This is a genomic window from Dokdonella fugitiva (assembly GCF_014138265.1).
In the GTDB taxonomy this organism is placed as follows: domain Bacteria; phylum Pseudomonadota; class Gammaproteobacteria; order Xanthomonadales; family Rhodanobacteraceae; genus Dokdonella_A; species Dokdonella_A fugitiva_A.
Genome location: NZ_JACGXL010000003.1, coordinates 339378 through 395444, shown reverse-complemented (window position 1 = coordinate 395444; position 56067 = coordinate 339378). Strand labels below are relative to the sequence as shown.

Sequence of the window (56067 nt, the reverse complement as noted above, 5' to 3'; positions counted from 1 at the left end):
CGCGAACCACGGGCGGCCGTCGGCGTCGACGCCACCGTCGAGCAGGCGCGCGATGCGATCGTGCGCGAGGCGCGCGAGGATGCCGCGCTCGCGCCGGAAGCGCGCGCGGGCTTCGGCGCCATCCAGGCCGCCACGCACGCGCTTTAGCGCGACGCGTTGCTCGAAGCCCTGCTCGTCGCGGCGCGCGAGCCAGACCACGCCCATGCCGCCGCGGCCGAGTTCACGCACCAGGCGGTACGGACCGATGCGCTCGGGCGGGTCATCGACGTCGTCGATGCCGGCAGCGAACAGCGGCGCGCCCCAGGCCGCCGCGCCGCCGTCGAGTGGCGCGGGCTGCGCGTGCGCGGCGAGCAGCGCCTCGACTTCGGCGCGCACCGCAGGCGGCACCGTCGTGTCATCGCCGAGCAAGCGCGCGCGCGCGGCCGGTGCGGCATCGAGGCAGGCGTCGAACAGCGCCTTCACTTGCGGCCAGTCGCGATGCACGTGCGGTCCCTCGGTGATGCCTTTGGCTACGCGTTACGCAATCCGGCGCCGGAACCGGCAAGGACGGCGTCGCCGAGGCCGAGTTCGCGTGCGAGCACGGCGCGCGCGAGCGCCCAGTCGCTGCGCACCGTGCGCTCGGACAAGTCGAGCTCGGCGGCAATCTCGCCGAACGTGAAGCCGCCGAAGAAGTGCCATTCGACGACCTTCGCCGCGCGCTCGTCGTGCTCGGCGAGGCGGTCGAGCGCTTCGTCGACGAGCAGCAGCTCCTCGGCGCGGCGGTCGGCGATTTCGTGCGCGCCGTCGAGGCCGGTATGCGCTTCGCGCCCGCCGCGCTTGTCGGCGAGTCGGCTGCGCGCCTGGTCGACGAGGATCTGGCGCATCGCGCGTGCGGCGAGGCTGAAGAAGTGCGCGCGGCTCGCCAGCGCGCCCGCGTGGTGCGCGGCGAGCTTCGCGTACGCCTCGTGCACGAGCGCGGTGGTGTTGAGCGTCGCGCCGGGGTTGCGCCGGAGCTCGGCCGCGGCGATGCGCTTGAGGTCGGCGTAGATCTGGGCGAACGCGGCTTCGCGCGCGGAGGCGTCGCCGCCCTGCGCGCGGTTGAGCAGCTCGGTGAGGTCCGTCTGGGCCATGTGTCCTTCCCCTCGCGGGCAGGCTAGCACGCACCGCTGGGGGGGTGAAGGCGAACCGTGGCCGACCCGCGCGACGCTCGGAAACCGTCGCGGAAGAAACCGCCAGCCTGCCGCTGCGAGTGGCGCGCGCGGCATCGGAGATCCCGGAACGAGAACGGGCGCGCATCTCGGCGAGTCGTCCGCCAAGATGCGCCGCCACCGCCGACCGGGCACAATGGAGATCCGCCGCTCGCCTGCCGCCTCGTGTCCCACTATTTCGTCGACATCGACCCCGTCGCATTCTCGCTCGGCCCGGTGCAGGTGCACTGGTACGGCATCATGTACCTCGTCGGCTTCGGCATCGCCTGGTGGCTCGGCCAGCGCCGGCTCGCGGCGGGGCGACTGCCGGTCACGCGCGACGAGTTCTCCGACCTCTGCTTCTACCTCATGCTCGGCGTGATCCTCGGCGGGCGCATCGGCTACATGGTGTTCTACAACACGGCCGAGCTCGTGGCGCATCCGCTCAGCCTCGTGCGCGTCTGGGAAGGCGGCATGTCGTTCCACGGCGGCTTGCTCGGCGTGCTCGTCGCGGGCTGGCTGTGGACGCGGCGTCGCGGCCTGAACTACTTCGACACGATCGACTTCGTCGCGCCGCTCGTACCGATCGGCCTCGGCCTCGGCCGCCTCGGCAACTTCATCGGCGGCGAGCTCTGGGGCCGACACACCGACGTCGCCTGGGGCATGATCTTCCCGCGCGCGCTCGAAGCGCTCGACAAGACGCGCGAGGAGTTGCACGCGATGTACCTCGCGGGCCAGCTCGAGCACGAGGCGCGCCACCCATCGCAGTTGTACGAGTTCGGCCTCGAGGGCATCGTGCTGTTCACGGTGCTCTGGTTCTACTCGCGCAAGCCGCGCCCGCGCTACGCGGTGTCGGGCCTGTTCGCGCTGCTGTACGGCTGTTTCCGCTTCGGTGTCGAGTTCGTGCGCGAACCCGACGTGCAGCTCGGTTTCCTCGCGTTCGACTGGCTCACGATGGGCCAGATCCTGTCGTTGCCGCTGATCCTCGTCGGGCTGTTCCTGCTCTGGCGTTCGCGTTCGGCGCCGACGGCGCGCCTGTACTCGGTGGCGATGCCGGACGCAGGCACGGCCAAGCCCGAAGGAGGGGCGTGATGCGCGCGTACCTCGACTTGCTGCGCCACGTGCTCGAACACGGCACCGAGAAGGCCGATCGCACCGGTACCGGCACGCGCAGCGTGTTCGGCTGGCAGATGCGCTACGACCTCGCCGAGGGTTTCCCGCTCGTCACCACGAAGAAGCTGCACCTCAAGTCGATCGTGCACGAACTGGTCTGGTTCCTGCGTGGCGAGACGAACGTGCGTTATCTCAAGGACAATGGCGTCTCGATCTGGGACGAGTGGGCGGATGCGGACGGCGAGCTCGGCCCGGTCTACGGCAAGCAATGGCGCAGCTGGTCCGCGCCGGACGGCCGCACGATCGACCAGATCGCCTGGGTCGTCGACGAGATCCGCCGCAACCCCGATTCGCGCCGGCTCATCGTCAGCGCCTGGAACGTCGCCGACCTGCCGCGCATGGCGCTGCAGCCGTGCCACACGATGTTCCAGTTCTACGTCGCGAACGGGCGCCTGTCGTGTCAGCTGTACCAGCGCTCGGGCGACATCTTCCTCGGCGTGCCGTTCAACATCGCGAGCTACGCGCTGCTCACGCGCATGGTCGCGCAGGTGACCGACCTCGCGCCCGGCGACTTCGTGCACACGCTCGGCGACGCGCACCTGTATTCGAATCATTTCGACCAGGCGCGCGAGCAGCTTTCGCGCGCACCGCGACCGTTGCCGAAGCTCGTGCTGAATCCCGACGTGCGTTCGCTGTTCGACTTCCGCTACGAGGACGTCGCGATCGTCGACTACGCGCCGCACCCGGCGATCAAGGCGCCGGTCGCGGTGTGACCATGCGGTCGGCGATGCAGCGGAACCGCGCGGCGCTGCCCCCTCGACGCGACCGGCGCGTGCGATGCCGTGTCGGAAGTCGCCCGCTGACTTCCACGGGCCGGGCCGTCACACTACGCGGATGAAGATCTCGTTGATCGCCGCGCTCGACCGCCGGCTCGCGATCGGCCGCGACGGTGCGATGCCCTGGCACCTGCCCGACGACCTGCGCCGTTTCAAGGCGCTCACGCTCGGCCGGCCGGTGCTGATGGGGCGCAAGACCGCGCTCGCGATCGGACGCGCGCTGCCGGGGCGCGACAACCTCGTGCTCACGCGCGGCGACGTCGCGCCGTACGCGGGCCAGCTCGTCGTGCATTCGCTCGACCAAGCGATCGATCTCGCGCGTGCAGCAGGCGAGCTCGCGGTGATCGGCGGCGGCGAGGTCTACGCGCTCGCGTTGCCGCGCGCGACGCACCTGCATCTCACCTGGGTCGACACGATCGCCGAGGGCGCTGACGCGCATTTCCCCGCGTTCGATGCGCGCGATTGGGTCGAAACGGCGCGCGAACTGCATGCCGCCGATGTGCGGCATGCGTTCGCCATGACTTTCGTCGATTATTCGAGGCGCTGATGCAAGGTGCCTGCGGCACGCAGGCGCCATGCAGGTCGCGCGCCGGATGGATCAGCGCATCCCGCCGGAAGCCCGCAGGGTCTCGCCGGTGATCCAGCCCGAATCCGCCGAGGCGAGGAACACGGCGATCGACGCGATGTCGTCCGGCTGCCCGATGCGGCCGAGCGGCGTCTTCGCGACCATGTCCTTCTCGAGGTCGCTGCCGATGATGCCCATCGCATGCGTGCCTTCGGTCTCGACACCGCCGGGATTGATCGCGTTCACGCGGATGTTACGGGCCCCCAGCTCGTTCGACAGCACGTGCGTGATGGTGTCCACCGAACCCTTGGTGGCGGCGTAGACCGACGAGCCGGGCAGCCCGAGCTGGCTCGCCACGGAGCTGATGTTGATGACGCTGCCGCCGTCGTCGCCGAAGTGCTTCGACGCTTCCTGCGTCGCGAGAAGCAGGCCGAGGACGTTCGTGTTGAACTGGCGGTGGAACTCTTCCTCGGTCACCTGTTCCAGTGGAGCGAACTGGTAGACGCCGGCATTGTTCACCAGCACGTCGACCGCGCCGAACGCGCGCTTGGTCTCCGCGAAAAGACGCTGCACGTCGACCGCCTTCGCGACGTCGCCCTGTACCGCGATGGCCTTGCCGCCATCGGCCTCGATCTGCGCGACCACGCGATCGGCCCCTTCCTTGCTCGTCGCATAGTTGACGACCACGGATGCGCCGGCCGCAGCCAGCCCCTTCGCTATCCCCGCGCCGATGCCCTTCGACGCGCCCGTCACCACCGCCACTTTGCCTGCCAGCTTGCTCATGTTGGTTCCTTTCAGAATGGATTGACGATTAGACAATTGTCTAATCGTTGTATCGAAAAGGGGGCTCGGGCACTGCTTTCAAGGGGTGGTCAGATTTCCGCCAACTGATCGAGGTAGGCGCGCAGGACATCGCGTTGCACGCTCAGATGGGCGAACTTGCCTTCGCGCACGATGCGGATCAGTCCGGCGGCTTCCAACTCCTTGATGTGGTGGGAAATGGTCGCTGCACTGATGTTGTGCGTTTCCTGCAGGGTGCAGCACGGCATCGGCTTCGAATGCTCGCCGATCGCCCGCAGCATCTGGTAACGCCGAGGCTCCGCCAGCGCGCGTGCGACCAGCGAGAACTGAAGCTCGTCCAGTCGCTTCTTCCTGGTGGTCGCCATCACCTCACCTCGAGTCCTGCAACGCCCAGATGGTACCCGCTGTGGCGAAAAGCCAGTGCGCGCGACGAACTTCGCCGGCGGCGAGCGCCGCGTAGGGTGGGACGCAGCGGCGCGAAAACGCCCTGTCGATGCGAGGCGCATGGCGCGAGTCCCACCGTCCGGATCGCACGACGTCGCGTAGTGGCAGCCCGAGGGTCGCGGTGGGACTGGCCGCTGCTGCGTCCCACCCTTAGGCGCTTCGACCTACGGGTGCGGAACGTCGAGTATCCGTTTGCGTGCGTCCGCAGCCATCCTGCCGATATCGCTGTCGTCGGCCTGTATCGACTTGATCTGGCCGGCGAGTTCGATCTGTTTTCGCAACAGGCGCGCATTGCCGTCTCCGTCCGCTGCGCCGGCCGCGAGGGAGATCGTCGACGCCTGCAGGCGGCCGACCAGTAACTTCTGCAGCGATTCCGTCCGGCCTTCTTCGAGCAGGTGCAGGTAGAGCGTCGTGTCGCCGAGACTGTGGAGGCTGCCATCGCGCCATGCGGCGCCGATCATGTGGGCCGTCATGTCCGTGCAGAACCAGGCGACGCCGACGCCGCCGGCCACCGAACCGAGAAAGAGACCTGCCAATGCGACCAGTGCATACTTGATTCTCATGAGCGAGTCTCTCCAATCCCGTGAACGAGGGGAGGCGGACGGCGTCAGTCCATCTCCTTGCCCGGCGCCGGCTTGCGGTCCGACTTGATCGTGACGTACTCGGGTTCCTCGGTGTCGAGGCGCATCGCGGTGAGCCAGCCGCCCCAGACGCAGCCGGTGTCGATCGCGTGCACGCCCAGGCCGGCGAAGCGGCCGAGCGTCGACCAGTGGCCGCAGACGATGCGCACGTCGCGTTTCATCTGGCCCGGCACTTCGTACCACGGGTACAGGCCCGGGCGTTGCGTGCCGGGAGCGCCCTTGTCGCCGAAGCCGATGCGGCCGCGCACGTCGCAGTAGCGCATGCGCGTGAACACGTTGATGCCGGCGCGCCAGCGGTCGATGCCGCGCAGCTTCGGCGTCCACAGGTCCGGCTTGTTGCCGAACAGTTGCTTCAACAGGCGCCGATAGCCTTCGCTGCGCAGCTTGTCCTCGATCTCCTGCGCCATTTCTTCCGCCTGCGCGATCGTCCAGCGCGGGAACAGGCCCGCGTGCACGAGTGCGAAGTCGAGCGCGCGGTCGACGTGCAGCAGCTTCTGCCGGCGCAGCCAGCCGAGCAGTTCCTCGCGATCGGGCGCGAACAGGATCTCGCGCAGCTCGGGATTGACGCGCTGCTGGTCCTCGCGCTTGCGTTCGGCGATCGCGAGCAGCGACAGGTCGTGGTTGCCGAGCGCGACGATCGCGCGATCGCCGAACGCCTTCACCGCGCGCAGCACCGCGAGCGACTGTCCGCCGCGATTGACGAGGTCGCCGCAGAACCACAACGTGTCGCGCGCCGGATCGAAGCGCAGCTTGTCGATCAGGCGAGTCAGTTCGTCGTGGCAACCCTGGATGTCGCCGATGGCCCAGACGGCCATGTCAGCACGCCGGCTCGGCGGGGCGCTGCACGCGCGCGGGCGGGTTCTTGCGGAGTTCGGCGTCCATGGTCAGTGCAGCGTCCTGGGGATCGAGAGCACGAACGCGGGGATCATCGCATCGAAATGCGTGCCGTCGTCGGCCACCATCTGGTAGCTGCCGCGCATCGTGCCGAGGGAGGTCTCGAGCACGGCGCCCGAGGTGTATTCGTAGTCGTCGCCGGGGCGCACCCACGGCTGTTCGCCGACGACGCCGTCGCCGCGCACCTCGTGCACCTTGCCGTTGCCGTCGGTGATGATCCAGTGCCGCGACAGCAGGCGCGCGCCGACCGTGCCCTCGTTGACGATGGTGATCGTGTAGGCGAACGCGTAGCGGTTGTCCGCCGGCGCCGACTGGTCGTCGAGGAAGCGCGTATTGACGGAAATCGTGATGTCGTAAGGCTTCTTGCCGGTCATGGGTGCCGATTGTCCGGGAGGCCGGCCACTCGGGCAAGTTCGACGAAGGCCGTCGGAGGCAGCTGTTCGGCGCGTGCGCGCGGGTCGACCCCGGCGAGGTCGATCCGTTCCGGCGTGAGCAGGCCGTGCAGCGCGTTGGACAGCGTCTTGCGGCGCTGGCCGAACGCGGCCTTCACGACGCGTTCGATCATCGTGGGGTCCGCGTCGGGGCGCTCGGCCGGCGCACGCGGGCGCAGCCGCACGACGGCCGAATCGACTTTCGGCGGTGGGCGGAACGCGGCCGGCGGCACCTCGATCAGCGGCTCGACCCGGCACGCGAGCTGCAGCATCACGGACAGGCGTCCGTACACCTTGCTGCCCGGCGCGGCGGCCATGCGGTCGACGACTTCCTTCTGCAGCATGAAGTGCATGTCGCGGATCGCGTCGATCTGCTCGATGCAGTGGAACAGGATCGGCGAGGAGATGTTGTAGGGCAGGTTGCCGACCACGCGCAGCGGCGCGTCGCCGGCGAGCCGGCGCAGGTCGACCGAGAGCACGTCGGCATTGACGATCTCGAGCTCGCCGACGCCGTTCGCGGCCGCGCGCAGGCGCGGGATGAGGTCGCGGTCGAGTTCGATCACCGTGAGGCGACCGAGCGCGCGCAGCAGCGGCAGGGTCAGCGCGCCGTCGCCGGGCCCGATCTCGACGACGCGGTCGCCGCCTTTCGGCGCGATCGCCTGCACGATGCGCGCGAGCACGCCGGCGTCGTGCAGGAAATGCTGGCCGAAGCGCTTCTTGTGGAGGTGCGGGGCGTGGGTCTCGTGCATGTGCGTATCGTAGCCGAGCGCACTCGCTCCCAGCAGGGCGAGCGCGTCAGCCGACCAGCCAGCGCGTGAGCCAGTAGCCGCCGATCGCGAGCCAGCCGAACAGCAGCAGCGCGAGCAGCAGCGGTTTCGGGCCGAGCGCGCGCACGCGCGCGAAGCGCGTCTCCAGGCCGAGCGCAGCCATCGCGGTCGCGAGCAGCAGCGTGTCGAGATCGAGCAGGCGCGCGCGCAGCGTCGGCGGCAGCGCGACGAGCGAGTTGAACGCGCACGCGCCGACGAACGCGAGCGCGAACCACGGCACGCTGATCGCGCCGCGCTCGCCGCCGCGGCGCGCCTGCCAGCCACCGAGCAGGAACAGGAACGGCACGAGCAGCAGCACGCGCGTGAGCTTGACGATCACCGCGGTGTCGGTCGCCTGCGGTCCGATCGCGTTGCCGACCGCGACCACCTGCGCGACTTCGTGTACGGTCGCGCCCGCGTAGACGCCGAATTCGAGCGGCGCGAGCCCGAGGTGCGGGTAGAGTTGCGGGTAGAGGAAGATGTTGAGCGTGCCGAACAGCACGACGCTCGCGATCGCGATCGCGACCTTGCCCGGCTCGGCGCGCAGCACGCGCTCGGTCGCGAGCACCGCGGCGGCGCCGCAGATCGCGCTGCCGCAGGCAGTCAGCAGCGCGGTGTCGCGATCGAGGCCGAGCCAGCGTCGGCCGATCCACAGTCCGAGCGCGAGCGTGCTGCCGACGACCGCGAGATCGAGCGCGAGCGCGCCGGGGCCGATCGCCGTGATCTGCTGGAAGCTGATGCGCAACCCGTACAGCACGACGCCGGTGCGCAACAGGCTGCGTTGCGCGAACGCGATCCCCGGTGCGAACGTCGCCGGCAGGCGATCGCCGACCACGTTGCCGAGCAGCATGCCGAGCACGATCGCCAGCGTGAGCGCGGACAGCTGCATGCGTGCGAGCGCGGGCAGTGCCGCGAGGGTGACGCCGGCGAGGCCGAGCAGCAGGGCGACGGCGAGGCCGGGGAACAGGCAGGGGAGGCGCATGCCGGCATTCTGGGCAGCCACCTTGGATAATGAAAATCGATAATATCGATACGCATTATAATTAATCCTGATGATAGCGATCAGTCCGCGCCAACTCGAGGTGTTCGCTGCGATCGTCGACGCCGGCAGCGTGCGCGCCGCGGCGGGCCAGCTCGGCCTGAGCCAGCCCGCGGCGAGCATGGCGCTGGCCGAACTCGAGCGCCTGCTCGGCACGCCGCTGTTCGATCGCGGCCGCCAGCGCCTGCGCCTGAACGAGCGCGGTCGCGCGCTGCTGCCGCGCGCGCGGGAAATCGTCGAACGCCTGCGCGAACTCGGCACGCTCGCCGGCGACGCGCCGGCCGGCACGCTCGCGGTCGGCGCGAGCAACACGGTCGGCAACTACCTCGTCGGCGACCTGCTCGGCGAATTCATCGCGGCGCAGCCGCAGGTGAAGGTGCGCCTGCGCGTCGCCAACAGCGCCCAGGTGCTCGCCGGCGTGCTCGACTTCAGGCTCGACGTCGGCTGCATCGAAGGACCGCTCGAACACGCCGAGGTCGAACGCATCGACTGGCGCCGCGACGAACTCAAGGTGTGCGTGCGCGCCGACGATCCGCTCGCACGCCGGCGCCGCCTGCGCGCGGACGACCTGCGCGGCCGGCGCTGGATCCTGCGCGAGACCGGCTCGGCGACGCGTTCGCTGTTCGAGGAGGCCGGCCGCGGGGCGCTCGGTCCGCTCGACGTCGCGCTCGAGCTCGGCCAGAGCGAAGCGATCAAGCAAGCGGTCATCGCCGGACTCGGCATCGCCTGCCTGCCCGCGGTCGCGATCGGCGACGCGATCGCGAACGGCCGCCTCGTCGCACTGCACACGCCGTTCCTCGCGCTCGAACGCCGCCTCGCGCTGCTCGTCCACCGCACGCGCTGGCGTGGCGCTACGTTGCGTGCGTTCCTGGGTTCGCTCGGGAAGCGCCGCGAGAGCAAAGATTGAACACGAAGGACACGAAGGAAGGAAAAAGCAACTGGAGATTTGAACACGGAGTACTCCGTGTTCCCCCAATTCTGCTTTCCTTCGGTTTTCAGTCTTTTCGCTCTTCCTTCGCGAGCGACAGCGCCAGGTGAGTCGCGGCGAACAGGCTGCCCGGATCGGCGCGGTCGGCGCCGGCGAGGTCGAGCGCGGTGCCGTGGTCGACCGAAGTGCGCAGGTAGGGCAGGCCGAGCGTGACGTTGACGGCGTGGCCGAAGCCGGCGTGCTTGAGCACGGGCAGGCCCTGGTCGTGGTACATCGCGAGCACCGCGTCGTAGCGTTGCAGCTGGATCGGCACGAAGGCGGTGTCGGCGGGAATCGGGCCTTGCACGTCGAAGCCGGCCGCGCGCAGCTGGCCGATCGCCGGCGCGATCACCTCGATCTCCTCGCGGCCGAGGTGGCCGCCTTCGCCCGCGTGCGGGTTGAGGCCGAGCACGGCGACGCGTGGCGCGGCGATGCGGAAGCGCGCGATGAGGTCGTCGCAGAGGATGCGCAGGGTCTGCACGAGGCCGGCGCGCGTGATCGCCGCGGGTACCGCCGCGAGCGGCAGGTGCGTCGTCGCGAGCGCTACGCGCAGGTCGCCGCCGTTGCGCGCGTCGCCGGGCGCGGTGAGCATCATGACGACGTCGCGGCGCGCGCGCGCGGCGAAGAATTCCGTGTGGCCCGTGAACGGGATGCCGGCGTCGTTGACGACGCCCTTGTGCACGGGTGCGGTCACGATCGCGGCGAACTCGCCGCTCGCGGCGCCGTCGGCGGCGCGCGCGAGTGTCGCGAGCACGTACGGCGCGTTGCGCGGATCGAGGCGGCCCGGCGTCGCCGGTGCCGACAGCGCGGTCGCGATCACGCGCAGCTCGCCGCGCGTGCGCGCGGCGATCGCCGTGCCGTCGTACGCGCGCAGGGACAGCTCGATGCCAGCCGCGCGCGCGCTGCGCGCGAGCAGGTCGGGATCGGCGATCGCGACGAGGTCGGCCGCGAGGTCGCTCGCGGCGAGTTTCGCGACGAGTTCGGGACCGATACCGGCGGGTTCGCCGGCGGTCAGCGCGAGGCGCGGCAGGCTCATGCCGCGCGCGTTCAGCCGCCCGTCGTGCCCGTCGCGGCGTCGCCGCCGGGCAGGCGGATTTCGATGAACGCCTCGCTGCGCAGCTGGCGCAGGAAGCTCGCGTACTCGTCCTCGGCCTTGCGTCCGAACAGCATGTTCTTCGCTTCGTCGCGCTGCATCTCGCCGGCCTTGTCGGTCTGGCGCACGTCGACGAGCTTGAGGATGTGCCAGCCCGCGTTGGTCTGGAACGGCTGCGAGATGTCGCCAGGCTTCATGTCCTTGACCGCGTTGGCGATGCTCGTGCCGTAGGCGTCGCCGGCGAACCAGCCGAGGTCGCCGCCGAGGCCGGCGGTCTGCTCGTCGTTCGAGCTCGCCTTGGCGACCTTGGCGAAGTCCTCGCCGCCGACGACGCGGCTGCGGATCTCGTTGATCTTCTTCTCGGCCTGCTCGTTGGTGACGAGTTCGCTCGTCTTCACGAGGATGTGGCTCGCCTCGTATTCGGTGACCATGTGCGTGGCGGTATCGCGCTTGCCGATGAGCTTGATGATGTGGAAGCCGTTCGCGCCGCGGATCGGCGTCGACACTTCGCCTTCCTGCATCTTGTCGGCCGCGTCGACCATCGCCGGCGGCAGCTCGTTCGCGCTGCGCCAGCCGAGGTCGCCGCCCTGCAGCGCATTCTCCGCGTTCGAGTAGCGGATCGCCGCCGCGGCGAAGTCCATGCCGCCGTCGATCTGCTTCTTGACGTCGTCGGCCTTCGCGCGCGCCTCGTCGACCTGTTCGGGCGTCGCGCCGTCGGGCACGTTGATCATGATGTAGCCGACGTGCATCTGGCCCGGATGCAGGTTGCCGTTCTTGATCAGGCTGTCGACCTCGGCGTCGCTGACCTGCACGCGGCTCTGCGCGACGCGCTGGCGCAGCTGCTGCACGATGAGCTGCTCGCGCACGTTGTCGCGGAAGCCGTCGTAGCTCATGCCCTGGCGCTCGATCGCACCGCGCAGCTGGCTCACATCCATGTGGTTCTGCTGCGCGATCGTGCCGAGTGCCTGGTCGATCTGCGCGTCGGCCACCTTCACGCCGGTCGAATCGGCGCGCGCGACCTGCAGCTTCTGCATGATGAGGCGGTCGAGCAGCTGGCGTTCGAGCACGTCGTGCGGCGGCAGCTGCTGCGGGTTCTTCGCGAACTGCTGGGTCACCGCGGCGACCTGGCGGTCGAGTTCGCTCTGCAGCACGACGTCCTCGTCGACGACCGCGACGATGCGGTCGATCGGTTGGCTCGGGACCGCTTGCGCGAATGCGGGCGTGGCGACCGGGGTCAGCAGGGCGAAGGCGAGGGCGAGGCCGGTCAGGGTTCGGTTCATGGGAGTTCCGGATAAGGCGCTGGCGGCGCCGCGAAAGCGAGGGATGTCGGATCGACCCCGGCGCTGCCGATTGGTTCCGGGAGCGTCGTGGGCGGTGCCGGCTTGCGCCGGCAAGTCATTGATAACCTAGGATACCACGGCGCAGGAAGGAGTCCGTCTGCTGGCCGATCGAGCCGACGCCCTTGAACTCGAGCTCGAAGTAGATCGCGTTGTCGGCCTCGCCGTTCACGCTGCGGATCCAGTGCCGGGCGATCACGCGCCAGGCGACGCAGCAGGTGTCGTGCTCGATGCCGATGAAGCGTTCCAGCGTGCGGCCGTCGCGGCCGTGCGGATCGGTCGCGCTCGCGAGCGGGTCGTTCAGCGCGTAGTTCTCGCGCGCGATCAGGCGCCAGCTCGGCGTCAGCGGGATCGCGGTCGACACGTCGACCTGCTCGAGGAAATCGCGCCGGTAGCGGTACGAGAAGTTGACGACGCCGCCGTCGCCGAAACGGTTCTGCAGCGAGAACGTCGACAGGTCGGTCTGGTGCGTGTTCGGGTTCCATTGCTGGTCGAGCACGATGCGCCAGCGATCGTTGAGGTGCAGGTCGATCTCGCCGGCGTAGGTCGAGCCGCCGAAATCGGTCGGATGCGCGCCCGGCAGCTGAACGCGCTGGTCGTCGAAATAGCGGATCTCGCCGATGCTCGCCGACAGGCGCTCGACGCCGGTCGCGTTCTCGAGGAAGCGCGTCGTCAGCGCGAGCGAGAGGTTGTTCGCGTCCATCTGGCGGTCGGCGCCGACGAAGCGGTTGCTGCGGAAAAGTTGGCTGAAGCTGAACGGGACTTCCTGCGTGTCGAAGACCGGCAGGTCGTCCTGGTCGCGGTACGGCACGCGCAGGTAGTACGCGCGCGGTTCGAACGTCTGCGTGTACGCCTCGTCGGCGATGGTCAGCGAGCGCTCGAACACGAGGCCGCTGTCGACGCTGAAGATCGGCACGCCGCGGCTCGGATGGCGGTCCTGCAGCAGTGGGTTGCCGCTCTGGTCGAGGTGGTCGAGGCTGTAGCTCGTGTAGCGGTAGCCGAGTTCGGGGCGCACGAACCACGCGGCGCTCTCGATCGGCAGGTCCAGGTGCGGATAGAGGTCGACGCGGCGGCCGTCGAGCGCGTGGTCCTTCGAGAACGCGACCGCTTCGGCGTCGATGCCGCCTTCGAGCAGGCCGGCGAGCGGGTGCTGGCCGCTGAACGTCATGCGCGGCAGGCGCCGGTACGGCTCGTACTGCGACGGCAGGGTCGGGTCGGTGATCTGGTATTGGTCGCCGCCGATCGACGCGTTCCACCACGAGCCGTGGCCGTTCACGTAGGCGCTCGACGGCAGGAAGCCGACCGCCGAGCTGTACAGGCCGCGGCCGAAATCCTCGAAGTAGCGGTCGTCGGAGACGCGGTTGAGGTTGACGTTCGCGCCCCAGTTCGTGCCGAAGCTCGTCGCGTCCTTCCACTGGTACCACCAGCGGCTGTCCGGCACCTTGTCGCCGACTTCGAGCGACTCCTCGCCGGCGCGGTTGTCGTGCGCGAGGTATTCCGCGTTGAACGTGCCGCTGCTGCTGTCGGTGAGGTAGCGGAACTCGCCGCCGAGCATGAGCCCGCGCTCGGTCATGATGCGCGGCGACAGCGTCGCGTCGTAGTTCGGCGCGATGTTGAAGTAGTACGGCAACGTGAGGTCGAAGCCGCGCCGCTCGCCGTAGCCGATCGTCGGATAGAGGAAGCCGCTGACGCGGCGGTCGTCGAGCGGGAAGCGCAGGTACGGCAACCAGAACACCGGCACGTTGTGCACGCGGAAGGTGACGTCGTGCGCGCGGCCGATGCCCTCGGCGCGGTCGAGGTCGAGTTCGCGCGCGGCGAACGCCCATTGCTGGTCGTGCAGGTTGCAGGTGGAGTAGGTCGCGCGCGTGAGGCGCGCGTGGTCGACGTCGTCGACGATCGCCACCTCGGCGATGCCGTTGCCACGCGACTGCAGCAGCTGATAGCGCACGCCGTCGAGCGTGCACTGGTCGAGGTCGGTGTTGCCCTTCGCGTTCTCGGCCGAGAGCAGCAGGCCGCGATCCTGGTAGGTGACCGGGCCGGTCGCGGTGAAATCGGTCGTCTCGGCGTCGTAGGTGATCTTTTCGGCGTGCAGGAACAGGTCGAGCTGGCGGATCTCCGCCTTGCCCTCGAGCACGTAGTGGTTTTGGTCGCTGCTGCTGACCTTGAGCGCGCTCGCGTCGCGCGGTGCGGCGCGGCGGTCGCCCGTCGTCGGCAGGCCGGCGACGTAGAAGTCGAGCAGGTCATTCTTGCCGCACATGCCCCAGTCGACCGGCTTCTTCGGGCACTTGAGCGTCCCGGCCGGACACGACGGCGCATCGTCCGCGTGCGCGGGCGAGAACGCGAGAGCGAGCAGGATCGCGAGCGCGAGATGGCGCCGGCCGGCGGCGACGGGGAGGCTGGGCAGCACGGGAATCCGTTCGTGGCGGAGCAGAACCGCTAGCTTGCCCAAACTGCCGTCCGGCGGCAAACCGGATGCTGCCGGGCGTGGAGCGGCCTCATTCCATGAGCGCGGCGACGTGTGCGGCGCTGCAGGCGCGCAGCGCATCGAGGTCGTAGCCGCCTTCGAGGCTCGAGACGACCCGGCCACCCGCATGGCGCCCCGCCAGTTCGACCAGGCGGCGCGTGATCCAGGCGTAGTCGTCGGTTTCGAGCTCGAGGCTCGCGAGCGGATCCTGCCGGTGCGCGTCGAAGCCGGCCGAGACGATCACGAGCTGCGGCGCGAACGCGTCGACCGCGGGCAGCACGGTGCGGATGCAGGCGTCGCGGAACTCGATGCTGCCCGCGCCCGGGCGCAGCGGCGCGTTGACGATATTGCCGACGCCGTGTTCGTCCCGTGCGCCGGTGCCCGGGTAGAGCGGCCATTGGTGCGTCGAGGCGTACAGCACGCGCGCGTCGCCGCAGAAGATGTCCTGCGTGCCGTTGCCGTGGTGCACGTCGAAATCGACGATCGCGACGCGCTCGAGCCGATGCGCGGCGATCGCGTGCGCGGCGGCGACCGCGACGTTGTTGAACAGGCAGAAACCCATCGCGCCCGCGGGCGTCGCGTGGTGCCCGGGCGGGCGCACCGCGCAGAACGCGCGCCGCACGTCGCCGGCGACGACCGCGTCGACCGCCGCGCAGGCGGCACCGGCGGCGCGCAGCGCCGCTTCGGCCGACGCGGGCGACATCAGCGTGTCGGGATCGAGCTGCAGCCAGCCGCTGCGCGGCGCGTTCGCGAGCAGGTCGTCGATGTGCTGTTCGCGATGCACGCGTGCGAGCTGCGCGCGCGTCGCGCGCGGCGCCTCGATGCGCGCGAGCGTGGCGAAGCGTTCGTCGTCGAGTGCATCGAGCACGCTGGCGAGGCGCGACGGCGATTCGGGATGGCCGGGACCGGGATCGTGCGCGAGGCAGCTCGCGTGGGTGTAGAGGGCGACGTTCATGCGGACGCCTCGGGTAGTCCGGCGAGCGCGGCGCACGCGGCCCCCTCGTCGAGTCGCCGGCCGGCCGCGAGCGTCGCCGCGTCGACCCAGTCCGGGAACGGGACCTCCTCGACGCGATGCCGACCGTCGTCGCCGTGCACGTCGCGCAGGCGCGCGAGCCGCTCGCGCGGGAACCGTCCGGCGAGCCGCACGAGCGAAGGCCACAACCGCGCGTGGACGAAGCTGACCTTGCCGTCGACGCGGCGGCAGACGAGCACGTCGCGTGCTTCGCGCACCGCGCGCGTCGCCGCGAAGATGCGCTTGCCGTGTGCATGCGCCCACCAGTTGCCGGCGAGCATTTCGCCTGCGACCGCGTCGGCGAGCGACGGGACCGCGCCGCGCCGCGCCGCCTCGAGCACGATGCCGTGGCGTTCGACGAATGCGAGCGCCTGCGCTGGCGTGATCGCGTCGGACCCGACGCTGCGGCTGCGCGGTGCGCTCATCGGCGCAGGCTGGCGAAGCCGGCCACGCACAGCGATGCGGTGATCGCGAGCGCGAGCCACGACGCCGCAGGCGGAATCGCGAACGGACCGAGCTGCGCCGCCCAGCCTTCGAACAGGCGCACCGCATGCACGAGGGCGACGAGGCCGAACACGCTCGCGCTGGCGACGACGTAGCTGCGCGTGTGCATGGCGGCCTCCGTGGGCAGCGTCTATCCGCGCTTGCGCCGTTCGTGCTGCCACAGCACTTCGCCGTGGCCGGATGCACGCGCGAGCACGCGCGCGATCACGAACAGCAGGTCGGACAGCCGGTTGAGGTAGCGCACCGCTTCGCCGCGCACGGCGTCGTGGCGCGCGAGCGTGACGACTTCGCGCTCGGCGCGGCGGCAGATCGTGCGGGCGAGGTGGCAATGCGCAGCAGCGAGGCCGCCGCCGGGCAGGATGAAATCCTTCAGCGGCGGCAGGTCTTCGTTGAATGCGTCGAGCACCTGCTCGAGACGCTCGATGTCGTCGGCGTGCACCATCGCCATGCCCGGGATGCACAGCTCGCCGCCGAGGTCGAACAGGTCGTGCTGCGCCTGGGTCAGCACCTCGCGCACGCGCTCGGGGATCTCGCAGGCGAGCACGATGCCGACCGCGCTGTTGAGCTCGTCGACGGTGCCGTACGCGGTGACGCGCGCCGAATCCTTGGCCGTGCGCGAGCCGTCGCCGAGCCCGGTGGTGCCGTCGTCGCCGGTGCGCGTGTAGATCTTCGAAAGGCGGTTGCCCACGGTTCCGGCCGTTGCGTCGCGTGCGCGGCTCAGCGGTGCGACTGCGGCGAACGCTGCGCGGCGCCGCCGAGCGCATGCACCGCGAGCGTGGTCGCGACGTGCAGCACCGCGCCGATGCCGACGTAGATCAGCGTCGTCTGCATGAACGGCAGGTACCAGTCGCCGAGGTTGGTGATCCAGCCGCCGAAGCTGCGCGCGGGCACGTTCGGGCTGATCCAGTAGAAGCTGCCGTTCGAGATCAGGTAGCACAGGCTCGCGGCGAGCATGACGCTGGCGACGAGCAGCGCGCCCTCGCGCAGGTGCAGGCCGCGGTAGCGTGCGCGCAGCCAGGCACCGCCGAACCACAGCGCGGCGTAGCTCGGCACGAGGAACCAGTACGCGGGCGAGACGCAGTAGTGGCTCCAGAAATCGATGCCCTGCTCGCTGATGACCGCGTAGTCGATTGCGACGGCGAGCGCCATCAGCAGCGGGAACGCCCAGCGGAACGAACCGCCCGCGAGCGTGACCGGCTCCTCCGGCTTGCCCTGCGACAGGTAGAAGCCGGCGAGGAAGAACACTGCCCACGAGGCATCCGGCAGTGCGTCGAAATGATGGCTGCGCGTGGCGACCATGACGAGGCCGAGCAGCAGGAACAGGCCGAGGCGCAGGTCTTTGGCGAGGGGGGAGGAACTGGCGGTCATGGGTTTCTCGGGCCCTGGGAAGCAGGCCGTGGAGTTTAGCCGAACGCGTGCGGCCGCGTCGGGGCGCGTTCCGGGCCGGCGCATGCACCGGTATGATCGCGGGGTGAACAGCGACCTCGATGTCCTCATCGTCGGCGGCGGCCTCGTCGGCGCCAGCCTCGCCATCGCGCTCGACGGCGCCGGCCTCGTCGTCGCGCTCGCCGAAGCCGTGCCGCCGCGCGTCGAGCTGCAGCCGAGCTACGACGAGCGCAACCTCGCGCTCGCCCAGGCGAGCGTGAACGCGCTGCGCGCGCTCGGCGTGTTCGAACCCGGCACGCCGCTCACGCCGATCCGGCGCATCCACGTGAGTCGTCGCGGCGACTTCGGCGCGGTGCGCCTCGACGCGGCCGAACTCGGGATGCGCGACTTCGGCGCGGTGCTGCCCGCACGCGAACTCGGCAACGCGTTGCTGCGCCGGCTCGACGGCTGCCGCGCGCTGCTGCGCATCGCGCCGGCGCAGGCGATCGCGCTCGCGACGCGGCACGACGCAGTCGACGCGACCTTGCGCGATGGCGACGCGACGCGCCACGTGCGCGCGCGCCTCGTCGTCGGCGCCGACGGCAGCGAGTCGTTCGTGCGCCGTGCGCTCGGCATCGGCGTGCAGCGCCACGACTACGCGCAGGCGGCGTTCGTGACGACGCTGACGACCGAGAAGGCGCTCGACGGGCTCGCCTACGAGCGTTTCACCGATTCGGGTCCGGTCGCGCTGCTGCCGCTCGGCGAACGCCGCGCCGGCCTCGTGCTGAGCGTGCCGGCCGGCGACGCGGCGCGCGTCGCCGCACTCGATGACGATGCGTTCCTCGCGTTCGTGCATGAACGCTTCGGCTGGCGCGCGGGGCGTTTCTCGCGCCCGGGCCGGCGCAAGCCGTACCCGCTCGCGCGCGCGCTCGCCGAGCGCACGACCGCCGCGCGCAGCGTGCTCGTCGGCAACGCGGCGCAGACCGTCCACCCGCTCGGCGCGCAGGGCTTCAACCTCGGCCTGCGCGACGCACTCACGCTCGCCGAACTGCTGCGCGACGCGGCGTCGCGCGGCAGCGATCCGGGCGATGCCGCACTGCTCGATCGCCACGTCGAGCGTCGCGCGGCCGATCGCGAAGCGACCACCGCGTTCAGCGACGACCTCGTGCGCCTGATGGGCCACGACCTGCTGCCGCTGCGCGTGCTGCGCTCGCTCGGCTTCCATGCGCTCGAACGCAGCTCCGCGCTCAAGCGCCGCTTCGCGCTGCGCGGCATGGGGTTCCGCGGCGACGCGTCGATGCTCGGGTTGCGGCCGTGAGCCGGCGCGGCGAGTTCGACGTCATCGTCGTCGGCGCGGGCGCGGTCGGCGGCGCGCTCGCGCTCGCCCTCGCGCGCGACGGCTTCGAGGTCGCGCTGGTCGAGGCGCGCGAACCGAAACCGTGGCGCGCCGAGGACGAGGTCGACCTGCGCGTCGTCGCGCTCGCGCCGGATGCGCGCGCGCTGCTCGACGACCTCGGTGCCTGGGCGGCGATCGCGGCGGCGCGCATCGGCCCGTACCGGCACATGCACGTGTGGGACGCGCTCGCGCCGGGCGAGCTGCATTTCGACGCGGCCGAGCAGGGCGAGGCCGCGCTCGGCTGGATCGTCGAGAACAAGCTCGTCCAGTCCATGTTGTGGCGGGCGCTGCACGAAGACCGCCTTTGTGGGAGCGGCGGAAGCCGCGATGCTCCTGCCGCGAACCCCGCAAGAAGCATCGCGGCTTCCGCCGCTCCCACGGGGGTGCGGATGCACTGTCCCGGCGAAGTCGCCGACATCGAGGACAGCGACAGCGGCGTGACCGCGACACTCGCCGACGGCACGCGCCTGCGCGCGCGCGTGCTCGTCGCCGCCGAAGGCGCCGAGTCGTCCGTGCGCACGCGCCTCGGCGTTCCGTTCGAAGGGCGCGACTACGCGCAGCGCGCGGTCGTCGCGCACGTCGCGACCGAACGTCCGCACGCAGGCACCGCGTGGCAGCGCTTCCAGCCGGGCGGTCCGCTCGCGTTCCTGCCGCTCGCCGACGGTCGCTGTTCGATCGTCTGGTCGCTGCCCGACGCGGAAGCCGCGCGCGTGCTCGCGCTCGACGACGACGCGTTCCGTGCCGAACTCGGCTGTGCGTTCGATTTCCGCCTCGGCGCGATCACCGCCACCACACCGCGCGCCGCGTTCCCGCTGCGCCTGCGTCTCGCCGAACGCTACGTCGAAGGACGCGGCGTGCTCGCCGGCGACGCCGCGCACGTCGTGCATCCGCTCGCGGGCCAGGGCATGAACCTCGGCCTGCGCGACGTCGCCTGCCTGCGCCGCGTGCTGCGCGCCGCGCGCGAACGCGGCAGCGACCTCGGCGCCGAACACGTGCTGCGCCGCTACGAGCGCGAGCGCCGCAGCGACAACACGCTTGCCGCGCGCGGGTTCGACGCGATCGAGCGCGTATACGGTTCCGCGAGCGAGCCGGTCGCCGCGTTGCGCGGCGCGGCGCTCTCCTTGGTGAGCGGCGTCGGTGCGTTGCGGCATGTCCTCGCCGCGCGCGCGGCGGGACGCTGAATGGACCGCTGTCTTTCGTGCCGTGCGGACCCTTTGGATGAGTCGCCGCATTGAACGCACGCCTGCCCGGACCGAACGATCGACATCCCGCCAAGAGGGCGCGAATCAGTGGCTTGAAGCGGTCCCCCATGCCGCAGTGTGGGACGATGCGGCGCGGATGAGCCGTGTTTCGCGCTTCACAGGGGCCATATGAGTCAGTCCTGCTTCGACAGGGGCAGGGGCGTTCCCCTCCTCGTTCGCATCGTTGCGTGCATGCTCTTCCTGTCGGCGGAGCCGGCATGGTCGGACGGCTTCGTGAGCGCCGGTGCCTTGCACTTCGGTCGATACGAGCACACGGCGACCCGGTTGCTGTCCGGCAAGGTATTGGTCGTCGGCGGAATCGGCAATCGGAACCCGATCACCCTCAAGAATTGCGAAGTCTACGATCCTGCAATCAACGACTGGATCGACGTGGCTTCCATGCCCCTCTCCAGGTATGGGCATACCGCGACGCTGCTTCCCTCGGGAAAGGTGCTGATCGCCGGCGGGTTCAGGGACGGTTTCATACAGACAAGTACCGTGATCTACGATCCGCTCGCGAACAGCTGGTCGTCCGGTCCGGACCTCGCGAGCAGGGAAGGGCTGTACTCTGCGACGTTGCTGTCGACCGGCAAAGTCCTTTTGGTCGGCTACTACAACGTGGCGCACTACCAGATCTACGATCCCGGCACGAACACCGTGTCGGCCCCCGTGCAGCTGCCGAGCAACACCGGAGTCGATCGCGCCATCGCATTCGGTTCCGGCAAGGTTCTCTCGATCGGGTCCAGCACGGCTTCGACGTACGAACCGGTATCCAATACCTGGGCATCGATCGATCCACGGCCGCTGCCGATGGACACCTCCGCGCTGGCCCTGTTGTCGAACGGCGATGTCATGTTCGTCGGCGGCGGCGATGGCAATGGCCATGCGGTGTCCCGTGTCGACGTTCTTCACGCGCCCGACAATACCTGGTCGCAAGGCGCCTCGCTTGCCGCGGGCAGAGGTCATGCGACGGCAACCACGTTGCCATCCGGAAGGGTACTCGCCGTGGGCGGCTACAGTGAGGATGAAACGTGGCTGCGCCGGGACAGCGCCGAAATGTACGACCCGACGCTCGCCCGCTGGATGCCGGCGGGAAGGCTGGCGACGGCAAGAGGAGAACACACTGCAACGCTCCTGGAGTCCGGCAAGGTGCTCATCGTCGGCGGCAACGGTGTCGGCCAGTACATTTCCGCGACGGAACTCTTCGATCCGTCCACGGTGGTGACGATACTCTCCGTGACGCCGGCGTCGACGGTCGTCGGCGCCGACTACGAGGTGAGATTGCGCGTGACGGCTGCTTCGGGCAGCCCGACCGGCGTTGTTTCGGTCGCCGACGACCAGGGGCAGCAGTGCGGCCCGGTCGCGGTCGTCGCTGGTGCCGCTTCGTGCACGCTGCGCTCGCTGCACGCGGGACTGCGCACGCTCACCGCGCGCTACGAGGCCGACACGTTTGCATTCGATTCCAATGCGGCGACGACGACGCACCAGGTTGGTCCGGCGGAGACGAGCCTCACCGCATTCCAGTCGCCCGATGCCTCGGTGTGGGGAGAAGATGTCGTCTACACCGCACAGCTTGCCGCTGTCGCGCCGGCGTCGATCGAACCGGAAGGCCTGGTCACGTTCGATGACGGCATGCAGTCCTGCAGCGCGCCGGTTGTGCATGGCATCGCAAGCTGCGGCTTCGTGCCCGCGACCGTCGGCAGCCGCGTCGTTTCAGTCGCCTATGCGGGCAGCGCGGACGCCAGCGCGAGCGCAACGTCGATCACGGCGATGGTCGGCAAGGCGGATACCGTCGTGGCGATGGACGCGTTGCCTTCGGTCGTGGTGGGACAGCGGGTGTCGCTCGACTCCCGAGTGTCGGTCGCAGCGCCGGGCGCGGGAACGCCGCAGGGAACCGTGGCGATGGGCAATGGCACCCTCGGTTGTTCCGCGCTCGTCGACGAAACCGGGCATGCGCACTGCGAATTGACCTTGCCGGCAGCCGCTTCATACGTTCTGCGCGCGGACTTTCCCGGCGACGCCCATTACCTGCCGGGCAGTTCCCCTGATGTCGTGCTGCAGGTCGACGCGGCGTCGACGAACATCGCGATCGACGCAGCCGCGCCGGCGGAGTCGGTGGTCGGGCAGGCGGTGGTCTTCTCGTTCAGCGCAGCGACCACGGCGCCGAGCGCCAGTGTTCCGGAAGGGGATGTTCTCGTAAGCGCCGGCAGCGACTCCTGCATTGCCCCCGTGGATGCGCAGGGCCATGGCAGCTGCGCCATCGCGTTCATGGCTGACGGGCGCCACGACGTGGTCGCTCGCTTCGTCGGTAACTCCTCCTACGCGCCGAGCGCGTCAGTGCCGCTCGCCTTCATTGTGCAGCCGGCGGTGACCGTGACGTCGATAGCGGACCACGCGCCCGATCCTTCGGCGCCGGCCGAGCCTGTCGACGTCCGTGCACTGCTCAGCGTGTCGAGCCCGGGTTCCGGCATGCCGACGGGATCGATCACGGTCGGGGATGGCGTTGATGCCTGTGTGATTCCCCAGGGCGCGACGAGTTGTTCGCTGGTGCTGTCCACACGCGGCGAACGCACGCTCACCGCGACCTACCCGGGTGACGGCAACTATGCGGCGAGCAGCGCGCAGGTCGTCCATCACGTGAACCGGCTGCCCGTCGTGACCGTGCCGGTGTACCGCGCGGCCGCGGGCGTGACGCTGCACGTCGATGCCGCACACGGCCTGCTGTCCGCAGCCAGCGATCCGGACGGCGACAGCCTGAGCGTCACCAATATCGGTGAAAACGAGACGGCGGGTGTGAGCGGCACCGCGACCGTGCTCGCCGACGGCAGCTTCACGTTCATCCCGCTCGGCAGCGCGACCGGCATCGCGACGTTCACGCTGCACGTCACGGACGGACGCGAGTTCGCCGATGCGAACGTCGCGATCGAGGTCGCGCCTGCGGTCGATCTTGCCGTCTCGCTCGACGACGGCACCGATTTCGTCGCGGGTGGCGGGCTCGTCGACTACACGCTCACCGTGCGCAACGACGGCGTCAGCGATGCGCTCGGCGCACGCGTGTCCGATCCGCTTCCGCCGGGCCTGTTCGATGCGCAATGGAGTTGCGTCGCCGACGCGGGGGCGACCTGCACGGCCAGCGGCAGCGGCGGCATCGACGACGTCGTCGGCATTCCCGCGGGTGGCCGGGTCGTCTACGTGCTGCAGGCGAGCGTGCCCGCGTTGCCCGAGCAGCCGCTGTCGAACACGGCGACGGCAGCCGCGCCCGTCGGTGCGATCGACGTGAACGCGACCAACGACAGCGCGACCGACCTGGACGCGGTCGGCATCTTCGCCGACGGTGTCGACCGCGCGGCCGTGCGCTGAGGATCAGAGCATCGCGAACGTGATGACCGCGCAGGCGACCGTCATGAGCAGCAGGCCGACGAGGAAGATCGCGTCGGCCGCCTGCTCGATGCGGTGCATGCGACGCGCACTGCGCGCGCGCAGCGCCCAGTAGGACAGCACGCAGGACACCATGAACAGGGTCGCGTCGCCGGCGAGCAGCTCGTCGGCGATCGTACCGACCTTGGTCGTCGTCACGACGATGCGGATGAGGCCGATCACCGTGAGGCAGACGCCGACGAGCGCGGCCGACGCGGTGAAGATGTGGATGCACAGGTCCGCCTCGAGCGCGCGGTCCGCGGCGGGCGACGACGGGCGTGGCGGGAAGACGGCCGACATGCGCGCTGTGACCTGCACGCTGCACGCCGAGTTCAGCGCGCTTCGCGCAATTGTTGTAAAGATGCGCGCAGCAGTAGCGACAGAGGTCGGCCTGAGGCGGGGTCGGGCGGCTCGTGCAGGTCGTCGACGACGAAGCCGGCTGCGTGGAGCGCGTCGAACCAGCCGGACAGCGTGTGGAAATACCACGGCATCGGTTCGTCGAAGCCGTCGAGGCCGGTGAAATGCTCGACGCGCCAGCCGTCGGCGTACGGTGCGTCGACGATGAGCGGATGCAACGTCTGCACGAACAGCTGGCCGCGTGGCTGCAGGCACGCGTGCGCGGCGCGCAGCGGCGTGTGCAGGTCGGCGTCGAGCAGCGCGAAGTTGCAGGCGACCGCATCGAACGCGCCGAACGCGTCGGGGTCGGCAGCGAGGTCGGCGTAACTGGCGCATTCGAAGCGTGCGCCACCGAGCCCGCGCGCGGCTTCGACCAGCGTCGCGCTCGCGTCGAGGCCGACGACGTCGAGGCCCTGCGCCGCGAGCGCGCGTGCGAGCCAGCCCTCGCCGCAGCCGAGATCGAGCACGCGGCGCGCGCCGCCGGCGAGGACGGCGTCGACGATCGCGGCATCGGTGCCTGTGCGGCGGCTCGCGATGCGTCGCTCACGCACCGCGCGCGTCCACGCGTGCGCGTTCGCCTGCCAGCTCCGCTGCAGGCGCGCGACCGCGTCGTCGTCGGACGATGCGGTCATTGCGCCGAGACGTCGCTGCCGCGCGCGAACGCGTCGCCGAGCGAATGCGCGTGCGGCCGGTAGTGCTGCACGGCGAACGCGAACGCGACGAGGACGATCGCCGTGACGAGGAACGGGCCGATCGTGTGGCGCAGCGCGGTGTCGAGCCAGTGGCGCGTCTCCAGTCCGCGCAGGCGCCGGTACAAGGTCGCCGACAGCGCGCCGTCGACGAGCAGTTCAGCGAACAGCGTCGGCGCGGAGACGACGATCCACAGCGCCGCAAAGGCGATCGCGATCACCGCGACCACGAGCAGCACCAGCGGCAGCGCCTCGTCGACGGCTCCGATGCCGTCGAACAGGCCGGCATCGTGTCCCTGCGCGGACGATGCGCCGGCATCGGCGCGTCCGCTGCCCGAGCCGCCCGAGTACGGCCGCGCCGGATCGCCGGGCACGTCGGGGCCGGGATCGACGTGTTCGACGAACAGGCGCACGAGCAACAGGAAGATCGCGTAGGCGATGCACAGCGCGAGCAGGTAGCGCAGCGGCATCGAGACGAGACCCGCGCGCAGCAGCAGCCACGAGGCGAGCAGGCCGCTGCCGCCGGTGAGCAGCACGAGCAGCAGCATGCGCATGCGCGGGAAACCGAAGCGCAGCAGGCGCTCGCGGATGCGCGCGACCTCGTCCTCGCGCCGCAGCCGGCGCACGCTCAGCGCTCCCAGCGGTAGTTGATGCCGGCGCGGTTGCCGCTCGTCGCGTTCTGCGCCTCGAAGTTCCAGCGCTTGCTGAAGATGTACTTGAGGCTGACGACTTCGCCCGGCGTGAACAGCCCGACGCCGTAGCTGAGATAGAGCTTGGGCGAGAGGTACTTGCCGACGGTGAACGCGGCGCCGCCGACCGCGGCGTTGTCGGATACGCCGGCCTCGACGCCCATGCGCGCGCCGATGCCCTTCGCGAGCAGGTCGCCGGTCGCGCTGCCGAGCGCGCGCGCGGCGGTGCCGAGCATGTCGCCTTCGCCGCTCTTGAGTCCGGACAGCGGCTTGCCGGTGATGAGGTAGGACAGCGCTTCGGACTGTTCCATCGCCGGCTGCGAGTACACCGTGAGCACGGGTACCTGCGCGGTGCCGCGCACCTGCAGGCCGGCGATGATCGTGTCGTCACTCTGCCCGCCGGAGGCGCCGAGGATCGTGCGCGCGGCGCGGATATCGAGGCCCGGGTTGTCGAGCGATGTGCCCGCGAACAGCAGGCGGCCGCTCTCGATCTTCAGGTCCTGGCCGTAGGCGCGATAGGTGCCTTCGACATTCATCGTGCCGGTGCCGGTCGCGAGCTTCCCCGGGCGCTGGTCGATGCGCAGCTGGCCGTGGATGCGGCCGTCGAGGCCGAGGCCGGCGAGCTTGACGTCGTCGCCGAGGCGGATCTCGACGCCGACGACGACCGGCAGCGGCTTGCCCGGCGCGGATTGCTCGGCGTCGACGACGACGACGTCGGGCGAGGTCTTCGCGGTGCCGCCGCCGGGCAGCTTGGCGAGATCGACGTCGGTCTTCGGTATCGTCACGCTGCCGCCGACGCTGAGGTTCTCGCTCGTGCGTTCGATCACGAGGTCGGGCGAGATCACCACCTTCGCGGCGGGAATGTCCGCGGCGAGGAAGTCCGCGCCCTTGATCGTCGCATGCAGCGGCGCGTTCGCGCCGATGCCGCCGGTGCCGGACAGGGTTAGCGTGCCGTCGCCGGACTTCAGCGTGCCGTCGAGCGCGAAGTGGTCGGCGTCGGTCGCGCGCGCCGCGATGTCGCCGTCGTGCAGCTTGAGCCCGGCCGACGGCAGTTCCGCGGCGAGTTCCTTCAGGGTGAGTGCGCCGTTGATCTGCGGCGCCGCGGTCGTGCCCGCGAACGTGTAGTTCGCCGCGAGCTTGCCCTTCGCGTTCGCGACTTCGGGCGTCAGCAGCTCGACGAACGCGAGGCTGTTGAGCGCGAGGTCGAGATGGCCGCCGAGCGCCTGTGCCGACCCTGCCGGTCCGCCCAGCGTGACGTCGCCGTCGAGGCGGCCATCGTGGTCGAGCGATGCGCGCAACGTCGCGTGCGTCGACTGCGGCGACAGCGTCGCCTCGAGCGCGAGCCCGGTGTAGGCGAGCAGCGGCTGGTTCGCGTTGTCGGGGTAGGCGATGCTGCCGCGCTCCGATGCGAGTGCCGCGTTGCCGTCGAGCGCCCCTGCGGCGCTGCGGCGCACGTCGCCGTGGCCGCCGATGATGCCTTCGACGCGCACCGGCGCATCGGGCGAGGCGAGCTTCACCGCGAGCGCGAGCGGCAGCTGCTCGATGCGGTAGCGCGCGGCGAAGGCGCCGTCGGCGCCGCCGCTGCCGCCGACGCACAGGCGTGGACCGCCGCCCGCGAGACAGGTCTCGCCGGCGTTGAACTGCTTGCCGTCCCAAGCCATCGCCGCCGGTTGCTCGAGCGCGAGCGGCGGCGCGTCCTTGACCGCGACGTCGAGCGTCTTCAGCGTACCGTTCCAGCGGCCCTGGTCGTTCGCGCTGCCGGACAGCGCGAGACGCAGGCCGAGCGGCGTGCCGCGTGCATCGAGCGTCAGCTGGTGCGCGTCGCGATTGCCGCTGCCGTCGATGTCGACGTCGTCGAACGCGAGGGCGCCGCTCGCGACGCGGTTCGCCTTGATCGACAGCGTGCCCTGCGGCGGATCGAGGCTCGCGATGTCGGCGGCGACGTCGAGCGCTTCGATCGTGCTGCCGCCCGAAGCGATCTTCGCGCCGTGCGCGCGGCCGTTCACGGCGAGCTTGGGCCAGCGCCCCTGCACGCGGAAATCGCCGTCGAGGTGTCCGCCCGCATCGGGCAGCCAGTCGCCGAGCGAGGCGATCGCGAGCGTGATCGTCGCGTCGGTCTGGTCGCCGCCGCGCCCGACGATCGCGACGCGGCTGTTGCCGGAGGCGAGTTCGAGCGTGCCGTCGACGACGTAGCCGGGCTTGATCGCGAGATCGGCGTGGCCCGACAGCGCGCGCTTGCGCAGCGTGCCGCCGAGGCGGTCGAGCTTGATCGTCGCGTCGGGGCCGTGATCGGTGAGCGTGCCGCGCGTGGCGAGATCGAAATCGAGCGCGCCCGCCCATGCAGCCGCGAACGCGCCGGGGTCGAGCTTGCTCGCCTTCGCGTCGAGCTGCCAGCCGATCGCGGGCTTCAGCGTGACCGTGCCGTGTGCGTCGAGGCCGCCCTTCGGCTGCTGCAACGCGAGCTGCTTCAAGGTGATCGCTTCGGGCGTGCCGTCGAGATCGAGCACGAGGTCGGCGAGCTGGCCCGGTGGGCCGATCGACAGGTTGCCGGCGGCGTGGAAGCGTTCGGCACTGCCGCTCGCGTCGATGCGACCGTGCGTCGCGAGCGCCTGGCCGGCGAGATCGGCCGGGACGACGACGTCGTTCCAGTGCAACGCGAGCGTCGCCGCGACCGGCTTCGCGTCGAGCTGCACGTCACCGCTCGCGTCCAGCGTGCCGGCGGCTTCCGGACTGCGCACGGTGAGCGCCTCGATCTTCAGGTGCTGGCCGTCGAGTGCGTAGCGCAGCGGTTCGATGCGCACGCGATGGTCGTTCGCGGCGACCTCGCCGTCGACCGTGCCGCCGTGCAGGTCGCCGCGGCCCTGCAGCGAGAGTTCGAGCGCGGTGAGCGTCGAATCCTTCAGCACGCGCTTCGGATCGAAGCGCGGCACCGCGACCTTCGCGGTCCACGGCCACTCCTTCGTCTGCGTGAGTTGCGCGTCGATCGTCGCGGCGGTCGGTTCGCTGAGCGCGACGGCGAGGTGGGCGACCTTGCCGTCGCCGTTCGCCTTCAACGTACCCGCGTACGACGCGTCGGCGACCTTCCAGCGGAAGTCGAGCGCGCCGTCGCCGGGGTAGCCGGGCAATGCGGAGACGGTGCCGTGCAGGTCGAGCCGGCCGTCGGGCGAGCGCAGCGCGATCGAATCCAGCTTGACGCCGGCGCGCGTCCAGCGGCCGACGATGTCGAGTGTGTCGATCGCGAGCAGCGGCGCGCCGTCGCTGGTGATCTTCGCGTGCGCGAGCACGAGGCGGTCGAGCACGATGTCGAGCGGTGCCGCGAGCGAGAACTCGCCCACCGGCTTCTCCGGCTGCGGCGGCTGCGGCACGCTCGTCAGCGCGACCTCGAGGCCGTCGAGTTCGAGTCGCGTCAGGTGCAGGCGCGAGGCGAGCAGTTCGAGCGGCGCGAACGCGATCGTCGATCGCTGTGCGTGCACGTCGAGGCCCGCCGCGGGATCGCGGTAGCGCAGGTCCTCGATCGTCGCGGGTCCCGCGAGGCTGCCGCTCGAACGCGCGATCGTGAGCTTGCCGTCGGTCGCGCCGATCGCGCGCGCGAGCACGAACTGCAGGCCCGACTCGGTGCGCAGCAGCCAGAACGACAGCACGCCGACGAGCACGAGCAGCACCGCGAGCGCGATGCCGATGCGCGCGAGCAGGCGCCGCCAGGAGAAGCCGCGCACGCGGCCGGATCCCTTGTATTCCCTTCTCGCGGGCATGGGCGATCGCATCTACAAGTCCGGTCCGATGACGATATGCAGTTCGACGCCGTGGTTGCTGTCGTCGTGCACGGGCACGCCGAGATCGACGCGCACCATGCCGACCGGCGAACGCCAGCGCGCGCCGACGCCGACGCCGACCTTCTGGCGGTAGCTGCCGAAGCTCGAGAACGCGTCGCCGGTGTCGATGAACGTCGCGATGCCCCAGTTCGGCCTGAAGTAGTACTCGTATTCGGCGCTCGCGACCGCGAGGTTCTTGCCGCCGATGATGAGGTCCTGGCAGTCGCTCTTCGGATGCGCGGCGCAGAACGCGAGGGCCTGCGCGCGCTGGTCGTCCGGCAGCGGCGGGCCGATCGTCTGGAACGAGTAGCCGCGGATCGAGCGGTCGCCGCCGGCGAAGAAGCGCAGCTCCGGCGGGAGCTTGTCGAAGTCGCCGACGTGGGTCGCGCCGAGCGAGCCGCGCGCGATGAAGCGGCCGTGCTCGCCGAGGCCGTGGATCCACTTCGCGTCGGCGCTCGCCTGCGCGAAGCTGGTGTCGGAGACGAAGCCCTTCTGGCCCGCGCGCGCGGCGAAGGTGAGCGACCAGCCGTCGCGCACGAACGCGGGATCGTCGGCCTTCTTGCGCGTGAGCGACGCTTCCGGATAGAGCAGCGTCGTGTCGCCTTCGATGTTCGCGACCTTGAAGTCTCCGGTGAGGAACTTGAGGCCGAGCGTGCGCGTCCAGCCGCGCCACTGGCGCGAGTCGGTCGCCGCGAGGCCGAGCGTGCGCGCGGTGCTCGTGTCGGTGTTCTCGTCGCGGAACGTCGCACCGAACGCGAGGCTGTGGTTGTCCGGACCGGCGAGCGGGATCTGGTACTGCGCCGACGCGGTCTTGAGGCGCGTGGCGACGATCGTTTCGACCTTGAGCTTGTGCCCGCGCGAGTTGACCCAGCGCCGCTCGACGCCGCCGCGCACGCCGGGCCCGGTGTCGGTGCCGATGAACACGCCGCCGGTGTAGATCGTGCGCTTCGCCGGCGCGAGCATGACCTTGATCGGCACGACGCCGTCGGCGGCATGCTCGACGTCGGGCTCGACCTGCACGACCGCGAAGTAGTCGGCGTCGATGAGGCGCTGCTGCAATGCGAGCACCTGGTCCTGCGTGTAGAAGTCGCCCTTCGCCCACGGGATGTATCGCTCGAGGAACTCGCTCGGGAACTGCGCACCCTCGAACGTCGTGGTGCCGAGCCGGTAGCGCGAGCCGACCTTCCAGGCGAGGTGGATGTCGGCCGTGTTCGCCGAGCGCGTGACCTCGACCTGGTGCGTGACGAGTTCGGCGTCGAGGTAGCCGCTCGCGAACAGCGCGGCCTGGACCGTCGCCTTGCTCTTCTCGTACGAGGCGTGGTCGAGCGGTGCGCCCTTCGCCGGCAGGAATCCGGCGAGCGCCTTGCGCACCCCGCGCTGGCCGTCGGCGTCGCCGTCGACGCGCACGTCGAGCGTCGCGATCTTCACCGGCTCGCCGGGCTTGACGTGCAGCACCGCGACGTAGGCGTCGCCGTTCTCGCGCAGTTCACCATCGACGCCGACCGAGTAGTAGCCGTACGGCTCGAGCGCCTTGCGCACCTGCTCGTCCGCATGCTCGTACAGGCGTCGTGCCTGCGCCGCGGTGACGTCGCGCGAGGCGTACTGGTTGAGCTCGAGCCCGCCGAGCGCGGCGTCGCGCAGCAGGCCGTCGACGCCATCGAGTTCGACGGTCACGCGGCCCGCGTGGGCTACGCCGGTGCCGAGCAGCAGGGCGAGGCACGACAGCGAAGCGATGCGGTGTCGGTGGGGCGGAATTCGCATCGCGTATTTATAGCAGGAGCGGCGCGCGGACTCAGTGCGCGGCGTCGCGGACGGTGCCGTCGCCGAACACGTCGACGTAGCTCGCCGCAAGCCCGTCGGCGAGCTGCGCGAGCGCATTGAAACGCGGCAGCAACCCCGCTGCGATGCGCCGCCCGCCCGCGTCGCCGCCGGGCGGCAACGCTGCGAGCTCGTCGACCGCGGCTTCCTGCACGTGCAGGAAGTTGTCCTGCAGTTCGTAAACTTTCGCGACGCGCGTCATCCACTCGAAGTCGATGCGCTGGCTCGCCTGCGTCGCGAGCGCGGCGTGCCACGCCGCCGAGGAGAGCAGCGAAAGGTTGAGGTTGACCTCGAGCTTGCGCGGCTCGGCCTGCGTTTCGTCGAGCGCGCCGCGCAGCGAGGCGAGGATCGGCGCGAGCGCGTTGCGCGTCGACGCGATCTCGCTCGCGTTCGCGTGCAGCTCGCGAAGGATCGCTTCACGCGCGACCGCGGCGCGTTCCTCCTCCTGGCGGCGGTCGTGCCACTCGTTGATCGCGAACGCGAGCAGCAGCGCGAGCACGACCGAGCCCGCCTCGATGAAGATCTCGGGCAGCTTGTCGCGCAAGCGCTCGCGCAGGCGCGCGCGAGGCGCCGTCCCGCTCATGGCGGCGTCAGAGGCGCAGGTTCGGGAACAGGCCGATCAGGCCGATGATGATGAGGTAGAGCGCGACCACGTAGTTGAGCAGGCGCGGACGGATCAGGATGAGGATGCCGGCGATGAGTGCGATCAGGGGTTGCAGCGCGATGTGCATGTCGACCCTCCGGTGGGTGGACCCGAAAGGTAGCAGTTTCGCCGGAACGGCGGATGACTGCGCGAGGCGCGGTCCCGCGGGACCGTCACGGCGTGCCGGTGACGGCCCTCGACTCGCGCGGCGCCTCAGCGCGGTGCGCCGTCGAACCCGTCGGCGAAGATGCGGTCGTCGCCGCCGTAGCTCACGTGCACGTTGTCCGCGCCGAGGTGCCAGCACGCATCGAACGTGAGCTCTTCCGGATCGACCACGAAGAAGCGGATGCCGTCGATGTTGTGCATGAGGTCCTGCCAGGTGTAGCCGAGTTCCGGCGGTGCATTGAGCACCCAGCCCGGCGGCACGTCGGTGGCGTCGCTCGGGATCGTGAAGGCGACGTTCAACCAGCTGAACGGCGCATCGGTCGGCGCCGGCGGGCCGTCGATCGTGTGCGCCTCGATCACCGCGGCGTCGGTGTGGATGTCGATCAGCGAGAGCGAGAACGTGCTCGGTAGGGTGTAGGTCGGGAAGCAGCCGACCACCGACGAGGCATCGAGCCGCTGGATGTCGATGCTCGCCGCGTGCAGGCTGCCGCTGTCGAGCGCGTCGCGCAGCGGCGTGCCCGCCGGTGGCAGCGACGTCAGGTTCGGGTGGTCGGAGCGGTACGGCACGCCACTGTCGAGCCAGGCGCCGGGATTGCCGCCGTCGGCCACGATCGTGAAGACGCCGCCGTTGTTGTTGGTCCAGCCCCACTGGTTCGGGTTCGTGCCCGACTCGAAATCGTCGACGACGTCGGTCGCGTGCAGGGTGGCGCTCGTCGCGAGCAGGGCGAGGACGCCGATCAGGCGATGCATGCAGGGATCTCCGCTGGAAGGAACCCGCCGACAGTGCGGCGGCGCCGCGGCGAAGTCTTTCCACAACGATTCCACGTTGTTTCCTCGCGCATCAGCGCGCGCGTCATCGGCCCGGTTCGCGCAGCGATGCAGGGATCGTGCGCTCGCCGGCGAGCGCGGTCGCGGCCTGCAGTGCCTTGGCGCGCGCGTCACCCTGCTGCAGCGCGTCGAACAGGCGCAGCTGGAGCAGGGCGCAATCGAAGTCGCGGTCCGCCCAGGCCGACACGCGGCCGATCACCGTGCCTGCCTCGTGCAAGCGGCCGTGGCGCAGCAGCCAGTCGCCGTAGGACGCCGCGACCAGCGCGATGTCGGCCGGCACGCCGCGCCGTTCGGCGAGGTCGCGTGCCTCGACGTAGCGGCGCGAGGCTTCGTCGGCGGCACCCTGCGCATCCGCCCACTCGGCCTCGTGCACGGCCTGCACCGGCCATGCCGCGACCGCCCGGTGCGGCACCCACGCCGCGGAGGGCGGGTCCGCGGGGCGCGGCGGCGTCGCGAGCACCGCGCGCTGCAACACGAGCGCGATCTCGGCGACGCCTTCACCCTCGTCGTCGCCGGGCGGGCGATGGCCGAGCGCGCGCCGCGCGGCGTCGGCGGCGTCCGCGTCGCGCCCTTCGGCGAGCGCCAGGCGTGCGCGCAGCGCGGGCAGGCGGCGGGCGAGGAACGGGTTCGCGTCGGCGACCTCGTCCGGCAGCGAACGCAGCAGCGTACCGGCCTCGCGCAGGCGGCCGAGCGCGAGGAACGCGTCGACGCGGTCGAGCGTGAGGTCGAGGCGCTGGTTCGGGTCGGTCACGCGCGGCGCGAGCAGCCAGCTGCGATCACTCGCGGCGAGCGCGGCGAGCGGTTGCAGCAGCGCGAGATGGTCGGAGACGAGGCTTTCGAGCGTCTCCATGAGTTCGTTGATCGCGCCGTAGCGCTCGAACTCGGCCGCCGCGCGTTCGAGGTAGGCGAGCGCCTGGTCGGGCCGGTCGCGATTCATTTCCAGGCCGCCGAGGTTGCTGTCCACGCGCGCGACCGCGAGCGAGTCGCCGGCCGCCTCGAGCTGCACGCGCGCATCGCCGAAATCGGCGAGCGCAGGCGCGGCGTCGTGGCGCATCGAGTGGGTGACGCCGCGGCCGGTCAGCGCGAGGCCGAGCTCGCGTGGATGGCGGCCGTCATGCAGCAGCGCGACCGCGGCGTCGTAGTCGCGTTCGGCCGCGGCGTAGTCGTCGAGGCGGATGTGCACGGCGCCGCGGCCGTTGAGCAGTTGCGCGCGGAATAGCGGGTCGCCATCGCCGGCTTCGGCGAGCAGTGCGTCGAGCGACGCCTCGGCGCGGCGGTACTCGCCCGCGCGGAAGTCGACCTGCGCGAGCCGGTAGCCGAGCTGCGGCTCGGCACGCGCGAGCTGCGGGTCGCCGACGAGGATCGCGCGCGCGGCGGCGAGATCGTTGGCGAGCATCGACGCCTGCGCGCGCTGCAGGCGTTCCTGCACGTTGCCGTCGAGCACATCCGCAGGTGCCTGTGCGCGACCGAGGCGGCCGAGCAGCCGGTCCGCGGCGTCGCGCGTCGCGGCGAGCGCATCGGCCTGCTCGGCCTCGACCTCGACCGCGGCGCCGTCGGCGCCGCTCGCGTGCAGGTCGACGCGCCAGCGATGGTCGTGCGGCGCCACGCGGCCGCGCACGAGCAAGGCGGTCGGTGCCGCATCGCGCAGCGCGCGCATCGCGGCGTCGTCGGCGGCGCCGGCCGGCTGCAGCAAGGCGACCACGCTCTCGCTCGGCGGCACGACGAGCCCGCCCTCGCGCAGGCGCTGCGCGAGGAAATCCATGCCACCGAGGCGCAGCCAGCCGTCGGCGGGATCGCCGTCGACGCGCAACGGCAGCACGATCGCGCTCGCCGGCGCGACGCGACGCAGCGCGGTGTCGCCTGCGTGCCGTGAAGCGATCCAGGCGAAGCCGCCGCCGAGCAGCGCGATGGCGAGCAGGGCGACGAGCGCGCGCGTCGTCGTGCGCACGCGGTGCGTCGGTTCGCTGGCGACTGCCTGCGACGGCACTGCCGGTGCGGGCGACGGCGCGGATGTGGGCGGGATCGCTGCCGTGGCTGCCGCGGCGTTCGCCGCGGATGCCTCGTCGGGATCGACGGTCTCGACCTCGGCGACCCAGTGGTAGCCGTGGCGCGCGACCGTGCGGATGAACGACTGCGCCTGCGCGTCGTCGCCGATCGCGCGGCGTGCGCGCAGCACGGTCTGGCCGAGTTGCGTGTCCGACACGTTCGGCCGGCCCCAGATCGCCTCGATGAGTTCGTCCTTGCCGACCGCGCGCCCGCGCTGCTCGATCAGGTAGGCGAGGCAGTCGAACGCGCGCGGCGACAGCGCGACCGGCACGTCGCCGCGGCGCAGCTCGCGCGTGCGCGTGTTGAGCGAGAAACCGCCGAAACGGTGGAGGCGACCGGACATCGTCGAAGGCGGAGCGGCAGGTCGTCAGCGAGGCGATGGCGCGCACGACGGAGCGGGCGGCAGGATACCCGCGGCGAGCGCGATCGGCAGCGGCTGCGCGAAGGGGACGTGCATGGAGGCTCCGGGTCGCAGGATGCGACCGTGCACGGTAGCAGCTTTCGGAGCGGTCGCCGCGGGCGCGGCGACGTCAGCGCGTGAACACGGTCGCGGCGAGCAGGCGTTGCGTCTTCTTGGTCGAGCGCTTGCGCTTGCCGACCACTTCCGGGCTCGGGTCCCAGTGGCCGAGGCGGCGCGTCTCGATGAGGCCGAGCGCGTCGTACGCGTTCACGACGTCGAACACGTCGGCCATCTTCGCCTTCGCCGCCTTGGCGATCTCGTGCAGCGGCGCCTCGCGCATGAGGGTGAGCGCGATGCGGTGCTGCTTGCGGTAGTCGTTGTCGAGCGGCAGCCAGCGCTTGAGCTTGTAGCCCGCGCTCGGGTCGAGGTGCGCGGCGAGCCAGCCGTTCGAGCGCAGGAACGCGTGCAGCCAGCGCAGCCGCACGAGCGGCCGGCCCGGATACTGCTTGCGCAGCTCGGCCAGCTGCGCGCCGCCGACGCGCTTGCGCTCATGGCCGCCGAGCGGCTCGAGGAAGTACGGCTCGAGCTCGACCAGGCGCGCGCTCGTGTGGAACGTGTCGGTGACCGGGTCGATCAGCAGCGGCGGGATGCCGTGGCGCTGCACGAGCACCGCGCCGCGCTGGACCAGCGCGTCGAGGTCGGTCGTGCGGCGCTCGCGCTGCACGTCGATGAACGACGCGCGCGTCGATTCGGGTTCGGCCTTCGCTTCTTCGTCCTGTCGCTTGGTCTTGCGCGTCTGCGGCACGATGCGCCGCTCGATCGCGCTGAAGTCGATCAGGCGGCGCGGCTCCGGCGGCGCGGCGCGGCCGACGTGGTTGAGCAGGCCGACGATCGCCTTCGCGCTGAACGGGCGGTGCAGGACGAGGTCGGCGCCGAGCGCGTCGTCACCCGCATTGGTGATCACCGCGAAGTGCTTGCCTTCGTCGAGCGCGCGCACGCGCGCGCAGCGGCCGCCGAAATCGGCGAGGTCGGCGAGCACGAAGTCGATGTCGTCGTCGTCCTTGGCGAAACCCCAGGCATGGTCGAGCTGCGCCTGGACCACGCGGATGAAGGTGCCGATTTCCGACACGTCGGCGGCGGCGGCACCGGCCACGACGAGGTGCTTGCGGGGTTTCATGGTCTGCGGGACTTCGGTGAGCGGCGCTTCAGGGGGCGCGTTCGGCCGTCATTATCCGGAGGCACGGCCCGAATAATGTGATCCTGCACGAGAAACCGGCCGCGCCGGGCGCCGTCCGGCGGCCGGATGGACCGCTCGGCGGCACCCGTTGGACGAAAGGCGACTTGCGCCCGGCCGATTCCGGGCAGACGATCACAGTTCGGTGCAACGAGGGTTTTTCCGATGGACGGGCGTGCGATCTGGCGGAACCTAGTCCGGCTGGCCCGGCGCATCATCGGCGTGCCCGACTACGACACCTACGTCGCGCACCTGCGCGAGCACCATCCCGAGCGCCCGATCCCGAGTTACGCGGAGTTCTTCAACGAGCGGCAGCAGGCGCGCTATCGCGGCGGTGGTGGGCGCTGCTGCTGACGGCGCTCGATGCCGTCGCGCTCTACCGTACGCGCTCCACCGTAGGAGCGTACCCTGTGCGCGACCGCCCTATTCGGATCATGCGTGGCGTTGTGGCGCGCCGGTCGCCCACAGGGTGGGCTCCTACAACGCGGATCGTGGTGTTGACGCGAGGTAATGGCTCCCGGCCGTAGGAGCGCACCCTGTGCGCGACCGCCATTTCCGGATCATGCGTGGCGTTGCGAGGTGCCGGTCGCCCACAGGGTGGGCTCCTACAACGCGGATCGTGGTGTCGACGCGAGGCAGTGGCGCCCGACCGTAGGAGCGCACCCTGTGCGCGACCGCCATTTCCGGATCATGCGTGGCGTTGCGGGGTGCCGGTCGCCCACAGGTGGGCTCCTACAGGCGAGCGAAATCCCGGATGCGCCGGCAATCGCCGCGATACGCCATTCGCAACGCTCACCGACCTGACATGAAGGCGCTTCGCACCATCCGGGAATCCCGGGCATCGGGTCGTCGACCGGTTCTTCCTGCAACGGAACAGCGCGTCAGCCACATGGATTCCCGGCGCCCTGACCGACAAGGCCGCGGAGCCGACCCGAAGCCGCTTTCCGCCGACACGCAATCCCGCGAACCTGACCGGTTGCAGGTTTTTCCTGACACGAAGCGCGTGCGGTCGCCCTGCGGAATCCTGCCGACCTGATCGAAAAGGCCGCGGACCTGAGGCGAAGCAGGATTTCGCTGACACGAAGCAGGAAAAGCCTGACGTCGAATCCCGAAAACCTGCTATCGGTCAGGTCGAACGTATTCCATTGATGGTTTTTTGATCAACGAAGGTGCTTCGCGGTGACGCGTGCTCCCGGCGCGGTGCTCGCGGACGGACGGTCTTGGATCACGGCGGCGCACGACGCGATGCGTTGACGGCCTCTCGACGGGCTGAGCAGCACCGCCACGACGCGGGGCGTGGCGGCTGGCGAATTCAATCGACCACGCGAGAACGAATGGCGGACGGGCTATTGAAAAATTCCCCGTCCCCTCTGTTCATCCTACCGCGCGCGACACCCCTCGGCGTACCAGAAGTTGCCGACCGTATCGAGGTGGGCGTCCATATTCGCTGCCGAACAGAGCGGAAAGCGCTCGTCGCCCGAGCGGTCGAGCGCCTGCTGGCGAAGGCGTTCGAGACGGTCGTTGTCGCGCTGCTCCCGCGCTTCGCGGCGATCGGACCGATGCATCATGCAGTCGGCGAACGCGTCGGTGCCGGGAGCGTAGCCGTAGTCGCTGCAGCGCTGCTGGTCGTCGGCGCGTTGTTCGGTGCGGACCTGGGCCGGATCGGCGCAGCCACCCATGGGCGCCGCGACGCACATCGCAAGGGCAACGACGCCGCCGCGCACGCGCGGCCACGTCGGAAGGAGCGCCGTCATGGAACCTCCTCTACGGGCGTCGGGGTGATCGTCATCATCGCCTCAGGTACCGGCGAGCGCCACCCTTGGCGTCTCCTGCGCCGTCGGCGTCGGCACGCGCCGCGCGGCGAGCGCGGCACGCACGCCGAACACGATCATCACGACGACGAGCGTCGTGAACGCGGCGGCGAGCGTCGCGTCGACGTAGTCGTTGAAGACGATGCGGTGCATGTCGTCGAGCGTCTTGGCGGGGGCGAGCACCTGGTTGGCGTCGAGCGAGGCCTGGAACTTCGCCGCGTGCGCGGTGAAGCTGATCTTCGGGTCCGCGCCGAAGGCCTTCTGCCAGCCCGCGGTGACGGTGCAGACGACGAGCCAGACGGTCGGCAGCAGCGGGATCCACAGGTACTTCTCGCGCTTGAGCTTGACCAGGCACACGCAGGCGAAGATCAGCGCGATCGCGGCGAGCATCTGGTTGGCGATGCCGAACAGCGGCCACAAGGTGTTGATGCCGCCGAGCGGATCGACCACGCCCTGGTAGAGGAAGTAGCCCCAGCAGGCGACGCACAGCGCGGTGGCGACGAGGTTGCCTATCCACGATTCGGTCTTGTGCAGCGCCGGCACGGCGAGGCCGGCGAGTTCCTGGATCATGAAGCGGCCCACGCGCGTGCCGGCGTCGACGGTGGTGAGGATGAACAGCGCCTCGAACAGGATCGCGTAGTGGTACCAGAACGCCATCATGCCTTCGCCGGGGACGAGGCCGTGGAGGATCTGCGCCATGCCGACCGCGAGCGTCGGCGCGCCGCCGGCGCGCGACAGGATGCTCGTCTCGCCGATGTCCTTCGCGGTCTGCGCGAGCAGGTCGGGCGTGACGACGAAGCCGAGCTGGGTGATCGCCTGCGCGGCGCTGTCGACGGTCGTGCCGATCAGCGCGGCCGGTGCGTTCATCGCGAAGTAGACGCCCGGCTGCAGCACGCACGCGGCGATCAATGCCATCACCGCGACGAACGCTTCCATGAGCATCGCGCCGTAACCGACCAGCGGCGCATCGGCTTCGCTCGCGATGAGCTTGGGCGTGGTGCCCGAGGAGATCAGCGAATGCCAGCCGGACACTGCGCCGCAGGCGATCGTGATGAACAGGAACGGGAACAGCGAGCCCGCGAACACCGGGCCGGTGCCGTCGACGAACTTGGTCAACGCCGGCATCTTCAGTTCCGGCATCGCGAACACGATGCCGACCGCGAGCAGCAGGATCGTGCCGATCTTGAGGAACGTGCTGAGGTAGTCGCGCGGCGCGAGCAGCAGCCAGACCGGGATCGCCGCGGCGCAAAAGCCATAGGCGATGAGCATCCAGGCGAGCGCCTTGCCGTCGAACGTGAACGCCTTCGCCCACGCCGGATCCTGCGCGACGATGCCGCCGAGCCAGATCGAGACGAGCAGCAGCACGAGGCCGATCACCGACACCTCGAGCACGCGGCCCGGGCGCAGGAAGCGCAGGTACAGGCCCATCAGCAGCGCGATCGGGATCGTCATCGCGACGGTGAACGTGCCCCACGGGCTGATCGCGAGCGCCTTGACGACGACGAGCGCGAGCACGGCGAGGATGATGAACATGATCATGAGCACGCCGATCATCGCGATGACGCCGGCGGTCGGGCCCATCTCGGCGCGCACCATCTCGCCGAGCGAGCGGCCGTCGCGGCGGATCGAGAGCCCGAGGATCATGAAGTCCTGCACCGCGCCCGCGAGCACGACGCCGACGAGGATCCACAAGGTGCCGGGCAGGTAGCCCATCTGCGCGGCGAGCACGGGGCCCACCAGCGGGCCGGCGCCGGCGATCGCGGCGAAGTGGTGGCCGAACACGATCCAGCGGTCGGTCGGCACGTAGTCGAGGCCGTCGTTGCGGCGCACCGCGGGCGTCGCGCGCGTCGCGTCCAGCGCGAGCGCGCGGTCGGCGATGAAGCGTCCGTAGAAGCGCTGCGCGGTGAGGAAGATCGCTGCCGCGGCCGCGACGAGCCAGATCGCGTTGATCGATTCGCCGCGATGCAGCGCGATCGTGCCGAGGCAGAACGCGCCGACCAGCGCGAGTACGGCCCAGCCCAGCTTGCCAGCCATTGCGTTCATGACGACCCCTCGAGGATGCGCTCGTAGCGTGCAAGCGTGTTCCGCGGGTCGCGGTCGGTCAAGGTCGCGTACCTACGCCTTTGGTCGAATGGCGGCGTGTGTCGGGTTCTGCGTTTGCCTGAAGGAGAGAAAAGCCTGAAACACGGAGCACACGGAGCACACGGAGGAAGCGCAAAGCGAGGGATGCTTTCGAGGAAAGGGCGAGGCACTTCGAGGCGTTCGAAGCGAGCCGGGGCTTGCAAACCTCGTCATTCCCGCGAGAGCGGGGATCCATTCTTGTCTCGACGCCATGGAGCGGAAACACGATGGATTCCTGCTGTTCCGCGTCGGCCGGAGGAAGGCGAAGAGCCTGAAACACGGAGCACACGGAGCACACGGAGAAAAGCTGAAGAAGAGAACGAGCTTTTCCTCTGTGTGCTCCGTGTGCTCCGTGTTTCAATCTTTTCTTCGTCCGACGCGCAACGTACGCAAGCCCTACAGCCAGTGCGCCTTGCGCAGCAGCCAGTACAGCACGCCGCAGATGCCGAGCGTGACCGTGATCATCGCCGGGTAGGCCCACGGCTGGTCGAGTTCGGGCATGTGGTGGAAGTTCATGCCGTACCAGCTCGCGAGCAGGGTCGGCGCGGCGAGCAGCGCGGCCCATCCGGCGAGGCGCTTGACCACTTCGCCCTGCGCGACGGTGACGAGCGCGAGGTTGACGCTGAGCGCGGCGGTGAGCATCTCGCGCATCGTGTCGGTCGACTCGTTGATGCGCGCGGCATGGTCGTAGACGTCGCGGAAGTACGGCCGCACCTCGTCGCGGATGAGGCCAGGGTACTGGCGGATCAGCTGGTTCAGGATGTCCTGCAGCGGCGCGATCGCGAGGCGCAGGGTGACCAGTTCCTTCTTCAGCACGTACAGGCGGCGGATCGTCTCGCGCTTGAAGGTTTCCTCGAACACCTCGTCCTCGAGTTCCTGCAGCTCCTCGCGGAACTCGCGCACGATCGGGAAGAAGTTGTCGACGATGAAGTCGAGCACGGCATAGAGCGAATAGCTCGGCCCGAGCGCGAGCATCTCCTGCGACTGCTCGCAGCCGCGCCGCGCGGTCGCGTAGCTGAGCGAGGCGCCGTGGCGCACGGTCACGATGTAGCGTTTGCCCATGAAGATGTGCGTCTCGCCGAACGCGATCTTGCCGCCGACGACCTGCGCCGTGTGCGCGACGATGAACAGCGAGTCGCCGTACACCTCGATCTTCGGGCGCTGGTGCGCGTTGTGCGCGTCCTCGACCGCGAGTTCGTGCAGGCCGAATTCCTCGCGCAGCTTGTCGAGCAGGTCCTCGCTCGGCTCGCGCACGCCGACCCAGACCCATTCGTCCGGCGTCTCGAGCACGTCGCTGATTTCCTCGACCGTGATGTCGCGCAGGCGCCGCCCGTCGGCGGCGTAGGCGACGCAGTTGACGACCATCGGATCCTTGCAGGTCGGGTCGGTCGGCAGCGGGCTGATCGAGAGGTCCATGCCCCATGATGCCGCGCGCGACGCCGCCGCGGCAATCACGCGATGCCGATGCGCCGCGGGCGAAGGTCGATCGATCAAGCACTTGACGCGGCATGAGCGGAACGCGAATGGAGCGCGAATGCCTTCGCGCCGCTGCTGCCGACAATCGGAGTGCCCGCATCCGGGCCGGGCGGGCTCCTTAGGCCCGCACCGCACATCGCACTCCTGGGGTCATCCATGCGCACATCGCTGTACGCCGCCATCGCTTTCGCCCTGCTCGCCGGCCGGGCGCACGCGGCCCGCTTCACCGACCTCGGCATCGCCAACGGGCAGATGACGAGCCTCTCGCACAACGGCCGCATTGCCGCCGGCATCGCCGGCGAAAGCGGCTGGCGCTGGGCGAAGGACCGCGGCCCGTCCGTGCTGACCGGCTTCGTCGAGGTCGAAGGCATGAGCGCGTGGGCGCAGCCGGTCGCCGGCGCCTGGACCAACGCGGCCACGCTCGACGTCGCCGCGCTCGCCTACAGCAACAGTGATCTCGTCGGCGGACCGGTCGAGATCGGCGGCCTGCCCGGCGCGACCGGCCTCGACGGCACGCTCAGCGTCGGCTACGGCGTGTCGGACACGAAGGTCGCGGTCGGCCTCGCCTACGACGACAGCGGCAACGCGATCGCGTTCCGCTGGGACGCAGGCAACGGTATCGCGCGCCTGGACGTGAATCGTCCCGACAACTACTCGCGCGCGAACGGCATCAGCGCCGACGGCAGCGTGGCGTGGGGCTGGAACGACCAGGACGATGGCTTCCGCAGCGCGGTCGTCTGGCACGACGGCGTGCCGACCGACCTCGTCGACGCGCAAAGCAACCCGGTCGGCGAAGCCGACGGCGGCAGCCGCGACGGCAGTGTCATCGTCGGCAGCGGACTCGCGACGCCCGACGGCAGTTCCGCCTGGCGCTGGACCGCGGCGGCCGGCGTGCAGCCGCTCGGCGTGCCGTCGCTCGCGCCGGGGCGCAGCGCGGTCGCCGCGCCGGCGTCGATCGAGCGCACGGCGCTCGTTGCGCGGCATCCGGAGCGCGCGAGCGCGCGCGTCGGCGACGCTGCGCCGCAGGGTTTCCCGCCGGCGTCGTACGCGTTCGGCGTCAGCGACGACGGCAACGTCATCGTCGGGCGCAGTGGCGCGTTCCCGATGTTCTTCGCGACGGTGTGGACGCCGGCGACGGGCATGGTGCGGCTCGACGACTACGCGAGCGCACGCGGCGTGGCGATTCCGGCGGGCTGGTCGCTGATGACCGCGACCGCGGTGTCGGCGGACGGCCTCGTGATCGGCGGCTGGGGCATCGATCCGAACAACGCGTTGAACTCGTTCGTGATCGACCTGCACGACGACACGCCGCGCGAGGCGCTGCTCGAAGCGCACGGCACGGTGGACTGGAACGACCTGCCGGACGGCCCGTTCGCGGGTGTGCCGGTCGGCACGCCGGTGACGATGACGTTCCGCATCTCGCCGGACGGCTTCGAAGTGGAGCCGGGCGAGGCGACGTCGTATCCGGTCGAGCTCGAGACGTTCTCGCTCGTCGCGGGCACGGCGAGCGACACGCTCGTCGCGACGCCGTCCGGCCCGAACGTGTGGATCGCCAACGACTATCCGCTGTCCGACGGCATCCACCTGTTCGACACGCCGACGACGACCGCGGGCCAGTCGATGGAGTTCGAGCTGTTCAATCCGGGCGGCGACATGTTCGATTCCGACGACCTAGGCCGGATCAACCGCACGTTCGGCCCGGCGTTCTTCGAGAAAGCGTCGTGGGTGGTCGCCGCGGGCGGCCAGTTCGGCATGTACATGGCGCTCGACTCGGTGAGCATCCACGACGTCGACGACGGATCCGACGTGATCTTCGCCGACGGCTTCGAGTCGCAGCCCTGACGCAGCGCGTTCGCATCGATGCCGGCCACGCGCCGGCATCGATGCGGCGTCACGCCCTGCGCAGGCGCAGCGCGAGCGCGAGATGGATCGGCAGGAACAAGACGATCCAGTGCAGGTTCGCCTGCGCGAACGTCGGCAGGATCTTCGAGAACAGCGCGAGCGCGGCGCCGACGACGACGAGCCAGGCGATCGCGCGTGCTCGCGGTCGCTCGCGCAGGCGGCCGCGCGCGATGCCGAACCATGCGGGCAGCAGCGCGAGGCAGAGCGGGTTGAGCAGCAGCAAATTCTCGTTGCGCCACGCCGAGCGATGCTCGGTGCCGAACCAGAGGAACAGCAGCAGCAGGCCGCCGATGCCGCAGAACAGCTCGAACAGCAGCGCGAACGTCGCGAGCGGCACGCGGCGCGACGCGCGCGCCGAACCGCCGAGCAGGTAGAGGCCCGCGCCGAGCGCGATGCCGAGGCCGAGGAACGGCCAGCGCAGGTCGGGCGGCAGGATCGGCGAGGGCTCGATCTCGCCGCGTGCAAGCGTGACCGCGGGTGCGGCGAGGGCACCGCCGTTGCTCGCGCCGGCGACCACGTCGGCGAGCGTCGCCGGCACGAAGCTTTCCTGCCAGTAGTCGATGCGCTGGTCCGCATAGGGGCCGAGGCCGAGGTCGATGAGCAGCATCAGCCACGGCTCGGGCGCCATCAGGCGCAGCGCGTCGAGGCGATACGTGTAGCCGCGCGAACGGCCTTCGCTCTGCGCGTGCAGCGCGCCGCCGAGCGCGTGGTCGAGCGCATCGCGCACGCGCGTCGAGCAGTTCGCCTCGAAATAGTCGTAGCGGTACTGCGCGTTCTCGGGCCGCGCGTTCCATTCGAGGAAGTCGACCAGCGTGCGCGCCTGTTCCGGCGTCAGCGCTAGGCGCTGCTCGACGATCTCGCGGTGCTCGTCGCGGTACATCTCGAGATCGTCGGCGAGGTCGTCGAGCGCCATGCGATAGCGCATGCGGCCGCGCGCGAAGTTGAGCAGGAAGTCCTGCTGCGCGAAGTCGAAGATGCCGTAGTTGTAGGCGATCGCGCTGCCGTTCGCCGGATCGCGCACGACGATCGCATTGTGGCCGAAGCGTTCGAAGAAGATCTCGCCGGGGCCGATCGTCAGCAGGCTGATTTCGGGAGCGGCCGGCGCCGCTGCGGGCGGCGTCGCGACGTCGCCTCCTTTCGCGTGGGCGAGGCGGAACGCGACGAGCAGGAGCAGCGCGAGCGCACCCGCCAGCGCGCGCGCGGCGCGCCGCGGCGCGCTCAAGGCGTCGTCTCCGCCGCTTGCGCGGGCCTCATGCCTCGTGCACCCGTACCGCGAACTGCTGCACGCGGCGCGCGTCGGCCTTCGTCACGTGGAAGTGGAAGCCGCCGAGCGTCGCTTCCTCGCCGACTTCGGGCAGGTGGCCGATCTCCGAGGTGATCATGCCGCCGACGGTGTCGAACGCCTCGTCGCTGAGGTCGCAGCCGAAGCGTTCGTTGAATTCCGCGATCGGGGTGAGCGCGTTGACGAGGAAGTCGCCGTTCGCCGCGGGCTGGATCATCGTGTGCTTGTCGTCGTCGTCGTCGTGCTCGTCGCCGATGTCGCCGACGATCTGCTCGAGCACGTCCTCGATCGTGATGAGGCCGGCGACGCCGCCGTACTCGTCGACGACGATCGCCATGTGGTTGCGCGACAGGCGGAACTCCTTCAGCAGGATGTTCAGCCGCTTCGACTCCGGGATCATCGTGACCGGGCGCAGCAGCTTGCGGATGTCGCAGTCGGCGCCTTCGACGAAGCAGCGCAGCAGGTCCTTGGCGAGCAGGATGCCGAGGATTTCGTCCTTGTCGCCCGCGTGCACGGGGAAGCGCGAATGGCCCGACTCGAGCACGTCGGTGAGGATCTGCTTGAGCGGCGCGTCGATCGGCAGCGAGACCATCTGCGCGCGCGGCACCATGACGTCGGAGACGGTGAGGTCGGCGACTTCGATCGCGCCCTCGACCATCGACAGCGTGTCGTTGGACAGCAGGCCGTTGGCCTGGGCGTGGCGCAGTTCCTCGATGAGCTCCTCGCGACTCTGCGGTTCGCCGGAAAGCGCCTGGGTGATGCGCTCGAACCACGATCGTGGCGGTGTACTGGGAGGATCCTCGCTCATTGCGTGCCGCTGCGAGCCCTTGCGGGCGGGGCGGCAGTGTAGCAAAAGCGCGGAGACGGCAAGGTTGCAGCGCGGTGAGGCCGGTGCAAGCGGCTGACGCGGCAGTGAAAAAGGCGCGTCAGGCGGCGTCGTCGCGGTACGGGTCGGCGATCCCGAGGCCGGCGAGGATGCGCGTCTCGAGCGCTTCCATGCGCTCGGCCTCGCCCATCTCCTCGTGGTCGTAGCCGAGCAGGTGGAGCACGCCGTGGATCGTCATGTGCGCGAAATGGTCGCGCGCGTCCTTGCCCTGTTCGCGCGCCTCGCGCGCGACGACGGGCGCGCAGATGACGAGGTCGCCGAGCAGGCCGCTGTGTTCGCCGGGCGCGGGCTCGTACGGAAAGCTCAGCACGTTGGTCGCGTAGTCGCGGCCACGGAACTGGCGGTTGTAGCGCCGCCCGGCCGCGCGGCCGACGACGAGGATGTTGATCTCGCTCCAGCCGCGCCGTCGTTCGAGGTCGGGGATCGCGGCGAGCCAGCGTTCGAACGTGCGCAGCACCGGCACGCCCTTGCGGCCGGCCTCGTTGCGCAGCCACAGGCAGACGCGCGAGTCGGCGCGCTCGCGCGCGGCCTTCGCGACGGGGCGGCGGCGCGCGTCAGCTTTCATCGGTTCGCGTCGCCTTCGAGGCGAGCGTCTCCGCGGTCGCCTCGCGCTGCTCGTACGCGCGCACGATCCGCTGCACGAGCGGGTGTCGCACGACGTCCTTCGCGGTGAAGAACGTGAAGCTCACGCCGTCGACGTCGCGCAGCACTTCGATCGCGTCGCGCAGGCCCGACTTCACGTGGCGCGGCAGGTCGTTCTGCGTCATGTCGCCGGTGACGACCGCGACGGAACCGAAGCCGATGCGCGTGAGGAACATCTTCATCTGCTCGACGGTCGTGTTCTGCGCCTCGTCGAGGATCACGAACGCGTCGTTGAGCGTGCGCCCGCGCATGTACGCGAGCGGTGCGATCTCGATCACGCTGCGCTCGATGAGCTTGCCCACCTTCTCGATGCCGAGCATCTCGTACAGCGCGTCGTACAGCGGGCGCAGGTACGGATCGACCTTCTGGGTGAGGTCGCCGGGCAGGAAGCCGAGCTTCTCGCCCGCCTCGACCGCGGGGCGCACGAGGATGAGGCGCTGCACGCGATTGTCGTTGAGCGCGTCGACCGCCATCGCGACGGCGAGGTAGGTCTTGCCGGTGCCGGCGGGTCCAACCCCGAAGTTGACGTCGTGCGTGGCGATCGCGTGCAGGTAGCGCTGCTGGTTCGCGCCGCGGCCGCGGATCGTGCCGCGCTTGGTCTTGATCGCGACGTCCTGCGCGCCCTCCGCGCGCGCGTCGAGCGCGTCGATGCCCGACTCGGACAGGCGCAGGTTGACCTGCGCGCCGCTCAGCGCTTCGTGCTCGGTCGCCGCGTAGAGATCGCGCAGCACGTGTTCGCCGAGCTTCACCGCGTGTGCATTGCCGGTCACGCGGAACACGTTGCCGCGGTTGGCGATCTCCACGCCGAGGCGCAGTTCGATCTGGCGCAGGTTCTCGTCGAACGGGCCGGCCAGGTTGGAGAGGCGCTCGCCGTCGGCGGGCTCGAGCGTGAAGTCGTGGTGGATGAGGTCCGTCATAGGCGCGCGAGGGTAGCGCGCACCCGCCGTGCGTCGCCAGACGCCGAGGTCAGGGGCGTGCGGCTGCGAAGTTCGCCGCGAGAGCCGCTGGCGCGGTCCCGGAGCCGGACCGAGGGGTGCGAAGCCGCGTGGCTTGCAAATAATTAATCGATCAATTAAATTAAATCCATGGTCACGAAACGCGCTCCCGGCCGGCCCCCGGCCCGGCCACGTACCCCGGGTCGTCCCGTTGCGGCGAGTCCGGACCTGCGCCCGCGCCTGCTCGACGCCGCGCTCGCGTGCTACGTGCGCGACGGCATCGCGGCGACGTCGCTGCGCGCGATCGCGCGCGAGGCAGGCGTCACGCCCGCACTGCTGCACTACTACTTCGGCGATGCGCAGCAGCTGCGCGAGGCGGTCGTCGAAGAGCGCCTGCTGCCTGCGGTCGACACCTTGCGCGAATCGTTGCCGGTCGATGCGAGCGACGTCGCCGGTCTCATCGCCGCGTTCGTGCGTGGCGTCGCCGGACTCGTCGAGCGGCACCCGTGGCTGCCCGCGCTGTGGGTGCGCGAGGTGCTGTGCGAGGGCGGCCAGTTGCGCGACGTGCTGCTCGAGCGCGTCGGACCGCAACTGCCCGTGCTGCTCGCGCAGCGCTTCGCCCAGGCTCAGCGCGAAGGCGTGCTCAATCCCGATCTCGATCCGCGCCTGACCGTCGTCTCGCTGATCGGCCTGACGTTGTTCCCGGCGGCGAGCGCGCCGATCTGGCGCAGCCTGTTCCAGGCGTCCGACATCGGCGCCGAGACGCTGCGCGCACACACGATCGCGCTGCTCGACCGCGGCCTCGGCCCCGGCTAGGAGTCGCCCGTGAAGACATCCCGTTTCCGTTTCCGGAGAACCGCCGTGAACCTGCGCCTGTCGGTCGTCGTGGTGCTGCTGCTCGGCGCGTGCGCGAAGCCACCGCCGCAGGCGCTCGGCACGCTCGAGTTCGATCGCGTGAGCCTGCCGGCGCCGGCGGCCGAGCGCATCGTCGCGATCGACGTGCACGAGGGTGAGCAGGTCGCCGCGGGACAGGCGTTGCTCGCGCTCGATCCCGCACACACGAGGGCGCAGCTCGCCGCCGCCGAGGCGACCGCACAGCGTGCGCGCGACGCACTCGCCGAGCTCGAGGCGGGACCGCGCGCGGAGGACATCGCGCAGGCCCGCGCGAACCTCGCAGCGGTCGAGGCCGAGGCGCGCGAGGCGCGCGCGTACTACGCGCGCCTGTTGCCGCTGAAGGATCGCAACTACGTCGCTGCGGCCGATCTCGACCGCGCGCGCGCGGCCGCCGGCAACGCCGACGGCAAGGTGCGCGCGGCCCGCGCCGCGCTCGACGAACTCCTGCACGGCACGCGCGGCGAACAGGTCGCGCAGGGCGAAGCCGCGCTCGCGGCCGCGCTCGCCGAAGCGGATGCGCAACGCGTGCTGCTCGGCAAGCTCGCCGTCGTCGCGCCGCGTGCGGCGCGCGTCGACAGCCTGCCGTATCGACTCGGCGACCAGGCGCCGGTCGGGGCCGCGCTCGCGATCCTGCTCGCCGGCGACGCACCGTACGCGCGCATCTACGTGCCCGAACCGCTGCGCACATCCGTGCACGTCGGCGACCGCGTGCGCATCCGCATCGGCGACCAGCCGGCGTCGTACGAAGGCAGCGTCCGCATGATCCGCAGCGAGCCCGTGTTCACGCCGTACTACGCGCTGATCGGCGAGGACGTCGCGCGCCTGAGCTACCTCGCCGAAGTCGCGCTCGGCGGCGACGCGGCCGCGCTCCCCGCCGGTCTGCCGGTCCGCGCCGAGTTCGGCGGAGCGGCGAAATGAACGCGCCCGGCGACGCCGATCTCGCGATCCGCGCGCACGGCCTGACCAAGCGTTTCGGCACGCTCGTCGCGGTCGACCACGTCGACCTCGCGGTGCCGCGCCGCAATGTCTACGGATTCCTCGGTCCGAACGGCTCCGGCAAGTCGACCACGATCCGCATGCTCTGCGGCCTGCTCACGCCGAGCGAAGGGGAGATCGACGTGCTCGGCCTGTCGGTGCCCGCGCAGGCCGAGCAATTGCGCACGCGCATCGGCTACATGACGCAGAAGTTCTCGCTGTTCGAGGACCTGACCGTGCGCGAGAACCTCGAATTCCTCGCCGACGTGCAGACGCTGCCGCGTGCGCGCGCGAAGCGGCGCATCGACGAGCTGGTCGAGCAGTACCACTTCGCCGATCGCCAGCGCCAGCTCGCCGGCACGATGAGCGGCGGCCAGAAGCAGCGCCTCGCGCTCGCCTGCGCGGTCATCAACGAGCCCGAACTGCTGTTCCTCGACGAGCCGACCAGTGCGGTCGATCCCGAGTCGCGGCGCGACTTCTGGGAAAAGCTCTTCGAGCTCGCCGATGCGGGCACGACCCTGCTTGTGTCGACCCACTACATGGACGAAGCCGAGCGCTGCCACCGCATCGCAATCCTCGATCGCGGCGTGCTCGTCGCCGATGGCACGCCGGACGAACTCACCGGTGAACTCGCCGGGCGGACGCTGCTCGTCGCCGCGGCGGATCCGCGCCGCGCGCAGCGCGCTCTGGTCGGCGTCGACGGCGTGCTCAGCGTCGCGCAGATCGGCAACAGCCTGCGCGTGCTGATCGCCGACGGCCGCGGTGACGCGAGGCAGCGCGTCGCCGACGCGCTCGCCCGCGCCGGCCAGAAGGCCGACATCGAGGAGACCGCGCCGAACCTCGAGGACGTGTTCGTCTCGGCCACGCACGACGGCGAGCAGGAGCGCGCTGCATGAACCTGCGTCGCCTGTGGGCCGTCGTGCTGAAGGAGCTGCGGCAGATGCGCCGCGACCGCATCACGCTCGCGATGATCGTCGGCATCCCGGTCATGCAGCTCGTGCTGTTCGGTTACGCGATCAACCTGAACCTGCGCGGCCTCGCTGCCGGCATCGCCGACCAGGCGAACACGGCCGGCTCGCGCGCAGTGGTGATGGACATGCTCGCGACCGGCGTGGTCGCGCCGGTCGCCGAGGCGCGCACACCGGACGAGCTCGTCGCGATGCTGCGACGGGGCGAGATCAGTGTCGGCATCGCGGTGCCGCCCGACTTCGAGCAGCGCAAGGCGCAGGGCCGCGAAGCGGTGCAGGTGATGGTCGACGGCAGCGACACGTCGGTGCAGGGCGCCGCGGCGCAGCTCGCGCAGATGGCGCTCGACGCGTCGACGCGCGCGCGCGAGGCGCCGCCCGCGAGCACGCCGCCGCCCGCGCCGATCGGCGTCGTCGCGTTCTACAACCCGGAGCGGCGGTCCGCGGTCAACATCGTGCCCGGCCTGATCGGCGTGATCCTGACCATGACGATGGTACTGTTCACCGGCGTGTCGATCGTGCGCGAGCGCGAGCGCGGCAACATGGAGCTGCTCATCGCGACGCCGCTGTCGCGCACCGAACTCATGGTCGGCAAGGTGCTGCCGTTCATCGCCATCGGCCTCGTGCAGACGACGGTGATCCTCGCGCTCGGCATCTGGCTGTTCACGGTGCCGGTGCGCGGCAGCCTGCTCGACGTCTACTTCGCGGCGGGCCTGCTCATACTGGCCAACCTCACGCTCGGCCTCATGATCTCGACCAAGGCGCAGTCGCAGTTCCAGGCGATGCAGATGACGTTCTTCGTGTTCCTGCCGTCGATCCTGCTGTCGGGCTTCATGTTCCCGTTCGCGGGCATGCCGAAGGTCGTGCAGTGGCTCGCCGAGGTGATGCCGCTCACGCATTTCCTGCGCCTCATCCGCGGCATCATGCTGCGCGGCGCAGGGCTCGCCGAGATGTGGATCGACGTCGTCGCGTTGCTCGCGTTCACCGCGGTGATGATGAGCGCGGCGATCCTGCGCTTCCACAAGCGACTCGATTGAAGCGGCGCTGGGAGGGCGCGGCTCGGCGCGATCGCGGCGCCTACAGCATCCGGTGCATCACGAACACGTCGGTCGGCCCGAGCCGCGCGTGGCGGAACGCCGCCGGCACGCGGCCGACGATCGCGAAACCGTGGCGTTGCCAGAGCCGCACCGCGGCTTCGTTGCTGCCGACGACGAAGTTGTACTGCATCGCGGTGAAGCCCGCCCCGCGTGCCTGCGCGAGCGAGTGCTCGCACATCGCCGAAGCGACGCCCTGGCCGCGCGCGTGCGGCGACACCATGTAGCCGCAGTTGGCGACGTGGTCGCCGAGGCCGGGCTGGTTCGGGCGCAGCATGTAGACGCCGAGCACCTCGTCGTCGCGTTCGGCGACGAAGCAGCGGCTCGGCGGCGTCGTCCACATCGCGCGTGCCAGCGCTTCGTCGATGTCCGGCGGATAGCTGTAGGTGTCGCCCGCGGCGACGACCGCGCGGAAGATCGGCCAGGCGCGCGCGAAGCCGTCCGCGCCGATCTCGCGGATGGCGAGCGGCGCGCTCACGCGGCGCCGGCGGCGAGCCCGTCGTCGAGGTTCACGCGACCGCGCAGCGAGTTGGTCAGCGCTTCGGTGATGACGACGTCGACGAAGCGCCCGATCAGGCGTGTCGGCGCCGGGAAGTTCACCGAGCGCATGTTCTCGGTCTTGCCGGTGAGTTCGTTCGCGTTCTTGCGCGACGGACCTTCCACCAGCACGCGCTGCACGCTGCCGACCATCGACTCGCTGATCGCCTTAGCGTTCGCGTTGATCGCCGCCTGCAGGCGCTCGAGGCGCGCGTGCTTGACCGCGTCGGACGTGTCGTCGGCGAGGTTCGCCGCGGGTGTGCCGGGGCGCTTGGAGTAGATGAACGAGAAGCTCTGGTCGAAGCCGACGTCGTCGATGAGCTTCATCGTCTTGTCGAAGTCGGTGTCGGTCTCGCCGGGGAACCCGACGATGAAGTCCGACGAGATGCAGATGTCGGGGCGCACCGCGCGCAGCTTGCGGATCTTCTGCTTGAACTCGAGCGCGGTGTAGCCGCGCTTCATCGCGGCGAGGATGCGGTCCGAGCCGGACTGCACCGGCAGGTGCAGGAAGTTGGCGAGCTGCGGCACGTTCGCATACGCGTCGACGAGCGAGTCGGAGAACTCGAGCGGGTGCGACGTCGTGAAGCGGATGCGGCCGATGCCGTCGATCTCGGCGATCGCGTGGATGAGCAGGCCGAGGTCGGCGATGGAGCCGTCGTGCATCGCGCCGCGGTAGGCGTTGACGTTCTGGCCGAGCAGGTTCACCTCGCGCACGCCCTGTTCGGCGAGCGCGGCGATCTCGGCGACGACGTCGTCGAACGGGCGGCTGATCTCCTCGCCGCGCGTGTACGGCACGACGCAGAACGAGCAGTATTTCGAGCAGCCTTCCATGATGGAGACGAACGCACTCGGACCTTCCGCGCGAGGCTCGGGCAGCTTGTCGAACTTCTCGATCTCCGGGAACGAGATGTCGACCTGCGGCTTGCCGGTCGCGCGCCGCGCCTCGATGAGGTCGGGCAGGCGGTGCAGGGTCTGCGGCCCGAACACGAGGTCGACGAAGGGTGCGCGCTTGACGATCGCGTCGCCCTCCTGGCTCGCGACGCAGCCGCCGACGCCGATCAGCACCGGCTTGCCATCCAGCTTGTGCTGCTTCCAGCGACCGAGCTGGCTGAACACCTTCTCCTGCGCCTTCTCGCGGATCGAGCAGGTGTTGACGAGGATGACGTCGGCTTCGGCCTCGTCCTGGGTCAGCTCAAGGCCGTGCGACGCGCGCAGCACGTCGGCCATCTTGGCCGAGTCGTACTCGTTCATCTGGCAACCGTGGGTCTTGATGTAGAGCTTGCCGGTCATGGTCGGGGTGGAGGCGTCGTGGACCGTGCAGTTTAGCATTGCCCGGCAAAGGCTTAGCGCCCGCGGGGAACCGGCGCGCGGCGGCGGGGTCAGAAAATCCCGACTGCATGGTGCAGCGCGTCACATTTCGCGCTTGGCAACGTGAACAATGCAGCGGAAACTCTTGAGCCGGATAGGTTTGAATAGCGCCCATGTCGTCCCGCTTGCCCGCCGCCATCACGGGGATTGCCCTCCTGCTGCTCTGTCCGGCAGGCGCGCGTGCGAGTGTGCTGTACAAGTGCGACACGACCGACGGCAGCATCGCCTACACCAGTACGACCAAGGGCTACTCGAACTGCAAGGCGATTTCCGTCTTCGCCGATCCGCCGAAGGCGAAGGCCCCGGTTGTGGCGCCCGCGCACGAGGCGACGGCACATGCGAAGCCGGTGCCGAAGACGGGCTGGGTGTACGAGGAGAACGCGGCGGATTTTTCCGCGGTCGATGCCGCGGTCGCGAGCGAGCCCGCCTCGATCGTGCGCGCGGATTTCCGGCGCGTCGCGGCGGACGTCGCGAGCAGCGCGCCCGTGTACGTGCCGCAGGATTTCTCGGTCGTGCTCGCCGACGTCGCGAGCACGGCCGCTACGGTCGGCAATCCGCTGTTCATCGCGGCGCCGTATCGTCCGCTGCCCAATCGCGCTCGCGCGTTCGCGCAGGCCGAGCCGCCGGTCGCTTCGGCCACGCCGGTGGCAGCCGTGCCGCGCGTGCTGCGCGGCGCCGTCTATCGCGTCCAGCGCAAGAACGGCATCACCGAATACACGAACATCAAGCCGAGCGGCGGCGCGTTCGCGGTGCTGTTCACCTACATCGCGACCTGCGTCGCCTGCGACATCCACTCGAAGATCGATTTCGCGCGCACTGCGCTGCACATCGACGCGTACAAGGCGGAGATCGCCGCCGCCGCGGCCGAGTTCGGCCTCGACAGCGCGCTGTTGCACGCGGTGATCCACGCGGAGTCGGCGTTCAACCCGATGGCGTTGTCGAACAAGGGCGCGCAAGGGCTCATGCAGCTGATGCCCGACACCGCGACCGACATGGGCGTCGCCGACGCGTTCGACGCCAACCAGAACATCCGCGGCGGCGCGCGCTATCTCGCGATGCTGCTGAAGAACTTCAACGGTGACGCGCGCCTCGCCACCGCAGCCTACAACGCGGGTCCCGGTGCGGTGCAGAAATACCGCGGCGTGCCGCCGTACGACGAGACGCAGGTCTACGTCGAGCGCGTCGCGACCTTGCGCGACCGCTACGCGAAGGCGCTGTAGGCCGCTCGCGCTTCGATTCTCTCCCGGTGAGGCGGCTGCCGCGTTGCGGCGTCCGGCCTACGCTCCGGTCGTGCTCGGTGCGGGGCGTTGCACGAGCACGAGGTCGACCGCGAACGGCACGTTGCCGCGCAGGCCCTCGAGGCGCACCTTCGTGCCCGGCGCGAACGCCGCCTCGCGCGTGAGCAGGTCGCCCTGGTCCGCGATCGCGACGCCGTCGAGCTTCAGCAGGAGGTCGCCCGGCTGCAGGCTCGCCTGCGCCGCAGGGCTCTCGGGCAGCACGCGCATGACGACCACGCCGGGCTGGCGTCCGGTCGCGCCCGCCGCGGGCGGGACGTCGGTGTACTCGGCGCCGATCCAGCCGCGGATCACGTGACCGTGCTTGATGATCTGGTCGAGCACCGTCTTCGCGGTCGTGACCGGGATCGCGAAGCCGATCCCTTCAGGCATCTGCGCGCGGCCGAGGCCGGTCGAGATCGGTTTGTTGTAGACCGCCGTGTTGATGCCGATGAGTTCGCCGAGCGCGTTGATCAGCGCGCCGCCCGAGTTGCCGGCGTTGATCGCCGCGTCGGTCTGGATGAAGTCCTCGTAGGCGGACAGGTTCAGCTGGCGCCCGGTCGCGCTGACGATGCCCATCGTCACGGTCTTGCCGAAACCGGCGGGATTGCCGATCGCGAGGACGACGTCGCCGACGGTCGGCGCGGTGTTCTCGGCGATGTCGATCGCGGGCAGGCCCTTGGCGTCGATCTTCAGCACGGCGAGGTCGGTTTCGGCATCGGTGCCGGTGACCTGCGCCTGGGCGACGCGGCCGTCGTCGAGCAGCACCTGGATGTCGTCGGCCCCGGTGATCACGTGGTTGTTGGTCAGCACGTAGCCGTCGGCGCTGAAGATCACGCCGGAACCGAGGCTCTGGTCGCGACGCTGGATCAGAGGCCCGGTCACGTAGCCGAGCAGGCGCTGGTTGATCGGGTCGGGCACCGGGTAGGCGCGGCGCAACGTGGTGATGCGGTTCGCGTAGATGTTGACCACCGACGGAGACGCGTGGCCGACCGCCTCCGCGTAGGAAACCGGACCGCGCCCCGCGTAGGCGCTTTCGGCGCCGGAGGTGGCGCCGGAACCGCGCAGGCGCTCGACCAGTCGCGGCGCGAACACGCTGAGCACGAATGCCGCGGCGAGGCCGACGACGACGCTACGCATGACGAAGACGGCGATGTCGTGGTAACGGCGGCTCTGCATGGAGTTCCGGCTGGCCGCGGCGGCGCTGCGGCGATCGTAAAGGGCACCGCTTTGATTGTGCGGTGCGGGGGCGTTCGTTAAACTACCACGATTTTGGGGCCCGGCCCGCAGGCCGCGCGACCGCCCGGTTTTCGCCGCGGCGTGCACGCGCGAGCGGGGCGCGGCGGTGCGACCGGCGCGGCCGGTCATCGGCGCGGGTAACGTGGTTCCCGCGGATTTTTTTTTCAGCTTTGCAGCGGAGTGCTGATGGCAAACGATGCTGTGGTGGACAAGGGGCGCCGTCGATTCCTGACCGCGACGACCTCGGTCGTCGGTGGTGCGGGTGTCGCGCTGGCCGCGATCCCCTTCGTCAAGTCGTGGGAGCCGAGCGAGAGGGCGAAGTCGGCCGGCGCGCCGGTGCTCGCCGACATCGGCAAGATCGAGGCGGGCCAGAAGGTCACCTTCGAATGGCGCGGCCTGCCCGTGTTCGTGGTG

At 70.2% G+C, this 56067-nt stretch carries 52 protein-coding genes (2 of these 52 running past the window's edge); 15 read left to right on the top strand and 37 right to left on the bottom strand.

Annotated elements, in window-relative coordinates; genetic code table 11:
• Nucleotides 1-483, bottom strand: the 5' portion of a protein-coding gene (locus tag FHW12_RS12230; RefSeq protein ID WP_182531299.1) for a serine/threonine-protein kinase. 2367 nt of this gene lie to the left of the window's left edge; only the first 483 of its 2850 coding nucleotides appear in the window; the start codon lies at nt 481-483; its stop codon lies beyond the left edge, outside the window.
• A 26-nt stretch (nt 484-509) separates the two neighbouring features.
• The gene (locus tag FHW12_RS12225; RefSeq protein ID WP_182531298.1) at nt 510-1109 is read right to left on the bottom strand and encodes an ECF-type sigma factor; all 600 of its coding nucleotides are present in this window, start codon (nt 1107-1109) and stop codon (nt 510-512) included.
• Between the two features lie 243 nt (nt 1110-1352).
• Between FHW12_RS12225 and lgt the strand changes: the two genes are divergently transcribed.
• The 3 genes from lgt to FHW12_RS12210 all read left to right on the top strand — a co-directional run bounded on the left by lgt (nt 1353) and on the right by FHW12_RS12210 (nt 3662).
• Entirely contained in the window at nt 1353-2258 is a 906-nt protein-coding gene (lgt, locus tag FHW12_RS12220; protein WP_310735220.1) for a prolipoprotein diacylglyceryl transferase, read from the top strand.
• The gene (locus tag FHW12_RS12215; protein WP_182531297.1) at nt 2258-3052 is read left to right on the top strand and encodes a thymidylate synthase; all 795 of its coding nucleotides are present in this window, start codon (nt 2258-2260) and stop codon (nt 3050-3052) included. Before lgt ends, FHW12_RS12215 begins: the two co-directional genes overlap by 1 nt.
• A gap of 121 nt (nt 3053-3173) precedes the next feature.
• A complete protein-coding gene (locus FHW12_RS12210) occupies nt 3174-3662 on the top strand; it encodes a dihydrofolate reductase (RefSeq protein WP_182531296.1) in 489 nt (162 codons plus the stop codon).
• A 51-nt stretch (nt 3663-3713) separates the two neighbouring features.
• On the opposite strand, the gene FHW12_RS12205 is transcribed toward FHW12_RS12210, so the two are convergent.
• From FHW12_RS12205 to FHW12_RS12175, 7 genes are all read right to left on the bottom strand, one after another.
• Complete coding sequence (locus tag FHW12_RS12205; protein WP_182531295.1) at nt 3714-4463, bottom strand: glucose 1-dehydrogenase; 750 nt, start codon at nt 4461-4463, stop codon at nt 3714-3716.
• Between the two features lie 89 nt (nt 4464-4552).
• Nucleotides 4553-4846, bottom strand: a complete 294-nt coding sequence (locus FHW12_RS12200) for an ArsR/SmtB family transcription factor (RefSeq protein WP_182531294.1) — start codon at nt 4844-4846, stop codon at nt 4553-4555.
• Between the two features lie 243 nt (nt 4847-5089).
• Nucleotides 5090-5488, bottom strand: coding sequence for a hypothetical protein (locus FHW12_RS12195; protein WP_182531293.1), 399 nt, complete (start codon nt 5486-5488; stop codon nt 5090-5092).
• Between the two features lie 44 nt (nt 5489-5532).
• Complete coding sequence (locus FHW12_RS12190) at nt 5533-6381, bottom strand: symmetrical bis(5'-nucleosyl)-tetraphosphatase (protein WP_182531292.1); 849 nt, start codon at nt 6379-6381, stop codon at nt 5533-5535.
• 69 nt (nt 6382-6450) lie between these two features.
• Nucleotides 6451-6834 carry a Co2+/Mg2+ efflux protein ApaG gene (gene apaG / locus FHW12_RS12185; protein WP_182531291.1) on the bottom strand — a complete coding sequence of 128 codons (384 nt, stop codon included), beginning with the start codon at nt 6832-6834 and terminating at the stop codon, nt 6451-6453.
• Nucleotides 6831-7640 (bottom strand): 16S rRNA (adenine(1518)-N(6)/adenine(1519)-N(6))-dimethyltransferase RsmA, encoded by an 810-nt coding sequence (gene rsmA / locus FHW12_RS12180; protein WP_182531290.1) that lies wholly within the window; start codon nt 7638-7640, stop codon nt 6831-6833. Before rsmA ends, apaG begins: the two co-directional genes overlap by 4 nt.
• A gap of 46 nt (nt 7641-7686) precedes the next feature.
• On the bottom strand, nt 7687-8679 hold the full coding sequence (locus FHW12_RS12175) for a YeiH family protein (protein ID WP_182531289.1): 993 nt from the start codon (nt 8677-8679) through the stop codon (nt 7687-7689).
• 70 nt (nt 8680-8749) lie between these two features.
• Between FHW12_RS12175 and FHW12_RS12170 the strand changes: the two genes are divergently transcribed.
• Nucleotides 8750-9643, top strand: coding sequence for a LysR substrate-binding domain-containing protein (locus FHW12_RS12170; protein ID WP_182531288.1), 894 nt, complete (start codon nt 8750-8752; stop codon nt 9641-9643).
• 88 nt (nt 9644-9731) lie between these two features.
• On the opposite strand, the gene pdxA is transcribed toward FHW12_RS12170, so the two are convergent.
• The 8 genes from pdxA to FHW12_RS12130 all read right to left on the bottom strand — a co-directional run bounded on the left by pdxA (nt 9732) and on the right by FHW12_RS12130 (nt 17481).
• Nucleotides 9732-10739, bottom strand: coding sequence for a 4-hydroxythreonine-4-phosphate dehydrogenase PdxA (pdxA, locus tag FHW12_RS12165; protein ID WP_182531287.1), 1008 nt, complete (start codon nt 10737-10739; stop codon nt 9732-9734).
• 11 nt (nt 10740-10750) lie between these two features.
• Complete coding sequence (locus FHW12_RS12160) at nt 10751-12076, bottom strand: peptidylprolyl isomerase (protein WP_182531286.1); 1326 nt, start codon at nt 12074-12076, stop codon at nt 10751-10753.
• 115 nt (nt 12077-12191) lie between these two features.
• Nucleotides 12192-14540 (bottom strand): LPS-assembly protein LptD, encoded by a 2349-nt coding sequence (locus FHW12_RS12155; protein WP_182531285.1) that lies wholly within the window; start codon nt 14538-14540, stop codon nt 12192-12194.
• Nucleotides 14541-14628: 88 nt separating this feature from the next.
• The gene (locus tag FHW12_RS12150; RefSeq protein ID WP_182531284.1) at nt 14629-15552 is read right to left on the bottom strand and encodes a histone deacetylase family protein; all 924 of its coding nucleotides are present in this window, start codon (nt 15550-15552) and stop codon (nt 14629-14631) included.
• Nucleotides 15549-16034: a hypothetical protein gene (locus FHW12_RS12145; RefSeq protein ID WP_182531283.1), complete on the bottom strand. Its 486-nt coding sequence runs from the start codon at nt 16032-16034 to the stop codon at nt 15549-15551. Before FHW12_RS12145 ends, FHW12_RS12150 begins: the two co-directional genes overlap by 4 nt.
• The gene (locus FHW12_RS12140) at nt 16031-16222 is read right to left on the bottom strand and encodes a hypothetical protein (RefSeq protein WP_182531282.1); all 192 of its coding nucleotides are present in this window, start codon (nt 16220-16222) and stop codon (nt 16031-16033) included. The genes FHW12_RS12145 and FHW12_RS12140 overlap by 4 nt, the downstream gene beginning before the upstream one ends.
• Before the next feature lie 21 nt (nt 16223-16243).
• The gene (locus FHW12_RS12135; RefSeq protein WP_182531281.1) at nt 16244-16801 is read right to left on the bottom strand and encodes a cob(I)yrinic acid a,c-diamide adenosyltransferase; all 558 of its coding nucleotides are present in this window, start codon (nt 16799-16801) and stop codon (nt 16244-16246) included.
• Nucleotides 16802-16830: 29 nt separating this feature from the next.
• Nucleotides 16831-17481, bottom strand: coding sequence for a hypothetical protein (locus FHW12_RS12130; RefSeq protein WP_182531280.1), 651 nt, complete (start codon nt 17479-17481; stop codon nt 16831-16833).
• Between the two features lie 103 nt (nt 17482-17584).
• On the opposite strand from FHW12_RS12130, the gene ubiH reads away from it, so the two are divergent.
• From ubiH to FHW12_RS12115, 3 genes are all read left to right on the top strand, one after another.
• Nucleotides 17585-18796, top strand: coding sequence for a 2-octaprenyl-6-methoxyphenyl hydroxylase (gene ubiH / locus FHW12_RS12125; protein ID WP_310735218.1), 1212 nt, complete (start codon nt 17585-17587; stop codon nt 18794-18796).
• Nucleotides 18793-20055 (top strand): UbiH/UbiF/VisC/COQ6 family ubiquinone biosynthesis hydroxylase, encoded by a 1263-nt coding sequence (locus FHW12_RS12120; protein ID WP_182531278.1) that lies wholly within the window; start codon nt 18793-18795, stop codon nt 20053-20055. Before ubiH ends, FHW12_RS12120 begins: the two co-directional genes overlap by 4 nt.
• A 252-nt stretch (nt 20056-20307) precedes the next feature.
• Entirely contained in the window at nt 20308-23475 is a 3168-nt protein-coding gene (locus tag FHW12_RS12115) for an Ig-like domain repeat protein (RefSeq protein ID WP_182531277.1), read from the top strand.
• Between the two features lie 3 nt (nt 23476-23478).
• On the opposite strand, the gene FHW12_RS12110 is transcribed toward FHW12_RS12115, so the two are convergent.
• The 10 genes from FHW12_RS12110 to FHW12_RS12065 form a co-directional block, all read right to left on the bottom strand.
• Nucleotides 23479-23832, bottom strand: a complete 354-nt coding sequence (locus tag FHW12_RS12110) for a hypothetical protein (protein WP_182531276.1) — start codon at nt 23830-23832, stop codon at nt 23479-23481.
• 32 nt (nt 23833-23864) lie between these two features.
• Nucleotides 23865-24560 (bottom strand): class I SAM-dependent methyltransferase, encoded by a 696-nt coding sequence (locus FHW12_RS12105; RefSeq protein WP_182531275.1) that lies wholly within the window; start codon nt 24558-24560, stop codon nt 23865-23867.
• Nucleotides 24557-25243, bottom strand: coding sequence for a hypothetical protein (locus tag FHW12_RS12100; RefSeq protein ID WP_182531274.1), 687 nt, complete (start codon nt 25241-25243; stop codon nt 24557-24559). Before FHW12_RS12100 ends, FHW12_RS12105 begins: the two co-directional genes overlap by 4 nt.
• Nucleotides 25244-25245: 2 nt before the next feature.
• The gene (locus tag FHW12_RS12095) at nt 25246-29058 is read right to left on the bottom strand and encodes a translocation/assembly module TamB domain-containing protein (RefSeq protein WP_182531273.1); all 3813 of its coding nucleotides are present in this window, start codon (nt 29056-29058) and stop codon (nt 25246-25248) included.
• A gap of 12 nt (nt 29059-29070) precedes the next feature.
• Complete coding sequence (locus FHW12_RS12090) at nt 29071-30879, bottom strand: autotransporter assembly complex protein TamA (protein ID WP_182531272.1); 1809 nt, start codon at nt 30877-30879, stop codon at nt 29071-29073.
• 31 nt (nt 30880-30910) lie between these two features.
• The gene (locus FHW12_RS12085) at nt 30911-31519 is read right to left on the bottom strand and encodes a hypothetical protein (protein WP_182531271.1); all 609 of its coding nucleotides are present in this window, start codon (nt 31517-31519) and stop codon (nt 30911-30913) included.
• A 7-nt stretch (nt 31520-31526) separates the two neighbouring features.
• Nucleotides 31527-31667, bottom strand: a complete 141-nt coding sequence (locus tag FHW12_RS12080) for a DUF3096 domain-containing protein (RefSeq protein ID WP_182531270.1) — start codon at nt 31665-31667, stop codon at nt 31527-31529.
• Nucleotides 31668-31792: 125 nt separating this feature from the next.
• Nucleotides 31793-32494, bottom strand: coding sequence for a hypothetical protein (locus FHW12_RS12075; RefSeq protein ID WP_182531269.1), 702 nt, complete (start codon nt 32492-32494; stop codon nt 31793-31795).
• Nucleotides 32495-32597: 103 nt separating this feature from the next.
• Nucleotides 32598-34961, bottom strand: coding sequence for a winged helix-turn-helix domain-containing protein (locus FHW12_RS12070; RefSeq protein ID WP_182531268.1), 2364 nt, complete (start codon nt 34959-34961; stop codon nt 32598-32600).
• 187 nt (nt 34962-35148) lie between these two features.
• On the bottom strand, nt 35149-36195 hold the full coding sequence (locus FHW12_RS12065; RefSeq protein WP_182531267.1) for a hypothetical protein: 1047 nt from the start codon (nt 36193-36195) through the stop codon (nt 35149-35151).
• A gap of 222 nt (nt 36196-36417) precedes the next feature.
• On the opposite strand from FHW12_RS12065, the gene FHW12_RS12060 reads away from it, so the two are divergent.
• Nucleotides 36418-36606: a YbdD/YjiX family protein gene (locus FHW12_RS12060; protein WP_182531266.1), complete on the top strand. Its 189-nt coding sequence runs from the start codon at nt 36418-36420 to the stop codon at nt 36604-36606.
• A gap of 1025 nt (nt 36607-37631) precedes the next feature.
• Here FHW12_RS12060 and FHW12_RS12055 read toward each other — a convergent pair.
• The 3 genes from FHW12_RS12055 to corA all read right to left on the bottom strand — a co-directional run bounded on the left by FHW12_RS12055 (nt 37632) and on the right by corA (nt 41600).
• Nucleotides 37632-37976, bottom strand: a complete 345-nt coding sequence (locus FHW12_RS12055; protein WP_182531265.1) for a hypothetical protein — start codon at nt 37974-37976, stop codon at nt 37632-37634.
• 72 nt (nt 37977-38048) lie between these two features.
• Complete coding sequence (locus FHW12_RS12050; protein ID WP_220484443.1) at nt 38049-40097, bottom strand: carbon starvation CstA family protein; 2049 nt, start codon at nt 40095-40097, stop codon at nt 38049-38051.
• A 483-nt stretch (nt 40098-40580) separates the two neighbouring features.
• Nucleotides 40581-41600: a magnesium/cobalt transporter CorA gene (gene corA, locus FHW12_RS12045; RefSeq protein WP_259393019.1), complete on the bottom strand. Its 1020-nt coding sequence runs from the start codon at nt 41598-41600 to the stop codon at nt 40581-40583.
• A gap of 216 nt (nt 41601-41816) precedes the next feature.
• Here corA and FHW12_RS12040 point away from each other — a divergent pair, with 216 nt between their 5' ends.
• Nucleotides 41817-43502, top strand: coding sequence for a hypothetical protein (locus FHW12_RS12040; RefSeq protein ID WP_182531263.1), 1686 nt, complete (start codon nt 41817-41819; stop codon nt 43500-43502).
• Between the two features lie 49 nt (nt 43503-43551).
• On the opposite strand, the gene FHW12_RS12035 is transcribed toward FHW12_RS12040, so the two are convergent.
• The 4 genes from FHW12_RS12035 to FHW12_RS12020 all read right to left on the bottom strand — a co-directional run bounded on the left by FHW12_RS12035 (nt 43552) and on the right by FHW12_RS12020 (nt 47289).
• A complete protein-coding gene (locus FHW12_RS12035) occupies nt 43552-44784 on the bottom strand; it encodes a DUF4105 domain-containing protein (protein WP_259393018.1) in 1233 nt (410 codons plus the stop codon).
• A 28-nt stretch (nt 44785-44812) separates the two neighbouring features.
• Nucleotides 44813-45652 carry an HlyC/CorC family transporter gene (locus FHW12_RS12030; protein WP_182531262.1) on the bottom strand — a complete coding sequence of 280 codons (840 nt, stop codon included), beginning with the start codon at nt 45650-45652 and terminating at the stop codon, nt 44813-44815.
• Nucleotides 45653-45770: 118 nt separating this feature from the next.
• Nucleotides 45771-46295, bottom strand: coding sequence for an rRNA maturation RNase YbeY (gene ybeY, locus FHW12_RS12025; RefSeq protein WP_182531261.1), 525 nt, complete (start codon nt 46293-46295; stop codon nt 45771-45773).
• The gene (locus FHW12_RS12020; protein WP_182531260.1) at nt 46285-47289 is read right to left on the bottom strand and encodes a PhoH family protein; all 1005 of its coding nucleotides are present in this window, start codon (nt 47287-47289) and stop codon (nt 46285-46287) included. The genes ybeY and FHW12_RS12020 overlap by 11 nt, the downstream gene beginning before the upstream one ends.
• A 168-nt stretch (nt 47290-47457) precedes the next feature.
• On the opposite strand from FHW12_RS12020, the gene FHW12_RS12015 reads away from it, so the two are divergent.
• The 4 genes from FHW12_RS12015 to FHW12_RS12000 are packed head-to-tail and all read left to right on the top strand — an operon-like array spanning nt 47458 to nt 51178.
• On the top strand, nt 47458-48123 hold the full coding sequence (locus tag FHW12_RS12015; RefSeq protein ID WP_182531259.1) for a TetR/AcrR family transcriptional regulator: 666 nt from the start codon (nt 47458-47460) through the stop codon (nt 48121-48123).
• Nucleotides 48124-48168: 45 nt separating this feature from the next.
• Nucleotides 48169-49119: an HlyD family efflux transporter periplasmic adaptor subunit gene (locus FHW12_RS12010; RefSeq protein WP_182531258.1), complete on the top strand. Its 951-nt coding sequence runs from the start codon at nt 48169-48171 to the stop codon at nt 49117-49119.
• Nucleotides 49120-49145: 26 nt separating this feature from the next.
• A complete protein-coding gene (locus FHW12_RS12005) occupies nt 49146-50072 on the top strand; it encodes an ABC transporter ATP-binding protein (RefSeq protein ID WP_310735225.1) in 927 nt (308 codons plus the stop codon).
• Entirely contained in the window at nt 50069-51178 is a 1110-nt protein-coding gene (locus FHW12_RS12000) for an ABC transporter permease (RefSeq protein WP_182531256.1), read from the top strand. Before FHW12_RS12005 ends, FHW12_RS12000 begins: the two co-directional genes overlap by 4 nt.
• A 40-nt stretch (nt 51179-51218) precedes the next feature.
• Here the strand turns inward: FHW12_RS12000 and FHW12_RS11995 are convergent, their stop codons facing one another.
• On the bottom strand, nt 51219-51713 hold the full coding sequence (locus FHW12_RS11995; protein WP_182531255.1) for a GNAT family N-acetyltransferase: 495 nt from the start codon (nt 51711-51713) through the stop codon (nt 51219-51221).
• Nucleotides 51710-53062, bottom strand: a complete 1353-nt coding sequence (miaB, locus tag FHW12_RS11990; protein ID WP_182531254.1) for a tRNA (N6-isopentenyl adenosine(37)-C2)-methylthiotransferase MiaB — start codon at nt 53060-53062, stop codon at nt 51710-51712. Before miaB ends, FHW12_RS11995 begins: the two co-directional genes overlap by 4 nt.
• A gap of 191 nt (nt 53063-53253) precedes the next feature.
• Between miaB and FHW12_RS11985 the strand changes: the two genes are divergently transcribed.
• On the top strand, nt 53254-54360 hold the full coding sequence (locus FHW12_RS11985) for a lytic transglycosylase domain-containing protein (protein WP_182531253.1): 1107 nt from the start codon (nt 53254-53256) through the stop codon (nt 54358-54360).
• Between the two features lie 57 nt (nt 54361-54417).
• Here FHW12_RS11985 and FHW12_RS11980 read toward each other — a convergent pair whose 3' ends face one another.
• Nucleotides 54418-55593 (bottom strand): S1C family serine protease, encoded by a 1176-nt coding sequence (locus FHW12_RS11980; protein WP_182531252.1) that lies wholly within the window; start codon nt 55591-55593, stop codon nt 54418-54420.
• A 246-nt stretch (nt 55594-55839) separates the two neighbouring features.
• Here FHW12_RS11980 and petA point away from each other — a divergent pair, with 246 nt between their 5' ends.
• On the top strand, nt 55840-56067 hold the start of the coding sequence (gene petA, locus FHW12_RS11975; protein ID WP_182531251.1) for a ubiquinol-cytochrome c reductase iron-sulfur subunit. The gene runs 378 nt beyond the window's last position; 228 of the gene's 606 nt are visible here — the first part of the coding sequence; it begins with the start codon at nt 55840-55842; the stop codon falls past the right edge of the window.

What these genes read in the sequence shown, in the direction of transcription:
- FHW12_RS12225 (WP_182531298.1), bottom strand. Translation starts at nt 1,109, where the DNA reads ATGGCCCAGACGGACCTCACCGAGCTGCTCAACCGCGCGCAGGGCGGC.
- FHW12_RS12215 (WP_182531297.1), top strand. Translation starts at nt 2,258, where the DNA reads ATGCGCGCGTACCTCGACTTGCTGCGCCACGTGCTCGAACACGGCACC.
- FHW12_RS12210 (WP_182531296.1), top strand. Translation starts at nt 3,174, where the DNA reads ATGAAGATCTCGTTGATCGCCGCGCTCGACCGCCGGCTCGCGATCGGC.
- FHW12_RS12205 (WP_182531295.1), bottom strand. Translation starts at nt 4,463, where the DNA reads ATGAGCAAGCTGGCAGGCAAAGTGGCGGTGGTGACGGGCGCGTCGAAG.
- FHW12_RS12200 (WP_182531294.1), bottom strand. Translation starts at nt 4,846, where the DNA reads ATGGCGACCACCAGGAAGAAGCGACTGGACGAGCTTCAGTTCTCGCTG.
- FHW12_RS12195 (WP_182531293.1), bottom strand. Translation starts at nt 5,488, where the DNA reads ATGAGAATCAAGTATGCACTGGTCGCATTGGCAGGTCTCTTTCTCGGT.
- FHW12_RS12190 (WP_182531292.1), bottom strand. Translation starts at nt 6,381, where the DNA reads ATGGCCGTCTGGGCCATCGGCGACATCCAGGGTTGCCACGACGAACTG.
- apaG (WP_182531291.1), bottom strand. Translation starts at nt 6,834, where the DNA reads ATGACCGGCAAGAAGCCTTACGACATCACGATTTCCGTCAATACGCGC.
- rsmA (WP_182531290.1), bottom strand. Translation starts at nt 7,640, where the DNA reads ATGCACGAGACCCACGCCCCGCACCTCCACAAGAAGCGCTTCGGCCAG.
- FHW12_RS12175 (WP_182531289.1), bottom strand. Translation starts at nt 8,679, where the DNA reads ATGCGCCTCCCCTGCCTGTTCCCCGGCCTCGCCGTCGCCCTGCTGCTC.
- FHW12_RS12170 (WP_182531288.1), top strand. Translation starts at nt 8,750, where the DNA reads ATGATAGCGATCAGTCCGCGCCAACTCGAGGTGTTCGCTGCGATCGTC.
- pdxA (WP_182531287.1), bottom strand. Translation starts at nt 10,739, where the DNA reads ATGAGCCTGCCGCGCCTCGCGCTGACCGCCGGCGAACCCGCCGGTATC.
- FHW12_RS12160 (WP_182531286.1), bottom strand. Translation starts at nt 12,076, where the DNA reads ATGAACCGAACCCTGACCGGCCTCGCCCTCGCCTTCGCCCTGCTGACC.
- FHW12_RS12150 (WP_182531284.1), bottom strand. Translation starts at nt 15,552, where the DNA reads ATGAACGTCGCCCTCTACACCCACGCGAGCTGCCTCGCGCACGATCCC.
- FHW12_RS12145 (WP_182531283.1), bottom strand. Translation starts at nt 16,034, where the DNA reads ATGAGCGCACCGCGCAGCCGCAGCGTCGGGTCCGACGCGATCACGCCA.
- FHW12_RS12140 (WP_182531282.1), bottom strand. Translation starts at nt 16,222, where the DNA reads ATGCACACGCGCAGCTACGTCGTCGCCAGCGCGAGCGTGTTCGGCCTC.
- FHW12_RS12130 (WP_182531280.1), bottom strand. Translation starts at nt 17,481, where the DNA reads ATGACCGCCAGTTCCTCCCCCCTCGCCAAAGACCTGCGCCTCGGCCTG.
- FHW12_RS12115 (WP_182531277.1), top strand. Translation starts at nt 20,308, where the DNA reads ATGCTCTTCCTGTCGGCGGAGCCGGCATGGTCGGACGGCTTCGTGAGC.
- FHW12_RS12110 (WP_182531276.1), bottom strand. Translation starts at nt 23,832, where the DNA reads ATGTCGGCCGTCTTCCCGCCACGCCCGTCGTCGCCCGCCGCGGACCGC.
- FHW12_RS12105 (WP_182531275.1), bottom strand. Translation starts at nt 24,560, where the DNA reads ATGACCGCATCGTCCGACGACGACGCGGTCGCGCGCCTGCAGCGGAGC.
- FHW12_RS12095 (WP_182531273.1), bottom strand. Translation starts at nt 29,058, where the DNA reads ATGCCCGCGAGAAGGGAATACAAGGGATCCGGCCGCGTGCGCGGCTTC.
- FHW12_RS12090 (WP_182531272.1), bottom strand. Translation starts at nt 30,879, where the DNA reads ATGCGAATTCCGCCCCACCGACACCGCATCGCTTCGCTGTCGTGCCTC.
- FHW12_RS12085 (WP_182531271.1), bottom strand. Translation starts at nt 31,519, where the DNA reads ATGAGCGGGACGGCGCCTCGCGCGCGCCTGCGCGAGCGCTTGCGCGAC.
- FHW12_RS12080 (WP_182531270.1), bottom strand. Translation starts at nt 31,667, where the DNA reads ATGCACATCGCGCTGCAACCCCTGATCGCACTCATCGCCGGCATCCTC.
- FHW12_RS12075 (WP_182531269.1), bottom strand. Translation starts at nt 32,494, where the DNA reads ATGCATCGCCTGATCGGCGTCCTCGCCCTGCTCGCGACGAGCGCCACC.
- FHW12_RS12070 (WP_182531268.1), bottom strand. Translation starts at nt 34,961, where the DNA reads ATGTCCGGTCGCCTCCACCGTTTCGGCGGTTTCTCGCTCAACACGCGC.
- FHW12_RS12065 (WP_182531267.1), bottom strand. Translation starts at nt 36,195, where the DNA reads ATGAAACCCCGCAAGCACCTCGTCGTGGCCGGTGCCGCCGCCGCCGAC.
- FHW12_RS12060 (WP_182531266.1), top strand. Translation starts at nt 36,418, where the DNA reads ATGGACGGGCGTGCGATCTGGCGGAACCTAGTCCGGCTGGCCCGGCGC.
- FHW12_RS12050 (WP_220484443.1), bottom strand. Translation starts at nt 40,097, where the DNA reads ATGGCTGGCAAGCTGGGCTGGGCCGTACTCGCGCTGGTCGGCGCGTTC.
- corA (WP_259393019.1), bottom strand. Translation starts at nt 41,600, where the DNA reads ATGGACCTCTCGATCAGCCCGCTGCCGACCGACCCGACCTGCAAGGAT.
- FHW12_RS12040 (WP_182531263.1), top strand. Translation starts at nt 41,817, where the DNA reads ATGCGCACATCGCTGTACGCCGCCATCGCTTTCGCCCTGCTCGCCGGC.
- FHW12_RS12030 (WP_182531262.1), bottom strand. Translation starts at nt 45,652, where the DNA reads ATGAGCGAGGATCCTCCCAGTACACCGCCACGATCGTGGTTCGAGCGC.
- ybeY (WP_182531261.1), bottom strand. Translation starts at nt 46,295, where the DNA reads ATGAAAGCTGACGCGCGCCGCCGCCCCGTCGCGAAGGCCGCGCGCGAG.
- FHW12_RS12020 (WP_182531260.1), bottom strand. Translation starts at nt 47,289, where the DNA reads ATGACGGACCTCATCCACCACGACTTCACGCTCGAGCCCGCCGACGGC.
- FHW12_RS12015 (WP_182531259.1), top strand. Translation starts at nt 47,458, where the DNA reads ATGGTCACGAAACGCGCTCCCGGCCGGCCCCCGGCCCGGCCACGTACC.
- FHW12_RS12000 (WP_182531256.1), top strand. Translation starts at nt 50,069, where the DNA reads ATGAACCTGCGTCGCCTGTGGGCCGTCGTGCTGAAGGAGCTGCGGCAG.
- miaB (WP_182531254.1), bottom strand. Translation starts at nt 53,062, where the DNA reads ATGACCGGCAAGCTCTACATCAAGACCCACGGTTGCCAGATGAACGAG.
- FHW12_RS11985 (WP_182531253.1), top strand. Translation starts at nt 53,254, where the DNA reads ATGTCGTCCCGCTTGCCCGCCGCCATCACGGGGATTGCCCTCCTGCTG.
- FHW12_RS11980 (WP_182531252.1), bottom strand. Translation starts at nt 55,593, where the DNA reads ATGCAGAGCCGCCGTTACCACGACATCGCCGTCTTCGTCATGCGTAGC.